Source organism: Suipraeoptans intestinalis (genome assembly GCF_009696485.1).
GTDB classification, from domain to species: Bacteria; Bacillota; Clostridia; order Lachnospirales; family Lachnospiraceae; genus Suipraeoptans; species Suipraeoptans intestinalis.
The window spans coordinates 115,343-173,013 of the sequence record NZ_VULY01000018.1; the positions used below are offsets into that span (position 1 = coordinate 115,343).

The window sequence follows — 57,671 nt, forward strand, 5'->3', positions numbered from 1 at the left end:
CACGATATTTTTTCCGATGTCATGAATGTCTCCCTTGACGGTTGCCAGGATGACAGGCTCCTTTTTCTTCGCCTGCCCTTCCTCCCCGCCAAGCCTGTCCTTCAGGACTCCAAAGGCAATTTTAGCAGAATCCGCACTCATAAGCAACTGCGGCAAAAAGAGACTGCCTTTTTCAAATCCTTTTCCTACCGCGTCCAGCGCCGGGATCAGATGCTTCTGGATGATGGTAAATCCGTCCGTTTCTTTTAAAAGCGCCAGGGTGGACTGGTAAGCCTCCTCCTTCAGTCCTTTTTCAATGGCCTCTTTTAGGGAAATGCTTCCTCCGATTTTTACAGAGGACGATTGTCCGGTCGCCTGCTGCGCGTATGTCCGGATATAAGACGCACAGTTCCTGTCATATCCCATCAAGGCACAGAAGGCATCATACGCCCGCATCATGTCTTCCGAGGAGGGATTGATGATCCCTGCCGACAGGCCGCTTTGCATGGCCATCGTGAAAAAGTGGGAGTTGATGATCCCTCTGCTGGGAAGACCAAAGGAAATGTTGGAAACACCAAGAACGGTACAGACTCCCAGCTCTTCCCGGACTCTCCTGAGGGCCTCCAGCGTAACCGCCGCACCCATTGGTTCCGAACTGATGGTCATAGCCAGTACATCGATCACCACATCCTTTTTTGAGATCCCGTATTCGGCGGCTGTCTGCACAATCTTCCTTGCGATCTGCACCCGCCCTTCTGCCGTATCGGGAATCCCATCCTCGTCAATGGTCAGCCCCACTACCACGCCTCCATATTTTCGAACCAGAGGAAACACCTCCTTCATGGATTCCTGTTTCCCATTGACGGAATTGATCATAGGCTTCCCGTTATAGATACGCATCGCCTGTTCCATTGCTTCTGCGTCTACCGTGTCGATCTGGAGGGGAAGACTGGTGACGCTTTGCAGTTCTCTTACCACCTCTGTCATCATACGCACTTCGTCAATGTCGGGAAGTCCCACATTCACGTCCAGAATGTCTGCTCCCCGGTCCTGCTGGGTGATCCCTTCCTTTAGGATATAATCAATGTTATGCTCCTTCAGAGCCTGCTTAAACAGCTTCTTCCCGGTAGGATTGATCCGCTCTCCGATCAGGACGGGCTTTTTTCCCAAGAGAACCGCCTTTCCGTAGGAAGAGACCATTGTGTGCGGTTTGGGAAGAACCTCCGGGCAGGTCTTATCTTTACATACCTGGATCATCCGACGGATATGCTCCGGCGTCGTTCCGCAGCAGCCACCGATGATGCAGGCTCCCTTGTCTGTGATCTCTCCCATGATCTCGGCAAATGTTTCCGGCGAAATGTCATAGAACACTTCTCCTTCTTTTTGTATGGGAAGGCCGGCGTTTGGCTTCACAATGATCGGGACGCTGGCATAGCGGGTCAGTTCCTCCAGAATGGGAAGCATCTGTGCCGGTCCCAGGCCGCAGTTGATCCCCAGCGCATCCACGCCCAAGCCCTCCAGAAGGGCTACCACCGAAGGAACGTCTCCCCCCGTCAGAAGTTTTCCTTTTTCGTCAAAAATCATGGTGACAGATACCGGAAGGCTGGATGCTTCCTTTGCTGCCAGCACGGCCGCCTTTACCTCATAGGTATCGCTCATGGTCTCGATGTGAATCAGATCTGCTCCGGCCTTTTCTCCATAACGGATCACTTCCTTGTAGGCGTTACAGGCCTCTTCAAATTCCAGATCTCCCATGGGCTTCAACAGCTTTCCGGTGGGTCCCAGATCCAGGGCGATATAGCGCTCTTCCCTGCACCCGCTCCTTTGGATCCCCTGCTTTACATGATCGACGGCTGCCTCCACTACTTCCTGTAAGCAATACCCTGTTCCCTGAAACTTCAAGGCATTGGCCCCGAAGGTATTGGTCAGAAGGATACGACTTCCGGCCTGCGCATACTGTCTGTGAATATCAATGATCACTTCCGGTTTTTCTATATTCCAGGATTCCGGCAGCTCTCCCGGCTTCAATCCTTCCTCCTGGAGAAGAGTTCCCATCCCTCCGTCAAAAAACAACAGTTCTTTTCCTAATCTGTCTCGCAGCATACGATGCCTCCTGTATCTCTTCTTTATCTTATGAAGTAGCCCTCCGATAGGTGCAGTCCGTCTTATCACAGGCTTCGCAGCCCTGTCTGTGGCAGGAAATCGGCGTTTTGCTCAGTCCGATCACTGCTGTTACCGATTTGGTAGGAATCAGCATACAGCTGTCTGTAGCCATCAGTCCGATCTTTTTTTCACTTTCCAGCATACGAAGTACCAGTTTCTGGTGGCGTATATCAAAATCTCCATACCCGGGGCTGAACCTGGGACGTAGATACCATCCCTCCCGACCCAGATCTTCTTTCAGTTCCTCCTGCCGGGTATCCAGATATTCTTCCAGTATGGCCGCGGCACACGCCTGTAAGACCACCGCTTTTGCCATGTCTGTCAATTCATATTTCCGAAGCAGACGGTCTACCTCAGCGCCCAGGGTCGCTCCCAGCATAAGAGCTTTTTCACACCCCTTCATGTTTTTTTTCAGAGCTTTGCTTTCTATCAGCAGGGATCCTATGGTAATCTGCCCGTCCGTCTCCTGCAATTCAAAAATGCGGTAGACCATTCGCTGCTCTGCCACCTGATCCAGCTCCCGGAAGGAGTCGGATATCAGTCTTTTGGTATCAGCATCTACCGCATTTTTTCCATATCCCAGATAACGGATCGCTTCTTTTGTTTTTCTGTCCATCTGCTTTGCCCTATACCCGGATGATCTGGGAAATATTTTCCAGGATCTTCCTTCCGATCTCCGGTTTGTTCATGGTATAAATATGTACCTGGCGGATCCCGTTTGCCAGAAGATCTATGATCTGATCGGTGGCATATGCGATACCGGCCTGCTCCATCGCCGCACTGTTTTCTCCAAAACGATCCAGGATTGCCAGAAATCTTGCCGGAAGAACTGTTCCGGACAGTTGACAGATCCTCTGCATCTGTTTGGCATTGGTTACCGGCATGATCCCCGGTATTACCGGAACCGTGATCCCTTTTTCCCGGATCCTGTAGAGGAAATTATAAAGGATATGGTTGTCAAAAAACATCTGTGTCGTTAAAAAATCCACGCCGCAGTCCACTTTTTCCTTCAGATGCCGGATATCGTCTTTTTTATGGGGCGTTTCCACGTGTCCCTCGGGATAACAGGCAGCTCCGATACAAAAATCCCCTCTGGTCCGGATATCTTCGATGAGTTCCGATGCATACCGATAGTGATTGGGAAGGGGAAACTGACCGGAGTCCGGAATGTCTCCCCGAAGGGCCAGGATATTCTCGATCCCTTCTTCTTTCAGTCTGTCAATGACCTGGTGTACCTGCTCCCGTGTGGAAGACACACATGTCAGATGTGCCAGACTGGTTACTCCGGCTTTGGAGATGGCGGCTGCGATCCCCGCCGTCTGACTGCTGGTTCCTCCGCCTGCGCCATAGGTCACACTGATAAAATCCGGCTGCAAGGTTATCAGTTCTTTTACTGCCTGCAAAACAGATTCTTTTCCACTTTCCGTCTTGGGCGGAAAGACTTCAAAAGAAATATGGGCGCCTTTTTTTTCTAAAATGTCTTTAATCTTCATTGCTCATCCTTTTCGTTGTCCAAAACATCTGCGTTTACTCTGTCAGTTCTCGGTACAGTCTCTCATATTGCCGGGCGGAGCTGTTCCAGGAGAAGTCTCTTTCCATTCCTCTCTGAGCGATCCGGTTCCATTCCCTCTTTTTGTCATAGAAGACATGCTCTGCATAACGGATGATCCCCAGCATTTCGTGGGCGTTATAGTTGCTGAAACTAAATCCTGTTCCTGCTTTTTCAAACTCATTGTACGGCTCCACCGTATCTTTCAATCCTCCCGTTTCCCGCACGATCGGCACTGTTCCGTACCGAAGGCTCATCAGCTGGCTGAGGCCACAGGGCTCAAACAGGGACGGCATTAAAAATCCGTCGCAGGACGCATAAATCTTATGGGACATAGGCTCCGAATAATAGATATTGGCAGAAACCTTTCCCGGATACTTCCACTCAAAATGGCGGAACATATTTTCATACCGTTCTTCTCCGGTTCCCAGAACCACCAGCTGAATGGCGTCCTGACACAGTTCGTCCAAAATGCAGGCGATCAGATCCAGGCCTTTCTGGTCTGTCAGTCGGGATACGATGCCCAGCATCATAACCTTGGGGTTTTCTTCCAGCCCCAGCTCTTTTTGCAGCTCCGCTTTGTTTTTCTTCTTTTCCCTGCGGAAGCTGTCCACCGTGTATTTCTTAAAAATATGCCGGTCTGTGGCCGGATCATATTCTTTGTAGTCGATCCCGTTGACAATTCCCCACAAATGATTGGATCTGGCTCGCATCAATCCATCCAGTCCTTCTCCGTAGAAGGGCATCTGTATTTCCTGTGCATAAGAATTGCTGACTGTCGTGATCCGATCTGCATATACGATTCCGCCTTTCAGATAATTGGCATCCTTGTAGGCTTCCATTTTGTCGGGAGAAAAATAGTAAGAGGGAAGTCCTGTGATATCCTGGATCCGTTTAGTATCCCAGATTCCCTGGAATTTCAGGTTATGAATGGTCATCACGGTACGGATCCCTCTGTAATAGGGATCTCCGTATCTGAAATTATCCAGATAAACCGGCACCAGCCCCGACTGCCAGTCATGGCAGTGGATAATATCCGGGCAGAAATCAATGACCGGAAGGGAGCTTAATACGGCCTTGGAGAAAAAAGCAAACTTTTCTACATCGGTATATACATCTCCATAAGGGGCAAATCCGCCGAAATAGAACTCATTGTCTATAAAATAGAAGGTGATCCCCTCATGAACCAGTTCCAGGATCCCCACATACTGCGTCCGCCAATTGAGATCCATATAAAAGTGTGTCCGGTAGATCAGCTTACTGCTCCATTCTTCCTTCATGCACAGATATTTGGGAAGAATGACCCGCACATCCCACTCTTCTTTCTCAAAATATTTAGGCAGGGAGCCTACTACATCTGCAAGTCCTCCCGTCTTAATAAATGGAACCGATTCCGATGCTACAAACAATACCTTTTTCATACCGTTTCCCTCCCTGAAAAAAATATGCAATCATTATATATCACTTTTTATCTGAAACGCAAGTTCTTTCATTTCGGAGGCATTCTTTCTTACTGCCTCTGTAATCTTTGCCCCTCCCAGGATCCTTGCCAGTTCCTCCACCTGTTCTTTTTCATTTAGCCGGCTGATCTGTGTTTTGACCGAATCTTCTTTCGTGGTCTTTGTGATCCGAAAATGTGTATCTGCCATCGCTGCGATCTGAGCCAGATGGGTAACGCAAAGAACCTGATGATGCTTTCCGATCACTGCCATTTTTTCCGATACCTTCTGGGCTGTCCTGCCGCTGATCCCTACGTCGATCTCATCAAAGATCAGAGTATCCGTCTGTCCCTTTCTGGCTGTAATGGTCTTAATGACCAGCATGAGACGGGACAATTCTCCGCCGGACGCCACACGGATCAAGGGTTTTGGCGACTGTCCCGGATTTAAGGATACCATAAATTCTGCTTCATCGATCCCATCGGCTGTACAGGCGTTTGCTTCCTCCAGGGAGATCTGAAATACCACCGATTCAAAATTCAGATCCCGCAGCCCTTCCTCGATCATCGGCTCCAGCCGGGCAGCATATTCTCTGCGCAGTTCAGAAAGCTCCCCTGCCTTCTCATGCAAGATCCTTCCGGTCTCTTTTACTTTATCTTCCAGCCGCTTCAGATAGCCGTCAAAGTCTTTCAGGATCGCTATCTTTTCTTTCTTTTTCTGACAGGCTTCCAGAATCTCTTCCACACTTGCTCCATACTTGGCCTTCAGGTGGTTCAGCAGGTTTAATCGCTCCTCTGTCTCCTCAAATTCTTCCGGGGAAAACTCCAGACTGTGGCTGCAATGGTCCAGATCCCGGTGAAAATCCTCCAGCAGTCCTTCTATCTGAACCAGTTGTTGGTACAGGCTGTCCACCTCTCCATCCAGGTCTGCCACTGCCGCAAGGGAACGGACTCCCCTGCTCAGGGCGTCTCCTGCACTTTCGCCCCCTTCCCGGGTATATCTGACGGTCTCCCACAAGGCATCCCGGATCCTTTTTCCGTGAAGCATCTTGTGGTAGGTTTTTTCCAGTTCCATATCCTCTTTCGGGGTTATGCGCGCCTCCTCGATCTCTTTCACCTCATACAGCAAAAGATCCAGCTCTCTGCCGCTGTTTGCGCTCCTTGCGCTGCCCTGCTCCAGCTTTCTTCGCAGTCGATGGTACTCCTGGTGACAGTGCCGAATCTCCCGCTTTTTTTCAAATGCTTTTTCTCCGATAAAACTGTCCAGGATCTCCAGATGGTTCTTTTTCTGTAACAGAGACTGGTGCTCATGCTGACCGTGGATATCGATCAGCAGGGACGCCACGTCTGACAGTCTGGATTTCTGCACCGTCTCTCCGTTGATCCGGCTGACACTTCTTTTTCCGCTGATCTTGCGGGACAGGATTACCTGATCCTCCTCTGTCTCGACGCCCAGATCCTGCAGCTTTTTCTGCTGCTGCGGATCCTGTACCAGAAAGGTCAGTTCCACCAGTCCGGATTCCGCACCCTCCCGGATCATATCTGCGGCATACTTCCCGCCCAGAGCCAGTCCTATCGATCCCATCAGAATGGATTTTCCGGTACCTGTCTCTCCGGTCAAAATATTCAGTCCTTCTGTAAATTCCATATCCAGTTCTTCTATTAACGCCAGATTTTTTACATATAGATTCTGTAACATCCTGCCTCCATCAAATGATCTTGCGAATCTTTTCCATTACCGTCCCAACAGCCTCTTTGCTGCGGACTACACAGATGATCGTGTCGTCTCCTGCCACGCTTCCTACGATCTCTTCCCATTCCATTCCATCAATGGCTGCGCAGACCGCCATCGCCATTCCCGACATGGTTTTGACCACCAGAATGTTCTGCGCCACGTCCATGGACAAATATCCTTCTTTCAGAACTCTCCTATGTTTTTCTTTCATACTGCCGTGACTCTTTTGCTGAAGGGCATATCTTTGACGACCGTTCTCCCCCTGGATTTTTGTCAGCTTCAGATTGCGGATATCCCGGGACACCGTCGCCTGTGTCACATCATATCCCTCCGCCCGCAGGTAACTGGCCAGTTCCTCCTGGGTCTCCACCTGATATTTGTGGATCAGCTCTATGATTTTTGTGTGTCTGCCCGCTTTTACCATCTTAATTTCCTCTCATCTTCCTTCGTAATGTTTCCAGAAAACTGACCCGGTTCAACTGCAGGATCCGAGTGGCTTCCTTTGCTCTGCGCACGCTGATCTTGTCCCCCGTCTTCACCGCCATGCTTTCTATTCCGTCAAAAGACACCAGCGCCTCTTCCTTTGTCCCTCTTCGTCCTTTCCCGATCTTGATCATGATCTCATCTTCCGCCGATAAAATAATGCTCCTTGCATAAAGGGCATGGCAGCAGATAGGCGTTACCAGGATCAGGGAAGCAGTAGGCTCCACGATAGGCCCCCCCGCCGACAGATTGTATGCCGTAGATCCTGTCGGTGTGGAAATAATGACGCCGTCCGCCTCATACTCGTTTAGCAGCTCTCCGTTTACGTACAGGTCAAAGCGAATGATCCTGGGCCCGCCATTTCGGGTCAGTACGATATCATTCAGAGCCACATCCCATCGATTTTCTCCTGTTTCTCCGTACAACATCATTCGGTTTTCTATGTCAAATTCTCCCCGAACCACCTGAGTCATGGCAGCTTCCAGACTTCCAGGTTCCACCTCCGTCAGATACCCCAAGGTTCCCATATTGATCCCCAGGATGGGAATCCCGCGTCCCCGGAGCAAGCGCGCCACCTCTATCAGGCTGCCGTCTCCGCCGATCACCAGGGCGCACTCCACATCTTCCGGGATCTCCTTCAGCAGGATCTTCTTTTCTGCATCTTTCGGACAGAGGATTCCCTTCTTTCCGTTTTTTTCCAGAAGGGAAAGAACCTCTCCCGTCACTTTTCCGTCTTTATCTTTTCCGTCGTTTGTTACGATCAAAAATTTGTCCATTGATTTTTTCCCTTTATTCTTTTGTCAGTTCTCCAAAGGCCTGCTCCACCAGTTTTGGAATTTCCACAGCAAGATCCTCCCCCGGAGAATGCTTTCTGGCAAGATGGATCAGGTATTCAATATTCCCTTCCGGCCCCCGGATGGGAGAATACTCCAGATTTCTCACCTGAAATCCGATATCTTCTGCATGTCGGACGATCATTTCTATGACTTCAACATGCGTAGTCCTATCTCGTACCACTCCTTTTTTCCCCACCTTTTCCCGCCCCGCCTCAAACTGTGGTTTGATCAGGGCTACGATCTCGCCGTCTTCTGTCAGGTACGCTGCAACAGGCGGAAGGACTTTCTTTAGAGAAATAAAGGAAACATCAATGGAAGAGAACTCTACCGGCTCCTGAAACGCCTCCGGCGTCACATACCGGATATTGGTCTTTTCCATGGAAACCACCCGCTCATCCTGCCGCAGCTTCCAGTCCAGCTGTCCTCTCCCCACATCGATGGCATACACCTTTTTTGCCCCGTTTTGCAGCATGCAGTCGGTAAATCCTCCCGTAGAAGCTCCCACATCGGTACATACCTTTTCTTTCACCGACACTGCAAACTGTTTCATGGCCTTTTCCAGCTTCAATCCTCCCCTGCTGACATAGGGAAGCGTGGAGCCTCTTACTTCTATGGACACCTCTTCCGGAAAAAAGGATCCGGCCTTATCTTCCTTCTGTCCCTCTACATAAACAATCCCTGACATGATAATGGCCTTCGCCTTCTCTCTGGAAGGCGCCAGGTTCCGTTTCGTCAGCAGGATATCCAGTCTTTCTTTCATAGCTTCTCCTGTTCTTGATAGGCTGTTTCGATTCTGTCTGCCATGGTCTGCGCATCCAGTCCCATTTCTTTTCGGAGCACACCAATACTTCCGTGCTCTACATAGTCGTCGGGAAGAGCCAGGGGCAATACCCTGACAGCTTTGCCTCTGCCTGCATAGTAGGCGATGATGCTTTCGCCAAAGCCTCCTCTTTGCACATTCTCTTCCATGGAAACCACCAGTCGGTGTTCCTTACAGACTTCCTCCAGCATATCGGTATCCAGCGGCTTGGCAAACCTTCCGTTGACCAGCGTGCAGGAATACCCTTTTTCCTTCAGCAGCCGCCTGACCGTCACGGCCTCCTCAAAGAGATGCCCGTAGCTTATGATGGCGATCTGGCTTTCCCATGCAATAATCTCACTTTTCCCATATCGAATTTCCTGACAGTCTTCCTCTGGCATCTCGTAAGCTGTCCCTCTGGGATATCGGATGGCGGATGGACCGTCCAGCTTCATGGCATATTCCAGCATATCGGAAAGCTCCCGTCCGCTTTTGGGTGCCAGGATGGTCATATTGGGAATGCTTCCCAGATAAGAGAGGTCAAAGATTCCCTGATGGGTTTCCCCATCGCTTCCTACGATCCCTGCCCGGTCGATAGCAAAGACCACCGGAAGCTTTTGTAGCGCCACATCATGGATGATCTGGTCGTACCCTCTTTGCAGAAAAGAAGAATACACCGCAAAGACCGGGCGCAGCCCTCCGGCTGCCAGTCCTGCCGCAAAGGTGACCCCGTGGCCTTCTGCGATCCCCACATCAAAGCATCTATTCGGGAACTGTTTCTGGAAGGGCTCCAGACCCGTTCCTCCCGCCATGGCCGCCGTGATGGCTACGATCCTCTCGTCTTCTTTGGACAGTTTGGTCAATGTTTTTCCAAACACATCCGTGTAAGTCTCCTTCTCCTTTTTGTCCCGGCTAAGTCCTGTAGATACCTGAAAAGGTCCGATGCCGTGAAATCTGTCCGGGTACTGTTCCGCCGGCGGATATCCCTTACCCTTTTTCGTCAGGACATGAAGGAGCACCGGCCCTTCCACCTTTGCCGCCTCCCGGAAAGCCTCGCACAGCATCTCGATGTCATGTCCTGCCACAGGACCCAGATAGGTGATTCCCATATCTTCAAAAAACATTCCCGGAACCAGGAGCTGTTTAATGCTGCTTTTGGTTTTTCGGATGTTCCGGATCATGGGTTTGCCCACCACCGGAACCTTATGAAGAGTCCGCACCACCTGTTTTTTCAGTCCGGTATAGATGTCTGCCGTCCGCAGTTTCGCCAGATACTTGGACATCCCGCCTACATTTTCGGAGATGGACATATGATTGTCATTCAGAACCATGATAAAATTGGTGCGCAGGGAGGCGGCGTTGTTTAAGGCCTCATACGCCATCCCGCCTGTCAGGGATCCGTCTCCGAATACAGAGATCACATGATACTTTTCCTGTTTCAGATCCCTGGCGTATACATATCCCAGTCCCGCGGATATGGAAGTAGAGCTGTGTCCTGTATCAAAAGCGTCGCAGTCACTTTCCTTTCTTTTGGGAAATCCGCTCATCCCGCCATATTTCCTGAGTTGATCAAATCCGTCCTTTCTGCCGGTCAGGATCTTGTGGGTATAGGATTGGTGTCCCACATCCCAGATGATCTTATCCTCCGGAAGCGAAAATGTCCGATGCATGGCCATCGTCAGCTCTACCACGCCCAGATTGGAGGCAAGATGTCCTCCTGTCTGACTGAGTTTCTCCAGCAAAAACCGCCGAATCTCCAGTGCCAGCAGGGGGAGTTCTTCTTTTTTTATTTTTTTGATATCATTTTCTTTTTTTATTTTTTCCAGCATAATTTGTCCACCTTTTTACCTGTCCCGGCAGATCAGCCAAAGCAGAAGCTGCTCCAGATAGGGATTTTGCCCGGGAAAGTTCTGCAGCCCGGCAACGGCTCTGTTTGACAGTCGGCCGACCTCTTCTGCGGCGCCGTCTGCACCTGCAAAAGCAACGTATGTGGTTTTTTTGTTTTTTTCATCACTGTAGACAGGCTTTCCCATTGTCTCCGGATCTCCGGTGACATCCAGAATATCATCCTGGATCTGGAAGGCAATTCCTACGTCTCTTGCCACCTGTTCTATGCTCTCGACCTGTTCCTGGTCTGCTCCCGCTAAAATGGCTCCGATCATCATAGACGCCTCCAAAAGAGCCGCCGTCTTCATCTGATAGATCAAAAGCAGCCGGTCTCTGGAAACGTCTGTCTGACAGGAGGTGACATCGATCACCTGTCCGCCGATCATTCCGTACATCCCAGCCTTGTTGGCCAGTACCTGCAAAGCATGGCCTACCGTCTTTGCGTCTGCTTCTTTCATGGAAAAGGCGGACGTTGCCGTTTCAAATGCCAGATTTAACAGGCCGTCTCCCGCCAGGATCGCCAGATCCTCCCCATAGACTTTGTGGGAGGTCAGCCTGCCCCTGCGGTAGTCATCGTTGTCCATGGCCGGCAGATCATCGTGGATCAGAGAATAGGTATGGATCATCTCAATGGCTGCCATAAAAGGAAAGATCACCTCTTTTTCCCCTCCAAACAGCCGATAGGTTTCCCACATCAGCATCGGACGCAGCCGTTTTCCGCCTGCAAAAAGGCTGTAAGACATGGATTCCTCCAAAACCTTACATTCTTTTCCGGCTTCCGGCATAAACCGTTTCAGGATCCGTTCGATCTTTGCTATCTTTTCTTTCAGCTGCGCTGAAAATTCCTGTTTAGAATTCATGCAACTCTCCCTTATCGTCCAGGTACAGCACCTGTTTCTCCACCTGTTCTACCCGCTTGGAACATTCTTTTAACACTTCCATCCCTTCCTGGTATTTGGAAAAAGCCTCCTCCAGGGGAAGTTCTTCTGTTTCCATTGTGTGGATCACAGATTCCAGCTTTTGAAATAATATTTCCAGATTTTCTTCCTGTTTTTTTTCTTTTTTCTCTGCCATAATTTCTCCCGCCCTGCTATCTTTCGTATGGTTGTGTTCTTTCCTCTGCTTCCTCCGCCCGTGCGCGGATCACTCCGTCTGTTACATGGATCAAAAGAGCTTCTCCCGGCGCAATCTCCCGAATACTTTTAACTCTCTGATGCCTCTCTTTTTCCACGTAGGCATAGCCGCCCATCAATTTTGTCAAAGGGGACAGATTCCGGAATGTTTCGATGTAAAGCTCCATCCTATGCCTATCTCTGAGAAGAGACTGCTGCATCCTGCCCTTCAACCGATCTTCCAGCTCTGTAAGGCGCTGCTGCTTTTCCTGCAATTTATATCGGGGATGCAGATAGGTCAGTCTGGTCCGGATCTCTCTCAGACGCAAACGGAGCCGGTCTGTCTTCTGCTCCATCGTCCTTCGGAAACGAAGCCTGTACTCCTCCAGCCTCATCCGGGTCTGGTCGGCATCCCAGACAGCCAGCTCTGCGGCTGCCGACGGGGTGGGCGCTCTCATATCCGCCACAAAATCTGCGATCGTCACATCCGTCTCATGTCCCACAGCCGAGATGACAGGCACTGTACATTCAAAAATAGCTCGCGCAACAATTTCTTCATTGAATGCCCAAAGATCCTCTATAGAACCCCCGCCTCTTCCCACGATCATCACATCTACCTGCTGTTTTTCCAGGGCTTTGATCCCATCTGCCACGCTCTGCGCCGCGCCCTCTCCCTGTACCTTTGCCGGATACAGGATCAGCTGCACGAAAGGGTTCCTTCTGCCTGCCACATTGATGATATCATGGACTGCGGCTCCTGTAGCTGCCGTTACGATTCCTACCGTCCTTGCATAAACGGGGATCGGTTTCTTATACCCCGGATCGAACATCCCCATCTCTTCCAGTTCTCTTTTCCGTCTCAGAAACTGCTCGTACAGCTGCCCCTTCCCGGCTTCCTCAATACGCCCGGCATAGAGCTGATACCTTCCGTCTCTTTCATAAACGCTGATCTCGCCGCTGACGACCACCTGGTCTCCCTCTTTCATATGAAAAGAGAGTCCGCCTCGCTTCCCCGCAAACATAACGCAGGCAATCGTTCCAGACTCATCTTTCAATGAAAAATATATGTGCCCCGAAGAATGGTATTTGCAGTTGGACACCTCGCCCTTTACGGAAATTCGCTTTAATAAATAGTCTCCGGTAAACAAATGTTTGATATAAGAATTTACCTGCTTTACTGTATAAATATTGTCAGCCATTTCCTTCCCTCTTACTCCGCTTTGGCAAACCCGGCCAGAATACCATTGACAAACGCCGGCGCTTCGTTGCTGCTGTAACGCTTTGCCAGCTCCACAGCCTCGTCTATCGCCACTCCTTCCGGGATCTCTTCATCCCATCGGATCTCGTAGATCGCCAGCCGCAGGATCGCCAGATCCGTCTTGTTCATACGACTGGTCTTCCATCTGTTGGCGCGCAGATTGATCCCCGCATCGATCTCTTCTTTTTGTTCGATCACTGCAAAGACCCGGCTGCGGATGTATTCTTTTTCTTCTTCACTTGCTTCCTCTGTGTGTTCCAGATAGATCTCTACCTGTTCTTTCCATTCCTGCAGCGGATAGAATTCTGCCTCAAAAACAAGGCGGAAGCTGTGTTCTCTCAACTGTGTCCTTTTCACTTATGCTTCCTCCGAAACTGTCACTCCTGCTATCCGTATATTCACGTCCGCCACGGTAAGTCCCGTCATGTTCTCAATGGCGGTTTTTACCTTTTCCTGCACCTTCCCTGTGGTCGCTTTCACCGAATATCCGTATTTCAGATTCAACGCCAAGGATACCGTCACGATCTGCTCCAGAATATCTACCTTGACGCCCCTGGAAACGGAACGGACTCCGAATTTTCCCATGATCTCTCTGGTAGTGCTTCCCGCCATGGAAGCAACCCCTTCTACTTCCATCGCCGCAATGCCTGCGATCATAGCCACAACCTCGTCTGTCACCTTTACTTCTCCCAACTGATTTTCCGTCGGTATTGTATATGTATTGCTCTTTACTTCCTTGCCCATGAAAAAACCTCCTCGAAAACTTACTTTCCTTGATTATAGCAAATTCGCGGCTATTTGGAAAGCCTTGTTTCTTCTACAGGCAAATGCCTGTACTTAAACACTTCTGCCTCCCAGCGCCGCGTCTTTTCTTCCGGATCATTTTGTCATTTTTTCAGACTGCCTTTATCCGAATTCCGTCAGTTCCAGACCTTCATTCCGTTCCAGGGTCATACGGATGCTCCAGCTGTTTACAAACAGCAGCAGCGGACGTCCTCTCAGATCTTTGACCTTTTTCATATCAGAAGTACCCGAAAGCTTATCCAGATCCACCGGGCAGTGGCGGATCCACCGGATATACTCATACGGCAGAGAATCCATGCGGATCTCCACATTATATTCTTTCTCCAACCGATATTTCAGCACGTCAAACTGCAGGATTCCAACGACTCCCACAATGATCTCCTCCATTCCGGTGTGATACTCCTGAAAAATCTGGATCGCACCCTCCTGCGCGATCTGATTGACCCCTTTTAAAAACTGCTTTCGCTTCATGGTATCCACCTGCCGAACTCTGGCAAAGTGTTCCGGTGCGAAAGTGGGGATCCCTTCATAGACAAACTGCTCCCTCGCTGTCGTCAAGGTATCACCGATGGAGAAAATTCCGGGATCAAATACACCGATAATGTCGCCCCCATAAGCTTTTTCCACCATTTTGCGCTCGCTTGCCATCATCTGCTGAGGCTGGGAAAGGCGGACTTTTTTGTTTCCCTGAATATGCCACACATCCATCCCTGCCTCAAATCTGCCGGAGCAGATCCGCATAAATGCGATCCGGTCCCGATGGGCTTTATTCATATTTGCCTGGATCTTAAATACAAAAGCAGAAAACGCCTCTTCCTCCATGGGGTCGATCTCTCCTTGGTCCGATCGTCTCGGCAGGGGAGACGTCGTCATCTCCAGAAAATATTTCAAGAAGGTTTCCACTCCAAAATTCGTCAGCGCCGAACCAAAAAATACCGGAGAAAGCTTACCCTTTTCTACCAACTCCTGATCAAATACCGCCCCGGCTCCGTCCTGAAGTTCCAGTTCCTCAAACAATCTGTCTTTTTGTTCGCCGGAGATCCATTCTTCTTTCTCCAGGTCTTTTCGGTCAAGGATCCTTACACTTCCCTGCCTGGTTCCTTTTTGTGTGTCTGAAAATAGCTCTACCTGGTTTTTTTGACGGTCATACACTCCTTTAAACTCTTTCCCGGATCCGATCGGCCAGTTCACAGGACAGGTGGCGATCCCCAGCTCCTGCTCAATATCATCTAAAAGTTCAAAGGTGTCCATGGCTTCCCGATCCATTTTATTGATAAAGGTAAAAATGGGAATATGTCTCATGGTACACACCTTAAACAATTTTCTGGTCTGGGCTTCCACTCCCTTGGAAGCGTCGATTACCATCACCGCAGAATCTGCCGCCATCAGCGTCCGGTAAGTATCCTCGGAGAAGTCCTGATGTCCCGGCGTATCCAGGATATTGATACAGAAGCCTCCATATTCAAACTGAAGCACGGAAGATGTTACAGAGATCCCTCGTTCTTTTTCGATCTCCATCCAGTCGGAAACGGCATGGCGCGCCGTCGCTTTTCCTTTCACGCTTCCCGCCTGGTTGATGGCTCCTCCGTACAGAAGGAATTTTTCTGTCAAGGTTGTCTTTCCCGCATCCGGATGGGAAATGATCGCAAATGTCCTCCGCTTCCTGATTTCTTCTTTGATTTCCTGATTTTTTTCTGACATGATCTCACGCTGTTCCTTTTCTTTTCGTTCTCTCAACGCCTCATTATACGCTGTTTTGCCAGGTCTTACAAGAAATATTTCAAAAAGGAAGCCAACAGGAAGATTCTTTCAGACGGTTATCTTCTCTGCCTCCACAGCACTCTTCCCACCAATACGATCAAAAACCACAACACTTCCAGTAAAACGATGGTTCCTCCTGGTTTCAATCCAAAATGGTAAGAAAGCAGGAGTCCTCCTACCGTCGTAGAAACTGCAATGATGACTGCAAACACCAGCACGCCCCTGTAACTTTTCCCCATCTGCATTCCGCCGGCTATCGGAACCACCAGCATAGAAGAAACGATCAAGGCTCCTACCGTTCTGGATGCAACGGAGACGGTCAGCGCCGTCAACACCGTAAAGATAAAGTTGATGCGATCTACCGGAACCCCGGAGATCCTTGCTGCATTTTCATCAAAGGCAATATAAAACAGCTCCCGATACAAAAAAATAACGGTCAGAAGTACCAGAAGACTGATCCCGCAGACCAGAAACAATTCCTCCCGGCTGATGGCCACAATGCTGCCGAACAGGAAGCTGTTAAAATTGGCGCTGTTTTTTACAAATCCTGACAGAACGCCCGCCAGGCCTATCCCCGCCGACATAACAATAGCAATGGCCATCTCCGAATAGCGGGGAAGCTTTCTGCGGATCCCTTCTATTCCCAGCGCAGCCGCCACACAGATGGCGGCTGCCCCCAGCACTGGGTTACTCCCCAGAAGCAATCCGATGGCCACGCCGGAAAGAGAGGCGTGGGACAAGGCGTCTCCGATCATAGACATCCGCTTCAACACGATCGTCATCCCGATACAGGGGGTGATCACAGCCAGAAGGATCCCCACCAGAAAAGCCCTCTGCATAAATCCATACTGTAAGATGGTCATACCTCTGTTATCCTCCCCTGCTTCATCCTTAAAATTTTTGTCGCGCCCTTACATTCTGCAGGGTCGTCATGGGTCACCAGCAAAATGGTCAAGCCTTCTTTGTTCCATTCTTCCAGTAACCGGTACAGCGTTTCCACCGACACGGCATCTACTCCGGCGGTAGGCTCATCCAGGATCAGAAGTTTGGGGTCTCCCGCCATGGCGCGTGCCAGCATGACCCGCTGCTGCTGGCCTCCGGAAAGCTCTCCGATCTTTTTGTGGAAAGTTTCCGCCATTCCCAGTCGTTCCAGCATATCCAGACAGATCTGCCGTTCTCTTCCCACCTGAAATCGTGATACTTTTCGATAAAGCCCTGTTCGCATAACCTCCTGCACGGTGGCCGGAAAGCTGGCGTTCTGACTAATGCTGTTTTGTGGCACATAACCGACTTTTCCCTCTTTCAAAGCCTGCAGGATTTCTTTCTGCAACAGACGGATCTGTCCTTTCTGCGGTTTCCTTTCCCCCAGGATCAGCTTCAGCAGGGTGCTTTTCCCGCTTCCGTTTTCTCCTGTCAACACCACATAGTCCCCCTGTTCCATCAACAGGTCTGCCTCTTTTAGAACGGGGATCTCCCTGTAGCAAAAAGTCACCCTGTCCAATCGGATCATCTCCATAGTCTGTAATCCTTCCTTTTCCTTCGTTTCTGCACAATCCGTCTGTTTTTTGTACTACTGCAGGGCCTTCTTCAGTTCCTCCAGATTTGTTTTCATGATGGAAAAATAGTCTTCTCCTGCATCCATCTGCTCCTGCGTCAGCCCTTCCACCGGGTTGAGTACCGCCGTCTTTGCTCCCAATTCCTCCGCTATGGTTTTTGCCACTTTGGGACTTACCAGTTCCTCGAAGAAAATAGTCGTGACATGGTTTTCTTTTGCAAAGGTTACGATTTCATGCATCCGCTCCAGATCCGGTTCCGAATCGGGAGACAATCCCTCGATCCCCACCTGATTCAGGCCATATGCCTGACACAGATAGCCAAATGCTTCGTGCGCCGTCACCAGATCACGCCGGGAAACGTTTGTCAGGGCTTCCTTGTAGGTCTGGTCCAGTTGTTCCAGCTTCTCCTTGTATTTGCTGCAATTTTCTTCATAACTGCTCTTGTTGGCGCTGTCTGCCCGGATCAGTCCTTCCTTGATCTGTTCCATTTCCATTCCGGCGTACAAAGGGTTCAGCCACACATGTGGATCGTAGTGTTCCTCTTCCTCTTCTCTTGTTTCAGATTCGGTCGAATCCTCCTCTTTTCCAGAATGTTCTCCCTCTTCTTCGTGATGATGCGCCTCCCCCTTCAGGAGCTCCACTCCCTTGGAAGCCTCCACCACTACCAGTTTTTTGTTTTCCAGGCTTTCCAGCACGTCCTCTGCCCATTCTTCCATGCCTGCCCCGTTATAAACAAACACATCTGCCTCTTCCAGTTCCTTCAGATCCGACGTAGTGGGCTCCCAGTCATGGGGCTCTGTCCCTGCCGGTACCAGATTCACCACCTCTGCCTTATCTCCCGCCACTTTCGTAGCAAAATCATACATCGGATAGAAGCTGGTCACTACTTTGATCTTTTTCTCCTTTCCGGATGTGTCTTTGCTTTCCCCTTTTGCCTTCCCGCAGCCACACAAGATGACAGATGCTGCAAGCACAAGAATCCCCAACGCTTTTCCTCTTTTCATACGTCCTTCCTTTCTCTTATCTGCAGTTTTCACAGTAACCATATAAAACAGCATATTGCCGGCTGAGCAGAAACTGATGCGCCTTCTGAATGTGCTCTGAAAATTGGTCAATACAGCCACATTCCAGAGGGATCATCCGCCCACAGGCAATACAGACCAGCTTCCCCACCGATCCTTCCTGACCGGCAAGATACCGGTACTGCGCCGGACGTCCGTCCATGGACGGAACTTTCAGCACGCTGCCCTCTTCTGATAATCTTTCCAAAAGGCGATAGACGGTAGTATGTCCTACCTGTGTTCCTTCCTTTTTCAACTGCTCTGCCAACTGATCTACACTGTAAAACTGCATTCCCTGCTTTTCCAGCAGCGTTTTAATCTGTTCCTGCTGTTTGGTTCTGTATCTTCTTTTTTCTCTCATGATATTTCTCCGCTAGTTTAAAATTAAAATTGAAATCCGTTTTCATTTTATACGCTTTTCTCCAACCTGTCAAGACTTCCGCCAGAACAAAAGAACGTGGAAAAACCGGGGACACCTCCGCCATTCCATGACTTCTGAGGTACCCCCGGCTATTGCAGGATCACTACGTTGCAGGCCGTATGTTTCTGTTATTCTATCGCTTTACTGCAGTCCATGCCTCTATTTCAGACCTTCTTCATATTCCGCGCACAATTTTCCCGTTTCCAGGCTGTAGATCCGGACATAATGTTTGCCGCCGTAGCCTTGTTCTTCGTTTTCTTCTGTTTTTTCGTACAGCACGCCGTACACCGGTACATCAAACGTATGATAGCTCCAGTCAAATGCAATATATGCCTCTCCTACCTTTTCAAATCCCTCTTCTTTATGTTTCTGATCCAGCTGCAGCAACAGCTTTTCTCCCTGATCAAACTTTATTTTCTTCAAAAGCTCCAGGGTGATCTTATTTTCCCGCTCTGTGACTCTTCCCGTTTCCTCCATCACAGCCGTATCTTCTGTGGCGATTTTTTTGTAATATTTCCTGTAGTAGCTCTTCCCGGCCACAGTATCTGTTTTTCGGTAAGTAATGTCCTGCTCCTCCTTGCTGCGGTGCCCGTCCGGATATACATAATGTCCGGTGGGAGTAATGGTATCCGCCAGCATTTTTCCGCTTTTTTTATCCAGATAGTAGGAAAACTGGCCAGATGTGATCCAACCGGTCTGCATCACACCGGAAGAAGCCAGATAGTACCAGCCTCCCTGCCATTGCAGCCATCCGGTCTGCATGGCTCCGTTTCCATCCAGGTAATACCAGTTGCCGTCCTCCAAAATCCATCCCATCTGCATGGCACCGGAAGAAGCCAGATAATACCAGTGATCTTTCCACTGCAGCCACTTCGTTCTCATGGCGCCGTTTCCATCCAGATAATACCAGGAAGCTCCTTCTTTGAGCCATCCGGTCCGCATGGTGCCTCCTCTGTCCAGATAGTACCAGAACATTCCCTCTTTGAGCCATCCGGTTTTCATGGCGCCGCTTCCGTCCAGGTAATACCAACTGCCTCCGCTTTGGATCCAGCCTGTCTGCATCCAGCCGTGTACATCAAAGAAATACCAGTTGCCGCGGATCGCTTTCCAGGTATTTACAGGGTAGCTTCCATCTGCATACCGATACCACCATCTTCCGTCGGATTCCTGAACCCAGCCTGTTATCGGCACAGCTTTCTGTTCTACGCCGTCTGTCGCCACAGCTTTTTCGGAGCCGGTCGGATTCCACAGGACAAACATACCCAGCATCCCCGCCAGTCCTACACATGCCGCGAGGAATAAATGCTTCAGCTTTTTTTTCATATACATCCTCCCTTCATTTTTCCTTTAAAAGATATCTTCTGCCAGATCAATTTCTTCATTCACAATTGTATTCGTCATTAAGTCAATACAATCGTAAGTAAGCATTCCTTCTATTTCTCGACCTCCAACTAAAACTACTGTAGATTTTCCACCTACCATAGTGACAACTTCAAATGTACTTGTATATTTAGATAATTCTCCTGTTTCTGAAAGTTTTTTCTTGTTTTCTTCAATATGATTTAAATCAATACTTAAGAATGTACTCTCATCTAAAACATTCCTCCGAACAAGATATTGCATATAATTATGGTCATATACTATTTTGTCTGTAGTTTCCCTCCCATTATAAAACCTTTTATAAGTACTAATCCCATCTTCATTTGAAGTTTCTACAAATCCTTCTGGTACATCTAAAGCCTCTGTGTCCTTAATTGTATAAGTATCATTCACTCTTATACTTATATCTCCTGCAAGTGCCAAATTATTTCCGTGCAGAGGAGCATATTTTTCATAAATCCTTTGTGTTCGTGAAATGGCCTCGTCAAACCTCATTCCTTGCATCAGAGATTCTAACAATTTTTTTGTAACAGCTCTATCTAGAAACACATCAGATGCCACTCTGTACCCATAAGCAGCCTTCGCTCCTGATGCAACCGCCGCTGTAACCAAGCTTTTTCCACTCCTAGAGTCTATTACTCCTCCATAGCATGCAAAAAAGAGAGCTACTTTAGTATTATTCATCTCCATATTACTGAGTTCTTGCGGAGAAATCCCTGAGCCATTCCCTAATGCAAGTCCATATCCATACTTATAACCATGCCCACTATAATAGAATATTCCTCTATTCAAATTGGGTGTATTTACTTTTCCATTTCTGCCTACAAAACTATTTTTTGTGAAATTATCATATTTTTCTATTACATATTTACTTTGTAAAATTGACTTTGCTAAATTTCCATCTTGCAGCGTATTAATATCACCGTATTGTTTTGTGTATATAGCCGCCACTATGCTGGCATCATAACTCAATTGTCCATTAGCTTCAAAATGATAGTCTATACCTCCTAATCTACGATATCCTGTTACCATAGACCCATTTGATGCTAAGAAATACCACTTTTCATTTTCCTTTAGCCATCCTATCTGCATTAAACCATTCGCATTCAAGTAGTACCAGTTATTTTCCCAGTATAACCAGCCCGTTTTCATTGATCCACTGGGCTCTAGATAATACCATCCTCCGGCCCACTGTATCCAACCGGTTTTCATCCAGCCATCCCCATCAAAAAAATACCACTTTCCGTCAATAAGTTCCCAGTTGTTTACGGTGTAGCTTCCATCTGCATGCCTATACCACCATCTTCCGTCTGCCCCCTGGATCCAGCCAACTTGCACAGTGTTTGCATTTGCTTTGATGTCTAGTAATGTATTTTCAGAAATTGGAACCGTCAACTCTTCTGCAACAACAGTGATTCCAACTAGCCCTAGAATAACACTACTCGCAATTAAAACGCCTGCCAAATATTTTTTCATTCTTTATCCCTCCTAACCTCACCCAGTTTACACTAAATATTTGTGAATAATGTATCATATTTGATCATTCCAGTCAATAATTTTAGTTATATTTTGCTTTTTTTGTAATATTTTTAACACACTTCTATATATTCTGTGTATTGTAAGTAGGATTTATCGGTTATACCTGTCACTTTTTACCAGACACATTAGAGTGGATCAGGAGCTTTCATCTATTGGTTACGCACGCCCAATGTATGGTAAAAACGGATCCCATCTTTCGATGGAACCCGTTTTCCAAATCATATTTGAGTTATTCCGGAATCTGACTTAAGATTGCATTGTAGGCATTCAGGCTTTCTTCCGTGTTGAACAGGATCTGCCCATTCTCCATAACCCAGGAGGACTGATTATTTTTCAGATACTCCAAAGCCTGCCCGATTGCATCCATCGTCTGATTATAATATGCCACGTCACTTTCTATCACCGACTGCACATCGGAGGATGTAACATTTTCCACATATTCATCAAACAACTTTTTCAGATCTCCCTTGAGCTGGGCAGACTGATACTGTCTGATCCCTTCCTCTGAAGCCAGATACAGCCAGGATTCTCTCAGATTTTTCTCCGTTTCCCGAAATTCCGCCAGCTTCTGCGTCGTCGTCTCAAAATTCGGAGCATCTGACGCCAGCGCCTCCGGTGTCAGATATTGTTCGATCTCATTTTTTTCCAGATATTGTGTCATCTCATTTTGCTTTGCAAATAGATCCTTGCAATGATCCTTGACCGCTCTTTCCAGCACGGCATAGTCTCCCTTGGAAACTGTCCGATCCAAAATCTGGGAACTTTCTGCATCCGTAAAAGCCTGGTTGGATATTACTCCTTCCATTTTGTTCAGTTCCTCTGTCAGCGCATGGAGCGCCTGTCTGTGGCGAACCTGCTGAAAAACTTTATAGCCCACTACGGAAGCGACCGCAAACACTGCCAGCAAAGCAACAACAAGCCCGATGATTAGTCCCTTTTTCTGTTTCATTCCTCTTCTCTCTTTCCCGTTTTTAGGTATTCCCTGCCAGGATCCCCGTTTTATTCCACTACATCCTTGATGCTAAAGGACATCCTTCCCATCTTGTCTTTTCCAAGGCATACCACCTTTACTTCTTCTCCCAGCGTCAGCACCTCTTCTACCGTATTGATCCTGGTCTTGGAGATCTTGGAAATGTGAACCATGCCTTCCTTGCCCGGCGCAAATTCTATGAAAGCTCCAAACTCTTTGATGCTGATGACTTTTCCTTCCAATACCTGTCCGGCCTCAAAGTCTGTCACAATCACGGCGATCAGTCTTCTGGCTTCTGCCATGCTGTCTGCATCCGTGCCGCAGATAGATACGGATCCATCGTCTGTAATATCGATCTTTACGCCGGTCTGTTCGATAATGGCATTGATGGTCTTTCCTCTCTGTCCCACCACATCTCCGATCTTCTGTGGGTCGATCTGCATCTGTATGATCTTCGGCGCATACGGTCCCACTTCCGGACGCGGCTGATCGATCGCCGGATTCATGATCTCATCCAGAATATAGGTTCTTGCCTTTTTGGTCGCTGCGATCGCTTCCTCAATGATCGGTCTCGTAAGCCCATGAATCTTAATATCCATCTGGATGGCCGTGATTCCCTTATGGGTTCCCGCCACCTTAAAGTCCATATCTCCAAAAAAATCTTCCAGTCCCTGGATATCCGTCAGTACCAGGTAATCCTCATCGGTCTCTCCCGTCACCAGTCCTGCCGAAATCCCTGCCACAGCCGATCGGATCGGTACTCCTGCCGCCATCAGTGACATAGAAGAAGCACAGATGCTTGCCTGGGAGGTAGAACCGTTGGATTCAAAGGTCTCGGAAACAGTACGGATCGCATAGGGGAAGGTCGCTTCATCCGGCAGTACCGGGATCAGCGCCTTTTCTGCCAAAGCTCCATGTCCGATCTCCCGTCTTCCCGGCCCTCTGGACGGTCTTGTCTCGCCGACTGAGTAGGAGGGGAAATTATAATGGTGCATGTATCTTTTACTGGTCTCAGATTCATCCAGGCCATCCAGCCTCTGGGCTTCTGCGAGGGGCGCCAGAGTGGTAATGGTGCAGATCTGCGTCTGTCCACGGGTAAACATAGCCGATCCATGAACGCGCGGAATCAGATCGATCTCTGCGGCCAGCGGCCGGATCTCATCGATGGCTCTTCCATCCGGTCTTTTGTGATCCTTCAGAATCATCTTACGAACGGTCTTTTTCTGGTATTGGTAAACGGCTTCTCCCAGCACGGCAAGTTTTTCTTCGTCCTCTGCAAAAGCCTCCTCCAGTCTCCTGGTGATCTCCCGGATATTTTCTTCTCTTGTCTGCTTCTCATCTGTAAAGACCGCTTCTTCCATCTCGGAAGGCGGAACGATCGCCTGGATCGCTTCAAATACTTCTGCCGGAACGGCGCAGCTCTCATAGGAGTGCTTTTCCTTTCCGCATTCTGCCACAATGGTGTCGATAAAAGCGATCACCTTCTGATTCAGCTGATGCGCTGCAAAAATAGCTTCGATCATCTTGTCTTCCGGCACTTCATTGGCTCCCGCCTCGATCATGATCACCTTGTCCCTGGTAGAAGCTACCGTCAGAGTCAGGTCGGAAGCTTCTTTTTCCGCCGCCGTCGGATTGAATGCAAACTCCCCGTTCACCAGTCCCACCTGCGTAGTAGAGATCGGTCCGTCGAAGGGAATGTCTGAAATGCTGGCTGCAATGGCAGATCCCAGCATTGCCGTAAGCTCCGGCGAACAGTCCTGCTCTACGGAAAGAACCAGGTTTTCTAAAGTTACGTCGTTTCTATAGTCCTTGGGAAAGAGCGGGCGCATAGGTCTGTCGATCACCCGGCAGGTCAAAACTGCATTTTCGGAAGCTTTTCCTTCCCGTTTGTTAAATCCTCCCGGAACCTTTCCTACTGCATAAAGCCTTTCGTTATACTCTACACTCAGAGGGAAAAAATCGATCCCTTCTCTTGGTTTTTCTGATGCGGTAGCGGTAGAAAGTACCGTCGTATCTCCATAGTGCATCAGTACCGCGCCATTTGCCTGCTTGGCGACACGATCTACATCTACGCAAAGTGTCCTGCCCGCAAGTTCCATTTCAAATTTCTTATACATAGTCTTCTCCTTTTACTTCACAACTTCCATTATTATAGCACAGGAACAGGGGATCCGCTACTGATATTTTTCAAAAGCAATCAGGTCCTTTCTCCCGTGGAATACATAAGACAGGGCAGGAGCAAAGCGATCTGTGATCGCCCTGTTCCTGCCCTGTCTTGTGTGTCAGAAAAGGCCCCCGATAAACCCTCTGAACTTATATGGGAAGTTCCAGATAAATATCCTTTCCTTCTTTTATGGAAATCACAACTTTCCCGCTGCGGACAGTCGTATAGACTCCCTCTGCCGTACCGCTGATGGAAGGCGCTTCTTTCTCCTCCGTCTGATTCGCCGGCTCATCAGAAGCAGCTTCCTTGATCCCTTCTACATTTTCTGCTGTCAAAGGGCTTAAAGAGTCGCTGGTTTTTGTAAGCTTTGCTCCCAGCACCTGTCCGATGGTCAGACAGCCGTCCAGGTTTAAGAGTCCGGAATCTACCAGTTCATCAAAAATAGCCGGATCTTCCAGATTGGCAGCCTCAATGGTGATGCCTGCCTCCGCCCTGCAACATAACACGGCCGGATCGTTGGCATGCGCTTTCGCTGTTTCCGCTGTAATAGACATAATGCTCTACCTCCTACCTTTTCAATCTTAACGCTTTTCTCAGTATAACAGTCCGTATTCGGAAATTCCAATCGCTTTTTTTGAAGAAAAAAGAGATATATAGAGTATTTCTATAACATACAGATGATCCGCCGCCCTCTAGCATCCTTCTTTTCGGTGTTTTCTGCGACAATCCGAAGCTTCTTTCGATTCTCTCCCTTCCAAATATAAAAACTGCCGTCTGACAGATCGGATAACTTCTCGATCCATCAGGCGGCAGTCTCTCTTTGTACAGTCAGTCCACTGATCCTGTAAAGACTATTTTCTAAGTCCCAGTCTTTCGATCAATGTACGATATCTTGTAATGTCAGACTTTTTCAGGTAAGCCAGAAGACCTCTTCTTTGTCCTACCATCTTAAGAAGACCTCTTCTTGAGTGGTGATCCTTCGGATTGTTCTTGAAGTGCTCTGTCAGGTCATTAATCCTTGCTGTCAGGATCGCGATCTGAACCTCCGGTGAACCGGTATCGCCTTCGCCTCTCCCAAAGTCTGCCATAATCTGCTGTTTCTGTTCTTTTGTGATCATTTGTACTTCCTCCTTGTTTTCTGTTAAAAATCACACCGGATATTAAGCGGCGGTTGGAGATTCCTGCCACCGAACATCGGTTTTACCCGGTAAGTCTATCACATTCCTCTTGGGATGTAAAGACTTTTCTCTGTAACCACCGGCTGCTTCATCTGACTGCGAGGCCGGTGGTAAAACCGGAGCTCTCTTTTGTCCTCTAGGACAAAGAAGAGGTACAGTGAGGACATTTTACAGCCTCCACTGCAATCTCACTGGCACAGTAAGGACACTTCTTTGTAGCCGGAGCTGCTTCTTCTGCCGGCTCGTCTTTTTTCATACCGTTTTGCAGTTTGTTCAGTCCCTTTACCATACAGAAAATAATCAGTGCCGTGATCAGGAAATTAATGATGGCCGTGATGAAGTTTCCATACATCAGCACCGGCGCATTCTTTCCGCTTCCCAAAACCAGCTTCAGGTTGCTGAAATCCACTCCGCCGAAAATTCCCAGGATCGGTGCAATGATATCTGCATTCAATGAAGTTACGATCGCCGTAAACGCTCCGCCGATGATGACACCGACTGCCAGATCCATGACGTTCCCTTTCGTGATGAATTCCTTAAACTCTCCGATAAATCCTTTTTTCATTCTTAATCCTCCTCTTCATTCAAACCCTCATCCGGTTTGAAAATTGCAAATGCTACATTGGTTGCATGGTCCGCTACACGTTCCAGCCCTGATACTGTATCAGAAAACAGCATTCCTGAAAAGGGGGTACACTTATTTTTTGTCAGCTGTTTCACATGAAAACGCTGTAGCTTCTTTTCTTTCTCATCTATTTCATCTTCCAGCTGCAGGATCTCCCTCATATGTTCGTCATTTCTGTTTCGGAACATATCCAAAGAATACGTCAGGATCGTGACTACTTTTTCCATCATTTCCTGTAAATGTTTTTTGGCCTTGTCGCTGAATTCCACCTGGTCTTTCAGCCGGATGCCGGCGGAATCCGCAAAATTTTCTGCGTGATCCCCGATCCGTTCAATATCATTTACAATATGGAACAGTCCTCCTAAAAGCTTCTTGTCTGCTGCCGGAAGTTCTATTTCGTTGACTTTCATCAGATAATCTGTGATCTTATGGTTCAAAAAATCAATATATTCTTCTCGCTGGTACACCTGTCGGATCTTTTTTTCCTCCGGTTCGCAAAGAGCCTCCATGGACGTCTTCAGATTCTCAATGGCGATCTGCCCCATGTGCTCGATCTCACGGATCCCGTCCAGCATGGCGGTCGTGGGAATCAAAAGCGTCCCTGTCCCGATATACTGCAGTTGAAATTCTTCGTCTCTGGCCTTGTCCGTTCCCGGAATCACCTTATAGGTAGCTTTGACCACCCAGCCCATGAAGGGGAACAACAGAACCACTTCAAAGATCTTGATGCTGGTATGCAGGTTTGCCACTGCCCTTGCCACATCCTGTCCGGAAAAATCCAGAATCCTTTCGGTAATAGGCTGCAATCCCACCATCAACACACCAAAAGCAATAGCGGAGCCGATGATGTTAAACAGAAAGTGGATCATGGCAGCTCGCTTTGCCACTTTTTTCCCACCCAGACTTGCCAGAAGTGCAGATACGCAGGAGCCCATATTACATCCCAGGATCAGGAAGGGGCAGATGGTAAATTCCAGCAGTCCCTGCGACGCCATGAGGATCACGATCCCCACCGTAGCGGAAGAACTCTGAAGGATCGCCGTGATCACAAATCCTACCAGGATGGCCATCATGGGGTTGGTCATGGACTGCAAAAGCTCCAGAATGCGGGGAGATTCTTTGATACTTTCCATGGAACTGCTCATGATGCTCAGACCCATAAACAGCACGCCAAACCCAAGGATCACTTCCCCGATCCGGTGAATGCTCATTTTTTTACAGAACATGACCATGATCACTCCGGTGATCACAAATAAAGGCGCAATATCCGACAGCTTAAAGGCAATCAGCTGTCCCGTTACCGTCGTACCGATATTGGCTCCCAGGATTACGCCGGATGCCTGAAACAGATCCATCAGACCTGAATTTACAAAACTGACTACCATAACGGTCGTCGCACTGGAAGACTGGACAATGGCAGTAAATGCGATCCCTACCATCATCCCCATAAACCGGTTCCGGGTGAAAAATTCCAGGATATTCCTCATTTTTTCACCGGCCGCCTTCTCCAGACCCTCGCTCATCAGCTTCATTCCGTAGAGAAACAGTCCAAGTCCTCCCAGCAATCCAAAAAACGTTACAATATTCATGAGATTACTCCTTTTCCTCCCTCTCTTCTTCAAAAAAGCGGACCGCTTCTTCCACATCCGAAAGGATTTGTTCTTTTAAAGCTTCTATATTTGCAAATTTCTTCTCTTCTCTATGAAAGGAAAACAGTTCTGTCGTTACACATTTTCCATATACATCTCCCTGGAATCCCAGTAAATGGCTTTCCAGCAGCAGGCGGTCTCCCGCTTCCACCGTAGGCTTGGTTCCGAGGTTGGAAATGCTCTGGTACCAGACTCCGTCGATTTTGGTTCTTCCAAAATAGACGCCCTTTCGAGGAAGAATTTTTTCTTTCTGCCACTCCAGGTTCAATGTAGGAAATCCTATGCTTCTTCCCAGTCTGTTTCCGGAAATGACGGTGCCTGTCATCCCATAACCGTATCCCAGCATCTCCCTTGCCAGATCTGCCCGACCCTCCCGGATACACTCTTTGATATAGGTACTGCTGATCTCTCTGTCTCCAAACCGCTCTTTCGCAATGGCATGAAGCTCATAGCCACACTCTTTTTCAAAGGCCTTCAGCATTGCGATATCGCCCTTTTTACCACATCCGAACCGGAAATCCTCTCCTACCACCACATATCTTGCGTGAAAAAGATCCCGGATATACCTTCGGATGAATTCCTCCGGCAAAATGCTGCTGAACTCCTGCGTAAAGGGACATTCCAGCAGATAATCCGCCTTTCCTTTCAGAAAGCTTCTTCTTTCCCCCGGTGTCATGATCGTCGGCTTCTCCATCTGCCGGCTTTTCCAAAAAGGAGCCATGTCAAATGCACAGATGATGCTGTCGATGTCCGTCACTCTTCCTAAAAACTGTACTTCGCCCACCAGCTTCTGATGTCCCTTGTGAATGCCGTCAAACTTTCCAAACGTGATGGCCGTCCTGCGGCTGCCCTGATAGGAAGATAGTCCTGTTAAATACTTCATTCTGACACTCCTGTTTCTTTTAAACCGATCCCGGATCCTGTGTATCAAAAAACAGTTTGATCGGTTTATACCATTTTTCTTTCTTTTCGTAGATCCCCATAAAAACGCCGGAAGCCTCGTAGAGTCTGATGACAGGCTCCTCTTTGCTTCCTTCCTTTGGCGTCACGCATCCGATCGGTATGGGATTCCCGTTTCTTAAGGCCTTTTCCATTCCTTTTTGCGCTGTTTTTTCGGGATATTTTAAAAACAACCGGTCCACCGGGATCAGACAGCTATCCAGCCGTCCTTCCTTTGCAAGCGCTTCCACCTTCTCCAGCGTCAGGCTTTCCTCCAGAGAAAATTCGCCCACTCGGGTACGCTTCAGGCTCTCCATACATCCGCCGGTCTGTAGCTTCGACCCGATATCATGACACAGTGTCCGGATATACGTTCCTTTGGAGCAGGAAACCTCCATCCATACCCGGGGAAGTTCCATCTTCAGGATCCGAAGACCGTAGATCGTAACCTGCCTTTTCTTCCTCTCTACTTCCTTGCCTTCTCTCGCCAGCTCGTACAGTTTTTTTCCATTTACCTTAATGGCAGAGTACATGGGAGGCATCTGCCAGATGCTGCCCTCAAAGCTTTTTATGACCGTCTTAACCTGCTGTACCGTCACGCCGGAAGTGTCGCAGACCCTTTGCACCTGTCCGCTGATATCCTGGGTGTCTGTTTCTTTTCCCAAAAGCAGCACGGTCTCATATACCTTGTCCCGGTCTGTCAGCATGTCGCACACCTTTGTCCCTTTTCCCAGACAGACCGGAAGGACACCTGTCGCATCCGGATCCAGGGTGCCGGTGTGCCCGATCTTTTTTTGATGCAGGATTCCCCTAAGCTTTGCTACCACATCATGAGAAGTAAATCCCGCCTCTTTCTGTATGTTGATTATCCCATGTATCATCTTATTTCGCCTTCTCCCCTATCTGTCTGCAGACCTCTTTCTCCAGCTTCCGCAAAATTTCCTCAAGATTCCGGGAGGATTCCAGCCCTGCCGCTCTTTGATGTCCGCCCCCGCCAAACGCAGAGGCTACCAGGTTGACATCCACCGTATCTCCGGAACGGAGGCTGACCTTATACCCGCCTTCCCGAAATTCGTAATAAAATACGGCAACTTCCACGCCCTCTGTCAGGCGAAGCTGGCTGACGATCCCGTTAAGATCCGACGGCCTGACGTCAAACGCTGCCATTTCCTCTTTGGACAGTCCTGCCACGATCATCCGTCCATTCAGGAGCAGGCGGCTTTCTACCAGCATTTTCCCAAGGATCCGGTTTTGCTTGTCCGTCTTTTCATAATAGGTCTTTTGAATGATATTAGCGGCATCCACCCCCTTTTCCAGCAAAACCGCTGCCATCCGATGGGTGGAGGGAGCCGTGCAGGGATATTGAAACACGCCTGTATCATGGATGATTCCCAGATACAGAGCCTCTGCAGCCCTCTTGGAAATCTTTTCCGGATCAAGGAGCCGGTATACCAATTCTGCTGTGGAGCTTGCCTCCTGATCCACATAGGCCTCCTCCGTAAAGACCCCCTGACTGATATGGTGGTCGATACAGCACCTCCGTTTTGCTTCTTCAAACAAGGGCGCCGAAAACTCCAGTCGCTTCTTATCTGCACAGTCCAGACAGAAAAACAGATCATACGGTTTTCGGGAGGAGGGAAGCTGATGGCGGATCTCTTCGATCCCTTCCAGAAATTCAAAGGATTTGGGAAGCTCTCCCAGATAGATATCCACCGTTTCCGCCAGCCGGTTATCCCGCAGATAATGATACAGCGCCATGCCGGACCCGGCACAGTCGCCGTCCGGACGGATGTGGCCACTGATGGCGATCCGCCTGGCGTCTCCCAGAATCTCCTCTATCGTTCTATTCTTCATCTGCTTCTTCCTCGATCTCTCGTCTTGCCAGTCGTTCTTTTTCTGTGATCTCGTCAATTTTTCTGGACATATTGACCCCATATTCAATAGACTGGTCCAGCACAAATGTAAGTTCCGGCGTATTTCTCAGATTCAACTGGGCTGCCAGCTCCTTGCGAATATACCCTTCTGCGCTTTTCAGACCTTTCATGGTTTCTGTCTGTGCTTCCTGATCTCCTAAAACACTGATATAGATCTTGCAGGTTTTCAGATCCGGAGCCACTTCCGCCGCCACCACGGAGGTCCAGGGAGCCACCCGGGGATCCTTGATCCCTCCCCGAATGATAGATCCTACAGCCCTTTGCACCTCTGTATTTACACGAGTATTTTTAATGCTTCTCTTTCTCATAATCCGCCTCTTTCCAGGTAGAAGTCTATCTCGGGACTTCTACCATCTTGTATGCTTCTACTCTGTCTTCTTCTTGCACGTCATTAAAGTTTTCGAATACCAGTCCGCACTCATAGCCGGTACGCACTTCTTTTACGTCGTCCTTAAACCGCTTCAAAGAGGCCAGCTTTCCTTCAAAGATCACGGTGTTGTCCCGGGTGATCCTTACAGAGCAGTCCCGCTCAAACGTTCCGTCCAGAACATAGGAACCTGCAATCGTTCCCACTCCGGAGGCTTTGAAGATTTGGCGAACCTCTGCATGTCCCAGTACCTTTTCTTCAAAGACAGGATCCAGCATGCCCTTCATGGCTGCCTCCACGTCCTCAATTGCCTTGTAGATTACCCGGTACATCCGAAGATCCACGCCTTCTCTGTCTGCCGTTTCTTTTGCCGCCGCATCCGTTCTTACGTTAAATCCGATGATGATGGCATTAGAAGCAGACGCCAGACTTACATCTGACTCGTTGATGGCTCCCACGCCGCCGTGAATCACCTTGACTACCACCTCGTCATTAGACAGCTTCAGAAGACTCTGCTTCATTGCTTCCACGGATCCCTGTACGTCTGCTTTTATCACAATACCCAGCTCTTTTAGATTGCCTTCCTTGATCTGGGTAAACAGATCGTCCAGAGACAGCTTCGCTTTAGTATCCTCCAGAAGCTTTACCTTGCTCTGTGAAATAAAGGTTTCTGCAAAGCTTCTTGCCTCCTTGTCATTTTCACAGTTCACAAAGACTTCTCCTGCATTGGGAACATCGTTCAGTCCCAGGATCTCTACCGGCATAGACGGTCCCGCTTCCTTTACCCGTCTTCCTTTATCATCCATCATGGCCCGGACTTTTCCGTAAGCGGCTCCCGCTGCGATAGGATCTCCTACCCGCAGGGTTCCTTTTTGTACCAGGATCGTTGCAACAGAGCCTCTTCCCTTATCCAGCTCTGCCTCCAGAACCAGACCTCTTGCCTTACGATTTGGGTTGGCCTTTAATTCCAGCACCTCTGCCGTCAACAGCAACATTTCCATCAGGTCATCCAGTCCTTCTCTGGTCTTGGCGGAAACCGGAACAAAAATAGTGCTTCCTCCCCAGTCTTCAGGGATCAATTCATACTCTGCCAGTTCCTGCTTTACACGATCGATATTGGCACTTGGTTTATCTATCTTGTTAACTGCGACTACGATCTCCACTCCCGCTGCTTTTGCATGGTTGATGGCCTCCACCGTCTGGGGCATCACGCCGTCGTCTGCCGCTACTACCAGGATCGCGATATCCGTGGAGCTGGCTCCTCTCATACGCATTGCCGTAAAGGCTTCATGCCCCGGAGTATCCAGGAAGGTGATCTTCTCCCCATTGACGTCCACTACATAAGCTCCGATATGCTGGGTGATCCCACCTGCCTCTTTATCGATCACATTTGTATCCCGGATCGCATCCAAAAGAGAAGTTTTTCCGTGGTCTACATGCCCCATAACGCATACCACCGGCGGCCGCTTTGTCATAGTGTCTTCCGATTCATCCTCTTCCCGCAGAAGTTCTTCGATCACGTCTACCACTTCCTCTTTTTCACACAGAACATCAAACTCCAATGCGATCTCCTCTGCGGTTTCGTAGTTGATCTCCTGGTTGACCGTTACGATCTGGCCCTTCAGAAACAGTTTTTTCACAATAACAGAAGGTACGATCTTCATCTTGTCCGCCAGCTCCTTGATGGTAAGCACTTCCGGCAGAATGATCGACTTGATCTGTTCTTCTGCTTTTTGCACCTTGGACTGAGGCTTCTGGATCAAAGGCTTGGTTTCCGGGGTCTTTTTCCCCTTCTTCTGTCTGTTGTCCTCGTCTTTTCTATAATCCTTCTTCTTAAAGTCTTCTTTTCCCTTCCCTTTTGCTCTTTGAGGCTTCTGTCCTTCTACAACAGAAGAAAGGGGATCTGATACTTTCTTGTCGCCTCTTCTGTCCGTCGGCTTTCTCTGATTCCAGTCCTTCTTCTCTCCTCCCTGGCCGTACCGACTGCCCTGAGGTCTGTCTCCTCCCTGGAACCTTCCTCCCTGGGATCTGTCTCCCTGGGGTCTGTCACTTCTCTGGAATCTGTCACCTTGCGGACGATCCCCTCTTGGGAAGCGATCATTGTGCGGACGGTCTCCCTGGGGTCTGTCATTTCTCTGGAAACGGTCGTTCTGCGAACGGTCTCCCTGAGATCTGTCGTTTCTTGGGAATCGATCCCCCTGTGGCCTGTCGCTTCTTGGGAACCTGTCACTTTGCGGTCTGTCGCTTCTTGAGAAACGGTCGCCCTGCGGACGGTCTCCTCTTGGACGATCTCCCCCGTTTCTTTCCGGTTTGGAGAATTGCTCTTTTTGAGGCCTGTCGTTTTTCAGTATGTTTCCTTCTCCCGATATATGCTTTTCCGTCTGTTCTTTTTTTACAGGTTTCGTTTCTTCTCTCATTCCTTTTGCCACAGCAGCTTCCTTTTCTGTCGTTTGATTGATCTTGATCTCTTCTGCCGGCTTTTCTGCCTCTTCTTTCACATCTTCCGGCTTTCTCATTCCCTGCCTGGGAGCGGGTTCCTCTTTTACTGCCTCTTTTTGCAGTCTTCCATTGTTGACCTGCATCGGTTTTCCCGGATGAGGAATTTTCCCCTGTGCTGCCCCTCTTTTCTGTCTGCCTCCCCCACTCTTACTGTTCTGAGGACGGAATACGTGGACAATGCTCTTCTTTTTAGGTGCTTCCGACACTTTTTTTGCCTCTGCCGTATCCTCCGGCTTTTCTGTTTCCGGCTGCTCTGTTTTTACTTTCTCCGCTTTCACGGAAGACTCTCCGCTTTGAAAATGATTTCTTGCCATATTCGCTTCCGTTTCTTCAATGCTGCTCATATGGCTTTTTGCTTCTATATGTTTGTCGCCCAAAAACTTCACCAGTTCCTTGCTGGGAATATCCAGTTCTTTGGCCAGTTCATATATCTTGATTTTTGACATCTACACTACCTCCTTATGCAATTGTACCGTCATCTGTTTCCATCGCTTTTCGGATCCCGTTGGCAAACCCTTCATCCAGGACCGCCAGGGAAGCCCGAAACTCTTTTCCCATTGCATTTCCCAAGGTATCTTTATCTTTATAAAAATAGATTGGTACTCCGTAAAATTCACACATGTTTCGGAATTTTTTCTTTGTGTTTTCCGAAGCGTTTCCCGCAACCACCACCAAAGACGCACGTCCGTCTTTGACGGCCTTCTCTGTGGAAAATTCTCCGCTGACTGTCCTTCCTGCCTTAGTCGCCAGGCCGATCAGGGACAGCGCTTTATCTGCTTTCAATCCGGCTCATCTCCTTTTTCAGTGACTCGTATACGTCCTGCGGGATCCCTTGCTTAAAAGACCGCTCCAGGCCTTTGTTTTTGATTGCCAGCTCCAGGCACTTCTGATCCGGGCATACATATGCACCCCGTCCGTTCTTTTTGCCTGTCTGATCCAAAAGAAACTCTCCTTCTCCGGTACGGATTACCCGGATCATTTCTTTTTTGCTCTTCATTTCCTGACATCCGACGCACTTTCTCAAGGGTAATTTCTTTGTTCCTGTCACAGTATCACTCCCTACTCCTTGCCATCTTCTTCAGTTTCTTCGCAGATTGCTTCCGTGTCTTCTTCGTAATCCTGCTCATATCCGTCTTCGTACATCTCTTCCTCGTAAACACCCTCCATCAGTTCCAGGTAGTTTTCCGGAAGTTCTCCCGACTCAATCGCCTGCGTCTCGTTTTTGATGTCGATCTTATATCCGGTCAGTCTTGCCGCCAGCCTTGCGTTTTGTCCTTCTTTTCCGATCGCCAGTGACAGCTGGTAATCCGGGACGATAACGCTTGCCGTCTTCTCATCCGGATCCGCCATAACCGAGATCACCTTTGCGGGGCTTAAGGCATTCTCGATCAGGATGGCCGGATTATCACTCCAGTTGATGATATCGATCTTTTCTCCTCTTAGCTCATCCACGATCGCATTGACTCTTGCTCCGTTCATTCCCACGCAGGCTCCCACCGGATCCACATCCGGATCATTGGACCAGACTGCGATCTTCGTCCTGCTTCCTGCTTCTCTGGCAATACTCTTAATCTCTACAATGCCGTCCCTTACTTCGGTAACCTCTGCTTCAAACAGGCGCTTCACCAGTTCGGGATGTGTACGGGATACCAGGATCCTCGGTCCTTTCGTCGTGTTCTTCACCTCTACGACATACAGCTTGATCCGCTCTGTCGGCTGGAAGATCTCTCCCTTGACCTGTTCGTTTTCTGTCAGCATTGCATCTGCTTTTCCTAGGTTGATGCTGATATTTCTTCCTACATATCTTTGTACGATTCCTGTAACAATATCTCTTTCTTTTTCAAAGTACTGATCATACACTACCTTGCGCTCTTCTTCCCTGATTTTCTGCAGGATCAGATTCTTTGCGTTCTGGGTGGCGATCCTCCCGAAGGATTTGGATTCAATGGGGACCTGCACTACATCGCCCAGCTCATACCCGCTGTCAATGGCTCTTGCATCCTCCAGGCTGATCTGCTCTACCTTGTCCTCTACCGTTTCCACGACCGTCTTTTCCGCAAGGAGCTGGTAATCACAGGTCTCTCTGTCCATGACCAGTTTAATGTTGTCAGCCTTTCCGAAATGGTTCTTGCATGCATTCAAAAGAGAGTTTTCAATGGCATCCAGCAGGGTTTCCTTGCTGATATCTTTTTCCTTCTCCAGTACATTCAATGCTTCCAATAATTCCGTATTCATCTTTTCCCTCCTTAAAAATCAAACGCCAATCGTATCAGCGCAATTTCTTTCTTCGCAAATGTTTTTTCTTTTTCTTCCTCCATGATTGTAACCTCCGCTTCGGTATAAGACCGGAGGATTCCCCGGAATTCCTTTTTTCCGTCTATCATGGAATAGGTGCGGATCTCTATTTCTTTTCCCAGGCTCCGTTTGTAATCTTTTTCTTTTTTTAAAGGCCGCCCAAGTCCGGGAGAGCTGACTTCCAGAATATATGCGTCTTCCATATAATCGGCCGCATCCAGAAGATCCGAAAGTTTTCGGCTTACCAGCTCGCAGTCATCTATGTTGATTCCGCCCTCTTTATCAATGTAAGCCCGAAGATACCAGCTTCCGCCTTCCTTTACATACTCCACGTCTACCAGTTCAAACTTGTTTTCTTCCATCACAGGAAGAAGCAGTTCTTCTGTCTTTTGTTCATAGCGTTCTTTCTTAGACACTCGTCAACCTCCTTGTTTTCAGCTGTCCTCATTTTGTTTGAAAACCACGAGGGATCTTCCATAAATCGTATCCCCGTAAAATCCGGCAAGTACGGACGCTTTTCCGGCGTATCGCAATAAAGAAGAGTGAACTTTCGTCCACTCTTTTTTCCTGCCCTTATGTAACCTTTCACAGTATAACACCTCTTTTTTCAAAATGCAAGTCCTGTTTCCTCCGCCTCCTGCCTTTCTGGCGTACTTTTTGATATTCTCGGTACTGTTTTCTCCTGATCCTTCTTCCTGTTTTCTCTCCGGCTCCACTCACGAAAAGGAAGCGACTGTTTGTTACCGGCTATCGGAAGATACTATCATGCACTTTTGTATGTGTAATATTACTATATTATTTTGTGAATTCGACTATTTTTTATCAATTCTGTACAACCATTCTTTTTTGTGCTATGGTAGTAAAGGAAAAACGCTCTGAAAGAGAGTATGTCAAAAGAGGAGGAAAAAATCATGTTACAAACTATTGAGAGTGCAAACACCGCCATTAATAATTTTGTATGGGGTGTTCCGGCAATGATTTGTATCATCGGTGTAGGTCTGGTTCTCAGCTTCCGCACCCGCTTTATCCAGTTTCGCAAATTTGGATATGCACTTAAGAACTCTATCGGCCGTATTTTCAGTAAAGAAGAGGCAAAGGAAGGAAGTATCACACCCTTTCAGGCAGTATGTACCGCTCTTGCCGCCACGGTAGGTACCGGAAACATCGCCGGTGTGGCCGGAGCCATCGCCATCGGAGGACCGGGTGCCGTGTTCTGGATGTGGGTTTCCGCTCTTCTGGGGATGTGTACCAAGTATGCCGAAGTTATCCTTGCAGTCCGTTACCGCGAGAAAAACCGTGAAGGAGAATACATCGGAGGCCCCATGTACTACATCAAAAACGGATTGGATAAGAAATGGCACTGGATGGCAGGCCTTTATGCACTTCTGGGATCTCTGACCGTTTTGGGTACCGGAAACGCTACACAGGTAAATACCATCACGACTTCTATTAATTCTGCACTGACAAGTCTTGGTGTTATCCAGGAAAGCCAGGTCAAACTGGTCAGTCTTGTAATCGGTATCGTGATCGCCGTTTTGGTGGCGACCGTTCTTCTGGGCGGTGTAAAACGTATCGGAGGGGTAACAGAAAAACTGGTTCCTTTTATGGCTGTTCTGTTCATCCTGCTGGGACTGGGAGTTGTGATCCTTCACATCAAATCCATCCCTGCCGTATTCCAGTCTATTTTTGTGGGAGCTTTTAATCCCTCTGCATTTACCGGAGGCATTGTAGGAAGTTTCTTCATGACGATCCGCAAGGGTGTGTCCAGAGGAATCTTTTCCAACGAAGCAGGTATCGGTACCGGATCCATGGCTCATGCGTGCGCAGACACAGACGAACCGGTACGTCAGGGGATGTTCGGTATTTTTGAAGTATTTGCTGACACTATCGTAATCTGTACACTTACAGCGCTGACCATCCTCTGCAGCGGAGTGCCGATCCAGTACGGACAGGCAGCCGGGGCCGAGCTTACCATCTCCGGATTTACTTCCACCTACGGAAACTGGGTGACGATTTTCACTGCTGTTGCCATGTGCTGCTTTGCTTTCTCTACCATTCTCGGGTGGGGTCTGTACGGAGCAAGATGTGTAGAATTTATCTTCACGATCAAGGCCGTGAAGCCTTTCATGATCATTTATTCTCTGGTAGCCATTGTAGGCGCCACAATGGATTTGGGACTGATCTGGGGGATCGCAGATACCTGTAACGGTCTGATGGCCATCCCCAACCTGGTGGCATTGTTCCTTCTGTCAGGTACTGTGGTGCAAATGACCAGAAAATACTTTTCTTCAGGGAAATCCTAAATCGTGCAAAGATGATCTTATTCTGTCATACAAAAAGCAGGCTCCTTTCAGAGTCTGCTTTTTGCTGTCAAAACTATATGTCTGTCTTCTCCGGTAAGTCCTGCCGGGTTGAAATCAGATTTTTTTGATATATCCGCCTGCCTTGCTCAGGAACTCTTTCAGGCGCTCCCTTTCTTCCGGCCATATCTTTGCTACTCTGTCGATTGCAATAATAAAGACAACCACTACCGCATAATCCTTGGCCTGATCGATCACACCGATGCTTTCCAGTACGATCAGCAGCAGATAGATCCCAAACAGAATTGTACGTTTGGGCAGAGCGATCAGACACGCAATGCCAGTCTTGTAGCCCAGGTAGATCTGGTGATTCAGTCCCTTGGATTTTTCAATGCGCCTATCAAGAAACATTCCGATACGGCGATAAAACCAATCCGAGGTAAAAAAGATGGATTGCGCTGCAATGACGATCAATTCCACATTGCCGGCGTATTTTTTCTCCAGGCCCGCCAGCCTTGCTGCAATATAAGCCCATCCTCCATTATCAATACAAATATAAACAGAAACGTATATCACTGCCGCAGCAACCACAAGCAAAGGCAGTGCCTTTAAGATTCTAATAATTTTCATCCAGGTGACTCCAACTCTCTTATTTCCGGTCCATTATAAGCGGATACTCCCTTCTGCCTTTTTGTTATATGATTCCCAGAGCCCTGATTTCTTTACGGGATCCACACTCCTGCCTCATTGAAAGTGTACTTTGCTCCATTTATCAGATATTCTCCGGTTACCATGACTCCGTTAGAGTCCAGATAATACCAGCTCTCTCCCAGTTGCTTCCAACCGGTAGTCATCACGCCTTCGTTGGAGAAGTAGTACCATCTGCCGCCTATCTGCTGCCAGCCCACAGCCATGCTGCCTCCTTCTGTCAGGTAGTACCAGACGTCTCCTGCCTGCTTCCAGCCGGTAGTCATCACTCCTCCATTGTCAAAGAAGTACCACTTGTCTCCCGCCTGTTTCCAGCCGGTGGCCATGCTTCCTCCCTCCGAGAAGTAATACCACTTGCCGCCTATCTGCTGCCAGCCCACAGCCATGCTGCCTCCTTCTGTCAGGTAGTACCAGACGTCTCCCGCCTGCTTCCAGCCGGTGCTCATCTCTCCTCCGTCATGGAAGAAATACCAGCTGTCTCCTACCTGTTTCCAACCGGTGCTCATGGCTCCGCTGCTGCCAAAATAGTACCAGTTTCCACCCAGCTGTTTCCAGTGAACGGCCATTTTTCCGTCGCTGTTCAGATAATACCAGGAATTCCCGATCTGCTTCCAGTCCGTCCGCATCGCTCCGTCCTCATGGAAGAAATACCAGTCATCTCCCACCTGCTGCCAGTTTGTCGCCATTTTGCCACTGTCTGTCAGATAATACCAACTGATTCCGGACTGTTTCCACCCGGTTACCATCGCTCCGTCAGAATCCAGATGATACCAGTGTCCCCCTATCTGCTGCCAGCCAGTCAACATCTCTCCGCTACTGTTCAGATAGTACCAGTTTCCTTTGTCGTTCAGCCATCCTGTCACATAGGCGCCGTTCGCATCTTTGTAATACCACCGGCCTCCCTGCTGAACCCATCCGCCGGGCTCCTGCCAGATCACATCATCCTCCTGATTGTGAGGAGGATTGGGAACATCCTGATCAGATGATCCGGAAAAATCCGGCCGGATCACTCCCCAGTAGGGATTGTAGTTGTTAAATCCATTATATTTTACGTAGGCAATCTTCTGAACCATCTTCACATTGTTAAAATTCTGGTGATACGTGACATAGTCACTCTCATAGATCCCTACATGACCGTATCCGCCCATTCCGCCCGTATATACCAGGATATCTCCAGGCTTTGGAGTGGCTCCCTGGATCCGCTTCCAGCCTGTCGGAAGTGCATTGTTTGTATAATCGGCTCCGTTCCCAAGTACCGGCATCACTCCCAGATACCGATAATAAGCGCGGATCAGATCCACACATTGTACTCCATAAGCATTATCGTCGTCGATGCTCTTCCCTACCTGGGAACGTACCCAGTCCATGGCTTCGCTCTGTGTCCTGCCCGTCCAGGCTTTTGCTGTGGAGCGGTAAGATGCAATTCCTAAAAGCATCAAACACACGGCTCCAAAAAGCATGCCCGTCTTCCGTAACATCTTCATGTATCTGCCTCCTTAGAAATATTATGCCCCTCTGTTTTTGATACCTGCCGTATCCCTTTTTGCCTGCTTCAGACGGTTAAGAGATACTTCTTTTCCCTTATAGGAAACTTTCGTTTCCACTCCTTCTTCAAACAAATAGATTGCCTCCACAGTATCCTTTGGCTTTAGCTTTATGCCCCGGACGCCAATGGCGGTCTTCTTCTTTTCCGGCACTTCATCTGTGGAAAATCTCAGGAAGTAACCATTTTTTGATTGTAGCACAATCTGCTGTCCTTTTCTAGCCGGTTTTACAAAAACCACCCTGTCATCTGCAGAAAGTTTTGTGGCACTAACGGTTCTCTTGCTTACCAAAAACTCCGATGCGTCTACTATCTTCAGCATTCCCTGGCCGGTTCCAAAAAGCAGTTTTCCCTGATGAAACTGCAGTTCATCACAGGCATAGACTACCTCTTCCGCTGCACTGTTGTAATTACTTATATTGTCTATGGGGATCCCTTTATCTCTGAATTTGCCGCACGGCAGATCCATAACCTTTATCTGATGCATCTGACCGGTATCCGTAAACAGGCAGATCTTTCCCGTGTTCTTGCAGGGGATCACCAGCTTATGCTCTGCATCCGCCGCCTCCTTGTTCCGTTCATATACTGCCGTATCCACCGTTCTGCCATAGCCAAACCGATCCAGCAAAAAGAAGACCTCTTTCTCCTCTATAGCCTTTTCTTCATAAACGGCCTCTTCTGCATTCTCGATCGTCGTCCTTCTTGCTCTTCCAAATTTTTCTTTTAGTCGATCCAAATCTTCTATGATCACCCGGCTCATGGAATCATAATTGTTCAAAATATCTTCATATTTTGCAATATTTGCCAGCGTTTTTTCATGTTCCTGTATCAGGGCCTCCACTTCCAGGCCGATCAGCTTATACAGGCGCATCTCCAGGATCGCTGCAGCCTGACGTTCTGTAAACCGAAGCATGGAAGCCAGTTTTTTGGAAATCTTATTTTTAAACTGGATCTTTTCTACCGTCCCATGGATCAGGCAGTCCTTTGCATCCTGTATGGACTTGCTTCCCCGCAGGATCTCGATGATCAGGTCGATCACATCGCAAGCTTTGATCAGCCCTTCCTGCACTTCTTTTCTGTCTACTTCTTTTTTTAACAGATTCTGGTATTTTCTTGTAGTCAGGTCAAACTGGAAGTCTACATGATGTTCTATGACTTTTTTCAGTCCCATGGTCTCCGGTCTTCCGTCTGCCACTGCCAGCATATTGACCCCGAAAGTGTCTTCCAGCTTGGTCTTTTTGTACAGCATGTTTTCCAGATTCTTTGGATCCGCACCCCGCTTCAGTTCGATCACAATACGAATCCCCTCTTTCGAGGATTGATTGGAGATGTCCACAATATCGCCGGTTTTTTTCTGTTCTACCAGACTACACACATCATTCAGAAATCTGCCGATCCCGGCTCCCACCATCGTGTACGGGATTTCCGTGATCACCAGCTGCTTTTTCCCGCCTTTTCCTTCTTCTATGGAAACCCGTCCCCGTAAACGAATCTTTCCCATTCCACTCTCATAGATCTCCGGAAGCTGATCCTGATTTACCACGATCCCTCCTGTGGGAAAATCAGGTCCTTTTACATATTTCATCAACTGCCTGGTGGTAATGTCTTCGTTCTCCATATAGGCCTTGACGGCATCGATCACCTCTCCCAGATTGTGGGTGGGAATGCTGGTTGCCATTCCTACCGCGATCCCTTCTGCTCCGTTGACCAGCAGGTTCGGGATTCTGGCCGGAAGCACCTGCGGCTCTTTCTCCGTTTCGTCAAAATTGGGGACAAAGTCTACAATATCTTTATCCAGATCTGCCAGATACGCCTCCTGGGTCACCTGTGCAAGACGGGCTTCCGTATAACGCATGGCCGCAGCCCCGTCGCCCTCGATGGAGCCAAAGTTTCCATGCCCGTCCACCAGAACCATTCCCTTTTTGAAGTCCTGTGCCATAACCACCAGTGAATCATAAATGGAGCTGTCTCCATGCGGGTGGTATTTACCCATGGTATCTCCCACGATACGGGCCGATTTTCGGTAAGGTTTGTCGTATCGGATCCCCAATTCATGCATATCATACAGCGTTCTCCTTTGTACCGGCTTTAGTCCGTCTCTGACGTCCGGCAAGGCCCTGGATATGATAACACTCATGGCATAGTCAATATAAGACTTCTTCATGATATCCGAATACTCTGTTCTGATAATCTGTGTATCTTCCATTGTCTTTCTCCTCTATATCTCCTAGATATCCAATTCTGCTTCCGCAGCATTTTCATAAATAAACGCTTTTCTCGGAGGAACTTCCGTCCCCATCAGCATCTCTGTCACTCCGGAAGCCATTCTCGCATCTTCGATCTCTACCTGTTTCAGCACTCTCGTTTCCGGATTCAGTGTGGTATCCCACAACTGTTCCGCATCCATTTCTCCCAGTCCCTTATACCTTTGCAGGGTAAATCCACCTTCATGTGTTCTTCTGTAAGTCTCCAGTGCCTTATCGTCATACAGATATTCTTCCTCACCTTTTTTTGGCATTACCTTATAAAGAGGAGGCATGGCAATATAAATATGCCCTTCGTAGATCAGTTCCGGCATAAACCGATAGAATAAAGTCAGCAGTAGCGTAGAAATATGGGCGCCGTCCACATCTGCATCCGCCATGATGATGATCTTTCCGTACCGCAGCTTACTGATGTCAAAATCATTCCCATAGCCTTCGGAAAATCCGCACCCGAAGGCATTGATCATCGACTTGATCTCTGCATTTGCCAGCACCTTGTCGATGCTTGCCTTTTCCACATTCAGAATCTTTCCACGAATCGGAAGGATCGCCTGATATTTCCTGTTTCGGGCCGTCTTTGCCGACCCTCCCGCAGAATCTCCCTCCACGATAAAGATCTCGCACTCTGCAGGAACCCTGCTTTCACAATTTGCAAGTTTTCCGTTGCTGTCAAAGGAGTATTTTTGCTTTACCAGAAGATTTGTTTTGGCCTTTTCTTCTGACCTCCTGATTTTTGCCGCCTTTTCCGCACAGGAGATCACCTTTTTCAATTGCTCCAGATTCCTGTCGAAATATCGGGGCACTTCCTCTCCGGTCACCTTACCGCACGCTTTTGCAGCGTCCGGATTGTCCAGCTTAGTCTTGGTCTGTCCTTCAAATCTGGGATCCGGATGTTTCAGGGAAATTACTGCCGTCATCCCGTTTCTGATATCTGCCCCGGTAAAATTGGCGTCTTTTTCTTTCAGGATCCCCAGCTCCCTGGCATATTGATTCATGATGGTGGTAAACGTCGTTTTAAATCCTGTCAGATGCGTTCCTCCTTCTGCATTGTAAATATTGTTGCAGAATCCCAGAACATTCTCATGGAACTCATTGACATACTGAAAGGCACCCTCTACTTCGATGCCTTCTGCTTCTCCTTTAAAATAAACGGGCGGATGAATGGTCTCTTTTTTGGCATTCAGATCCCGGATAAAGCCCAGGATCCCTTCCGGTTCATGATAAACGACCGCCTCCGGTTCTGCTCCCCTTTTATCTGCAAACAGAATCGTCAGCTTCGGATTCAAATAGGCTGTCTCGTGCAGCCTGCTTTTGACTTCTTCGCTTTTAAATTTCGTCTTTTCAAAAATCTGATCATCCGGTAAAAAGTTTACCTTTGTTCCTGTTTTTCTGCTTTTTCCCACCACCGGAAGAAGTCCGTTTTCCAGCGGGATGACCGGAGTCCCTCTTTCGTACCTGTCGTGAAAGATCTTTCCTTCCCGGCTGATCTGCACATCCATGTAGCAGGACAAGGCGTTGACTACAGAAGATCCTACCCCGTGAAGACCTCCGCTGGTCTTGTAGGCTTCTCCGTCAAATTTTCCGCCGGCATGCAAGGTCGTGTAGACGACCCGCGCCGCCGGAATTCCTGTACGGTGCAATTCTACCGGAACTCCCCTTCCGTCATCCTCCACCGTCACGGATCCGTCTGCTTCCAGCGTCACCCGGATATCGGAGCAATAGCCCGCCAAATGCTCATCTACCGCATTGTCTACGATCTCGTAGATCAGATGATGCAGGCCTTTGGTCGATACACTCCCGATATACATCCCCGGTCTTTTTCGTACTGCCTCCAGTCCTTCCAGCACGGTAATGCTCTCTGCACCATACTCTTTCCTTGCCGCCATGATCTTCCACCCTTTCTCCTTGTTTTCTACTCTCACAGTTTCCATATCGTACCACAAAAAGAAAGCCCCGACAATTGTTATCGGAAATGTTTTGAAAATTCTATTGACAGAATGACCGGTCTGTCCTACAATAAATTCGTGTGTTTCGTTAGAACGTCCGTGTCCGGATCTAACGAACCGGACATTCAAAATCATGAATATAAGGTATTGGAGGTGGACAGATTGGCTAACATCAAATCTGCAAAGAAGAGAATTTTAGTAAACGAAACAAAAGCTGCCAGAAACAAGGCAATTAAATCTAAAGTAAAGACTTACGTAAAAAAAGTTGAGTCAGCAGTTGCGAACAACGATGCAGAAGCTGCTGCTGTTGCTTTGAGAGAAGCAACCGTTGAGATCAACAAAGCAGGAAGCAAGGGTGTATATCACAAAAACACCTGCTCCAGAAAGATTTCTCGTCTTTCAAAAGCGGTCAACAAGATTTCTTAAGAAGTATTTCTTACATAATAATAACAAAAACAGCCATACCGTCACAATGGCTGTTTTTTATTTTGTCTGGAAAACCTGTCCTCCGGTTTCCCACAGAAAAGGAGGCTGCTCCCATCCGGGACATCCTCCTTTTCAAATCCTGATCTTCTTCAGGTTATTTTTTATTTTTTCTGCTGTAAAGCCGGAAGCAGTCCTTTGACGAAAAACAATACCGTCAGAAGCAGCGCCACGCAGATCCCTACCGGATATCCGATGGAAGTACTCAGCTTAAATCCTTCTTCTGCGATCAGGATATAGGTTACGCTGACTGCCGACATAAAGGCGGCCGGAATGGCGGCGATCAGACTGTATCCAGGATGTTTCCCGCTTTTTACCAGGTAGGCTGCGCCTGCCCAAAGTGCGATCATGGCCAATGTCTGATTGGACCAGGAGAAGTATCTCCATACCACGCTGTAATCTATAAAGGAGATCAAATATCCCAAAAGAAGAAGCGGCGCGGATAAAAGGAGCCTCTTTTTCGTATCCTTCTGATCAATATGAAACCAGTCTGCAATGGTCAGTCTGGCACTTCTAAACGCCGTATCTCCGGAAGTAATGGGGCAGGCGATCACGCCGATCATAGCCAAAACTCCTCCCAAGGGTCCTAAAAGAGAGATGGACATATTGTACACTGTCGTAGAATTTCCACCGCCCGCCTCCAGAAGTCCTGTCATCAGCCCTCCTGTCTTGTTATAAAAGGCACAGCCGGCTGCCGCCCAGATCAGAGCGATCACTCCCTCTGCCACCATGGCTCCATAAAAGATCCTGCGGCCCTGTTTTTCTGAAGTCAGACATCTTGCGATCATTGGCGACTGGGTCGCATGAAAACCGGAGATCGCGCCACAGGCAACTGTAATAAACATCAGAGGCCAGATAGGCTTTCCGGCCGGATGGAGATTTTTCAGGGTGATTTCCATCATCGGCCTCGTCCCGCTGTGAAAGATCGTAGCACCTGCAATCCCCACTGCCATAATGATCAGGCAGATTCCGAAAATGGGATACAGCTTTCCGATGATCTTGTCGATCGGCAGCATGGTCGCCAGGAAATAATATACCAGAATGATAATGGTCCATACACGCACATCCAGTATGTCCGGCGTAAGGATGGCCAAAAGCCCTGCCGGTCCCACCATAAACACGACTCCTACCATGACCAGAAGGATCACGGAAAATACCCGCATGACCTGCTTCATTCCGCCTCCCAGATAGGTGCCTACAATTTCCGAAATGCTTGCACCGTCATTACGGATGGAAAGCATACCGCTTAGAAAATCGTGAACCGCTCCTGCAAAAATGGTTCCCAGAACGATCCATAAAAATACAGAAGGCCCCCAGATCGCCCCGGACAGCGCCCCGAAAATGGGCCCCAGTCCCGCAATATTCAACAGCTGGATCAAAAAGGCACGCCACGGCTTCATGGGCACATAGTCCACTCCGTCCGGATGCGCCACACACGGCGTCTTTCTGTCATCCGGCGCAAATATTTTCTCAACCAACACTCCGTAGGTGAAATACCCTACGATCAACGCCAGCAAACACACAAAAAATGAAATCATCTGCATTCCCTCCTCTTTTTTGTTCTTACAAGCAAATAACTCTTTATTATGTCTATCTATAGTTTAACACACTTTTTTCTTTCCGATGCCTGTCCATTTTTAACCGATTTCCGCTCCTGATATTAAAATACATCCTATCCCGGAGGATGCTTCCTGTTGCATATCTTTTGCTCTTTTTGCTTCCAAAAAAAGAAGGATCTGTAAGAGAGTCTTTTCCTTCTTCCAAATCCTTCTTGCTTTTTAGCTTTTTAGCTTTTTAGCTTTTTTGCTTTTTAGCTTTTTTATTTTCTTACTTCTATTTTATTGCTTTCCACCTTGTCTCTTCTGATCTCCCGTGAAAGAAACATCCTTCTGTCTGACTCCTAGTTGTTGATCAGCTTCTCTGAATCGCTCCAACTATAGAGACTTCTAACCTCTTTTCCTACTTTTTCGGACGCATGCTCAGCCGCCAGCTTCCGCATCGCCCTAAAGTGTGCCTGTCCGCCTGCCGCAGACATATCCAGAAGGAATTCTTTTGCAAAGCTTCCGTCCTGAATATCGGAAAGAATCTTCTTCATGGCTTTCTTTGTTTCCTCTGTAACGATCTTCGGTCCTGTTACATAGTCTCCGTATTCTGCCGTATTGGAGATGGAGTATCTCATTCCCTCAAAGCCTGACTCATAGATCAGATCTACGATCAGCTTCATTTCATGTACGCATTCAAAGTATGCGTTCCTCGGATCATAACCGGCTTCCACAAGGGTGTCAAAGCCCGCCTGCATCAGAGCACATACTCCTCCGCACAGGACAGCCTGTTCTCCGAAAAGGTCTGTTTCTGTCTCTGTCCTAAACGTCGTCTCCAGAACTCCGGCTCTTGCGCCGCCAAGCCCTGCCGCATATGCCAAAGCCACATCCAGCGCTTTTCCGGTAGCATCCTGCTCAATGGCCACAAGACAGGGCGTTCCTTTTCCCGCCTGATACTCGCTTCTGACGGTATGTCCCGGCGCCTTTGGCGCGATCATAGCCACATCTACCTGCTCGGGAGGAAGGATCTGTCCGAAATGAATAGCAAATCCATGGGCAAACATCAGCATGTTCCCGGCTTCCAGATTGGGCTCGATGTCTTTCTTGTACAGATCCGCCTGCTTTTCATCATTAATGAGGATCATAATAATATCAGCCTGTTTTGCCGCTTCTGCCGCAGTATATACCTTCAGTCCCTGTGCCTCCGCCTTCGCCCAAGACTTGCTCCCCTCGTACAGACCAACGATCACATCGCAGCCGGACTCCGTCAGATTCAGGGCATGGGCATGTCCCTGGCTTCCATAACCGATGATGGCGATCTTCTTTCCTTTTAATAATTCCAGATTACAGTCTTCCTGATAAAAAATTCTTGCTGACATTTCTTGTTCCTCCTAAAATTCTCTTAATCGATATAGGTCACATCTTTCATCCCTCTTGCAAGCCCCGTAATTCCGGTCCTTGCAATCTCCAGGATTTCATGACCATCCAAAAGGTTTAAAAACGCATCCAGTTTTGACTGGTTTCCCGTCAGTTCCACCATGAGAGATTCTTTTTCCACATCCACGATCTTCGCCCGGAAAATCCCTGCGATGGAAATGATCTCCGCCCTTTCAGCGGCGTTGGCACGAACCTTCACCATGATCAGCTCGCGGAACACTGACGTTTCCGGCTTCAGCACTTTGATCTCGATAATGTCCTCCAGTTTCCTGACCTGCTTTTCAATCTGCGCAAGGATCAGCTCATCTCCGCTTGCCACGATGATGATACGGGTAAATCTGGGGTCCGCCGTCAGTCCTGCCGTAATGCTGTCAATGCTGTATCCTCTTCTGCTGAACAGTCCTGAGATCCGGCTTAACACTCCGGGATTGTTGTCTACCAACAATGAATATACTCTCTGCATATTCCACCTCTTTCCTTTCTTTTTTCGGTGTCGGGTTTCCTTTTTGAAACCCTCAGTGCATAAAACAGAGTGCGTTCTGTTTTTAATATAGCAACACACTCTGTTCTTGTCAAGATATCTTCTTGCGATTTTTTGTTTTTCTTTTTCGCGTTTCTTTCTGACAAAGGATGCTCTGCCTTCCGGCAGCCTTTATCTAAGCAAAAGGGAAGTCCCCGTCATCTCCCCGGGCTGCTCCATTCCCATCAGATCGATCAGAGTCGGCGCGATATCCGCCAGACAGCCTCCCTCCTTCAGTCCGTATCCCTCTCCTGCGTTCACCAGGATAAAAGGCACCGGATTGGTGGTATGGGCGGTAAATGGTTCTCCTGTTTCTTCATCGATCAGCTGCTCTGCGTTTCCGTGGTCGGCACATAAAAACATTTGTCCATCTACCTCCTGCAAAGCCTCCACGGTTTTTCCCACGCACGCATCCACCGCTTCAATCGCTTTGATGGCGGCGCTCTCCACTCCGGTATGCCCTACCATGTCCGGATTGGCAAAATTGATTATGATCACATCATACTTCTGGGAACGGATCGCCTCTGTCAGCCTGTCGCAGACTTCATAGGCGCTCATCTCCGGTTTCTGGTCATACGTAGCCACCTTGGGAGATTTTACTAGAATCCTTTCCTCTCCCACATTGGGCTCCTCCACTCCTCCGTTAAAGAAAAAGGTCACATGCGCGTACTTCTCTGTCTCGGCGATCCTGGCCTGTGTCATGTGATGTTCTGCCAAAAATTCTCCAAACGTATGGGTGATCTCTTCTTTTACAAAGGCCACTTCTTTATTGGGAATGGTCACGTCATACTCTGTAAAGCATACGAAAGTGGTCCGGATCCGTTCTTTTCTGTCAAATCCTGTAAAGTCTTCCTGACAAAAGGCTCTTGTGATCTCTCTGGCTCTGTCCGGTCTGAAATTAAAGAATACGACAGAATCCCCGTCTTCTACACATCCCACCGGTGTTCCGTTCTTCTCCACCACCGAGGGAACCATAAATTCGTCTGTAACGCCGTTTTCGTAAGAGGCTCCTATTCCGGCTACTGGATCCTGGATCTTTTCTCCCTGTCCTTTTACCATGGCCAGGTAGGCTTTTTCCACCCTGTCCCAGCGGTTGTCCCGATCCATTGCATAGTAGCGTCCCGAAACACTGGCAACCTTGCCGACTCCTGTTTTTTTCATCTGTTCACACAATTCTGCCACAAACTCCCTGCCGGAAGAAGGAGGCGTATCCCTTCCATCCAGAAAGCAATGCACATAGACGTTTTCTACCTGCTCCCGCTTTGCCAGTTCCAGAAGTCCGTAAATATGCTCCTGGTGGCTGTGAACACCTCCGTCAGAAACCAGTCCCATCAGGTGAAGGGATTTTCCGTTTTCCCGGGCAGCCCTGCATGCTTTTTTCAAGACAGGATTTTCAAAAAAATCTCCGTCCTGAATGGATTTTGTGATCTTGGTCAACTCCTGGTACACGATACGCCCTGCGCCCATATTCAGATGCCCCACTTCTGAGTTCCCCATCTGTCCGTCGGGAAGTCCTACGGCCAGTCCGCTGGCATTTCCTTTTACAAACGGACAGGTAGCCATCAACCGGTCCATCACCGGCGTCTTGCCTTCCGCCACGGCGTTCCCTTCTTTTTTTTCATTCAGGCCGTAGCCATCCAGGATCATTAATACTGTAGGTTTCTTTTTCATTCCAAATTCCTCTTATTTCCTTCTTCTTGTAAGCTTCTTTTAAAACAGGACCGCTGTACAATCCAGCGGTCCTGTATCAGCTCTCTTACTGCCCTTGCAGCCGTTGCTTCTTCTTTATCTGTAATTTACGATCTTTCCGAATTCTTCCTTCAGGGAAGCTCCGCCTACCAGACCTCCGTCAATATCTGCCTGGGCGAACAATTCGGCCGCATTTCCTCCGTTTACGGAGCCGCCGTACTGAATACGGATCGCTTCTGCAGTCGCGTCGTCATACATTTCCCTGATACACTGACGGATCCCTGCGCAAACCTCTTCTGCCTGCTCTGTGGTAGCGGTCTTTCCGGTTCCGATCGCCCAGATGGGTTCATAGGCGATCACTGCCTTCTGTGCCTGTTCTGCCGTGATCCCAAGGAATCCCACCTTTACCTGCTGACGGATAAAGTCCATGGTCACACCCTGCTCTCTCTGCTCCAGCGTCTCTCCACAGCACATGATAGGTGTGATCCCGTGTTCAAACGCCTTGTGCATCTTTTTGTTGACGGTCAGATCTGTCTCCGCAAAATATTCTCTGCGCTCAGAATGACCCAGAACCACATATTCTACTCCTGCATCTGTCAGCATAGCCGGAGAGATCTCTCCTGTATAGGCTCCGCTTTCCTCAAAATACATGTTTTCTGCGCCCACCTTGATATTGCTTCCTTTACAAGCTTCCACCACCGAAATGATGTCAATCGCAGGTACGCAAAATACCACATCTACCTCGTCACTTGCCACCAGTGGCTTCAGCATCTCCACCAGCTTTACCGCCTGACTTGGCGTCTGGTTCATCTTCCAGTTCCCTGCTACGATCTTTCTTCTTGCCATGTTTTTTCTCCTTCTCTATTTGTCATTTGCCGCTGCCACTCCGGGAAGCTCCTTGCCTTCCAAAAATTCCAGAGAGGCTCCGCCTCCGGTGGAAATGTGAGTCATCTTGTCTCCATATCCCAGCTGGTTTACAGCCGCCGCTGAGTCTCCGCCGCCGATAATGGTGGTGGCCTCCGTCTGCGCCAGCGCCTTTGCTACCGCCTCTGTACCGTGTGCAAAATTCGGCATCTCAAAACAGCCCATGGGACCGTTCCACACGACCGTTCTGGCATCCTGTACGGCGTCGCAGAAGGATTTGACAGTCAGCGGTCCGATATCCAGTCCTTCCCAGCCCTCCGGGATCTCTCCTTCTTTTACGACCTGTCTGTTGGCGTCATTGGAAAAGTCGTCTGCGATCACGTTGTCCAAAGGCAATAACAGGTTCACACCCTTTTCCTTTGCTTTCTGGATCATATTCCGTGCGTATTCACAATAGTCTTCCTCCAGAAGGGATTTTCCGACACTGCCCCCTTTTGCCTTCGCAAAAGTATAGGCCATGCCGCCTCCGATGATCAGCGTATCTACTTTATCCAGAAGGTTCTCGATCACGGAAATCTTGCTGGACACCTTGGCTCCGCCCAGGATCGCAACAAAAGGTCTCTCCGGATTGTTCACCGCATTTCCCAGGAAATCAATTTCTTTCTGCATCAGATATCCAACCACTGCCGTTTCTACAAACTGGGTGACTCCCACGTTAGAGCAATGCGCCCTGTGGGCCGTTCCAAACGCGTCATTTACAAAGATGTCGCACAAAGAAGCCAATTCTTTGCTAAATGCTTCTCCGTTCTTCGTTTCTTCCGCTCTGTATCTGGTGTTCTCAAGCAGTACTACGTCTCCGTCTTTCATGGCCGCCACTGCTTTTTTCGCTTCCTCTCCTACAACTTCTTTATCCGCCGCAAATACTACCTCTTTGTCAAGAAGCTGGGACAGACGCACGGCAACCGGCGCCAGCGAAAGCTCCGGAACCGGCTCTCCCTTTGGTTTCCCCAGATGAGAACAAAGAATCACCCTTCCCCCGTCTGTGATCAGCTTCTGAATCGTAGGAAGTGCCGCAACCAGACGGTTTTCATCCGTGATCTTTCCGTCGATCAGAGGCACATTAAAATCACAGCGGACCAGCACACGTTTCCCCTTTACCTGAATATCGTCGATCGATTTTTTATTCAGCATACCAAATCCTCCTCTAACTGCTTTTGTTGTTTGATAACGTAAAAGGAATCCGGTCCACTGTGACCGGACCCCTTTTGAGTCTTCCTAAATACTTTATGCTAATTCTGCAAAATATTTAATCGTTCTTACCATCTGACTTGTGTAAGAGTTCTCATTGTCATACCAGGATACCACCTGTACCTGTGTGGTTCCGTTATCCAGCGGAAGCACCATCGTCTGTGTAGCATCAAAGAGAGAACCGAACCGCATTCCAACGATGTCGCTTGAAACGATCTCGTCTGTGTTATATCCGAAGGATTCGTTTGCTGCTGCCTTCATCGCTGCATTTACCTGATCTGCCGTCACAGTTCCTTCTACGACTGCCGTCAGGATGGTAGTGGATCCTGTCGGCGTAGGAACACGCTGCGCTGCTCCGATCAATTTTCCGTTCAGTTCCGGAATAACAAGTCCGATCGCTTTTGCTGCCCCTGTGCTGTTGGGAACAATGTTTACGGCTGCCGCACGGGATCTTCTGAGATCTCCCTTTTTCTGCGGTCCGTCCAGCGTCATCTGATCTCCTGTATAAGCATGGATCGTGCACATGATACCGGATTTGATAGCTGCCAGATCATTCAGTGCCTTTGCCATCGGCGCAAGACAGTTGGTGGTACAGGAAGCTGCTGAGATCACAGTATCCTCTGCCTTTAATTCATCATGATTTACATTGTAAACGATAGTAGGAAGATCGTTTCCGGCCGGTGCTGAAATGACAACCTTTCTTGCTCCTGCCTTCACGTGTGCAGATGCTTTCTCTTTGGAGGTGTAGAATCCTGTACATTCCAGAACTACGTCTACTCCGATCTCTCCCCAGGGAAGCTCCTCTGCATTTGCTTTTGCATAGATCTTGATCTCTTTTCCGTCTACCACGATAGAATCTTCTGTCGCTTCCACCTTATCTGCCAAAGCATATCTTCCCTGTGAAGAATCATATTTTAACAAATGAGCCAGCATAGCCGGAGATGTCAGGTCATTGATCGCTACAACCTCATATCCCTCTGCTCCGAACATCTGTCTGAATGCCAGACGTCCGATTCGTCCAAAACCATTAATTGCCACTTTTACTGCCATGATCCAATCCTCCTAAAGTTTTTCCTAGTATTTGAAATTCGAACTGTAAAAAACACTTCAACTTCTGTGATATTGTACTAAATTTGATACAACATTTCAAGTAAATTTCCCATTTTTATGGAAGTTGCTTAAAAACCGGTATTCTGGAAGAAAATTCTGTGTAATATTTAAAACCACACGCTTTCAGGTACTCTACTCCTTGCGTAAACCGATATCCGATGTGCTCCGGACTGTGTGCATCCGAGCCCATGGTAATGATCTCTCCGCCCAGCTCCCTGTATCTTTGCAGGATCCTTTTGTGTGGGTGTGGAAAGGAAAGTCCGTATTTCAGTCCGGCCGTATTTACCTCCAGTCCCTGTCTTCTGTCTACAAGAAGGCGCAGGATCTCATCGATGATCTCCATCAGAGGCTCCAGCCGGTAGCTTCCTTCCTTCTCCCGTCCATACCGGACCACATAATCCAGATGCCCCAGAACATCAAATTCTTCACAGGCCCTTACAGAAGCCAGATTCGCTTCCATCGCCTGTTTGTAAACCTCCATATCTGTCTTTCCTTGAAACAGTACTCCCTTGGCAGGATCCTCTCCCTGGATGCAGTGAACGGATCCTATGATAAAATCAAAAGGATGAGAAGCTGTCAGTTCCCTGTAATACTTTCCCAGATAAGGACGAAGTCCCAGTTCCACCCCGATTCCCACGTCTATTTTATCCCGGTACGCTTCTTTTAAGGGCTGCAGCGCCTTGAAATATTCCTCCACAGGGAAAATACACTCTTCTCCCCATTCCATATCATCCTTGTCAAAGTGATCGGTCAGACATATTTTTTTCATCTGTTTTTGGATCGCACCCTCAATCATTTCCTCCGGTTTCGCCTGGGAATCATGGGAAAATGCAGTGTGCATATGTACGTCCGCCCTCATAGGATCCACCCTTTCCGGATCACGCCGCCGCCTACCACCAGTTCGTTGTCATAAAGAACCAGCGCCTGCCCCGGAGCCGCCGCTCCCTGCGGTTCTTCAAAAATACAGACAGCTTCCCCTTCATCCACCTGTTCGATGCGGCACCGGCCTCCTTTGTGATTATATCGGATCTTTCCCCACAAAGTCTTGTTCCGGGGAAACCGTTCTTCTGACATGAGATTTAATTCCCCGATCCTGATGTGGGTAGACAGTGTATCCTCCTTCTTCCCCAGAACAACTTCATTGGTCTGCGGCCGTATCTCCAGAACAAAAACCGGAAATCCCAAAGCGATCCCCAGTCCCTTTCTCTGTCCCACAGTATAATGCACGATCCCTTTGTGTTTTCCCACCACTGTTCCGTCCTTCAGCACAAAATTTCCGGGACAGCTTCCCTTGTCCGTGTTCTGTTCAATATATCCTGCATAGTCTCCGTCCGGAACGAAACAGATGTCCTGACTGTCCGGTTTTTTTGCGATCCGAAGGGAAATCTTCTGCGCGATCTCCCGAATCTCCTCCTTATGGTAATCTCCCACAGGCATCAGCGTTCTTGCCAGCTGCTCCTGGGTCAGATTATACAGGGCGTAGGTCTGATCCTTCCCTTTCGTAACGGAAGTTCGGATGGACCGGCGTCCGTTGGGCAGGCTGACAATCCTTGCATAATGGCCGGTTGCAATATAATCCGCTCCGATATCCATGCTTCTTTTCAGCAGGGAGTCCCATTTGACATGGCGATTACAGGCAATACAGGGATTTGGCGTTCTTCCCTGCAGATATTCTTCCAGAAAATAGTCTATGACCTTCTCCTTAAATTCTTTTTTAAAGTTCATCACATAATGTGGGATGCCGATGGCTGCCGCCACCCGTCTGGCATCGTCTACCGCACTCAGCCCGCAGCATCCTCCCTGCTCTTCCTGAAAAGTCCTGTCCTCATCCTGCCAGATCTGCATCGTGACGCCGATCACGTCATATCCTTCCTCTTTTAATAAATAGGCAGCCACAGAGGAGTCAACTCCTCCGGACATGCCTACCACTACTTTTTTTCGATTCATGTTGTCTCCCGAAATTTAATATTCTTCCTCTTCTTCCTCTTCATGAATATCCGACTTTGGCTTTTCCAGCCCTTCGATCTTTATCTGGTGTTTCTCCGCATAATCCCACAACGCCGCATGGATGGCCTCCTCTGCCAGCAAAGAGCAGTGTACCTTTACCGGCGGCAGTCCGTCCAGCGCCTCCATCACTGCTTTGTTAGTGATCGCCATCGCTTCCTGGATGGATTTGCCTTTGACCAGCTCCGTAGCCATACTGCTTGTGGCAACCGCGGCTCCGCAGCCGAACGTCTTAAATTTGACATCCCGAATGATCTGATCGTCGTCTATATCCAGATAGATCCGCATAATGTCTCCACACTTTGCATTCCCTACCGTTCCTACGCCGCTGGCATTTTCTATTTCTCCCATATTTCTTGGATGCTGGAAATGATCCATTACTTTTTCTGTATACATATTCATACCTCCTGGTCTGCTTTTTGGACTTGTTTTTTCAGTCTGTCTACTTTTCTGAACCGTGTTTTTTTATAAAATCCTCATAGAGAGGAGACATCTTCCTTAACTGCGCAATAATCTCTTTCAGGCTTTCCACTACATAACTGATTTCTTCCTTCGTCGTCTCCTCACTCAACGTCAGACGCAGGGAGCCGTGGGCGATTTCGTGAGGCAGCCCGATGGCCAGCAGTACGTGGGAAGGGTCTAAGGACCCTGAAGTACAGGCAGAGCCGCTGGATCCGCAGATTCCCTTCATATCCAGCAGGATCAGAAGGGATTCTCCTTCAATGAAGCGGAAACTGAAATTGACGTTGTTTGGCAGTCTGTCCGTCCGGTGCCCGTTCAGTTTCACATAGGAAATTTCCGATTCGATCTGACGGATCAGTTCATCCCGAAGTTCGATCTCATGTCTGGCCCGCTCCTCCATGGTAGCCGCCGCTCTTTTTACCGCTGCTCCCAGTCCTACGATGCCCGGAACATTTTCCGTACCTGCCCTCCTCTTTCTCTCCTGTCCTCCGCCGTGGATGAAAGAGCGAATCCTTACGCCGGTGCGGATGTAAAGGAAGCCGATCCCCTTTGGTCCGTTTAATTTGTGGCCGCTGGCACTCAGCATGTCAATGTGGCACGCATCCACCTGAATGGGGATCTGTCCGAAAGCCTGAACGGCATCCGTATGGAACAAAATTCCGTGCTCATGGGCAATTTCGCCGATTTCCCTGATGGGCTGGATCGTTCCGATCTCATTGTTGGCATACATGATAGAGATCAGGATCGTCGTCGGACGGATCGCCTTCCTTAACGCATCCAAATCCACCTTTCCGTCTGCATCCACATCCAGATAGGTTACCTCAAATCCGTTTTTTTCCAGGTATTCCGCTGTATGCAGGATCGCATGGTGTTCTATCTTACTGGTGATGATATGGTTTCCTTTGCTCTTGTACGCCTCTGCCGTAGCCTTCAGCGCCCAGTTATCCGCCTCAGAGCCTCCGGCCGTAAAATAGATCTCGTTGCTTTTTGCTCCCAGCACATCTGCTATGATCTCCCGCTGTGCCGCGATCACTTCCTTGTTCCCGGCTGCAAAGCTGTAAACACTGGAGGGATTTCCGTACTGCTCTGTAAAATAAGGCAGCATGGCTTCTACTACCTCCGGTGCAGTCTTTGTGGTTGCCGCATTATCCAAATAGATAGGTCTGTTCAT

At 48.6% G+C, this 57,671-nt stretch carries 52 protein-coding genes and 1 pseudogene (1 of these 53 cut by a window edge); 2 read left to right on the forward strand and 51 right to left on the reverse strand.

Going from position 1 to position 57,671, the window contains the following annotated elements; all coding sequences use genetic code 11:
* The 36 genes and pseudogenes from FYJ34_RS01280 to FYJ34_RS01455 all read right to left on the reverse strand — a co-directional run.
* On the reverse strand, positions 1-2,082 hold the 5' portion of the coding sequence (locus FYJ34_RS01280; protein WP_154475539.1) for a homocysteine S-methyltransferase family protein. The gene continues 336 nt to the left of window position 1, outside the view; the window shows 2,082 of its 2,418 coding nt (coding positions 1-2,082); it begins with the start codon at positions 2,080-2,082; the stop codon falls past the left edge of the window.
* A gap of 28 nt (positions 2,083-2,110) precedes the next feature.
* On the reverse strand, positions 2,111-2,758 hold the full coding sequence (locus tag FYJ34_RS01285; protein ID WP_154475541.1) for a vitamin B12 dependent-methionine synthase activation domain-containing protein: 648 nt from the start codon (positions 2,756-2,758) through the stop codon (positions 2,111-2,113).
* 10 nt (positions 2,759-2,768) lie between these two features.
* On the reverse strand, positions 2,769-3,635 hold the full coding sequence (metF, locus tag FYJ34_RS01290) for a methylenetetrahydrofolate reductase [NAD(P)H] (protein WP_154475543.1): 867 nt from the start codon (positions 3,633-3,635) through the stop codon (positions 2,769-2,771).
* A 34-nt stretch (positions 3,636-3,669) separates the two neighbouring features.
* Positions 3,670-5,112 carry a glycogen synthase GlgA gene (gene glgA / locus FYJ34_RS01295; RefSeq protein ID WP_154475545.1) on the reverse strand — a complete coding sequence of 481 codons (1,443 nt, stop codon included), beginning with the start codon at positions 5,110-5,112 and terminating at the stop codon, positions 3,670-3,672.
* 33 nt (positions 5,113-5,145) lie between these two features.
* Positions 5,146-6,828 (reverse strand): DNA repair protein RecN, encoded by a 1,683-nt coding sequence (gene recN, locus FYJ34_RS01300; protein ID WP_154475547.1) that lies wholly within the window; start codon positions 6,826-6,828, stop codon positions 5,146-5,148.
* A gap of 10 nt (positions 6,829-6,838) precedes the next feature.
* A complete protein-coding gene (gene argR, locus FYJ34_RS01305) occupies positions 6,839-7,288 on the reverse strand; it encodes an arginine repressor (RefSeq protein WP_154475549.1) in 450 nt (149 codons plus the stop codon).
* Between the two features lies 1 nt (position 7,289).
* Positions 7,290-8,123, reverse strand: coding sequence for an NAD(+)/NADH kinase (locus FYJ34_RS01310; protein WP_154475551.1), 834 nt, complete (start codon positions 8,121-8,123; stop codon positions 7,290-7,292).
* 13 nt (positions 8,124-8,136) lie between these two features.
* The gene (locus FYJ34_RS01315) at positions 8,137-8,943 is read right to left on the reverse strand and encodes a TlyA family RNA methyltransferase (RefSeq protein ID WP_154475553.1); all 807 of its coding nucleotides are present in this window, start codon (positions 8,941-8,943) and stop codon (positions 8,137-8,139) included.
* Positions 8,940-10,811, reverse strand: coding sequence for a 1-deoxy-D-xylulose-5-phosphate synthase (dxs, locus tag FYJ34_RS01320; RefSeq protein ID WP_154475555.1), 1,872 nt, complete (start codon positions 10,809-10,811; stop codon positions 8,940-8,942). Before dxs ends, FYJ34_RS01315 begins: the two co-directional genes overlap by 4 nt.
* A gap of 15 nt (positions 10,812-10,826) precedes the next feature.
* The gene (locus FYJ34_RS01325) at positions 10,827-11,729 is read right to left on the reverse strand and encodes a polyprenyl synthetase family protein (RefSeq protein WP_154475557.1); all 903 of its coding nucleotides are present in this window, start codon (positions 11,727-11,729) and stop codon (positions 10,827-10,829) included.
* Complete coding sequence (gene xseB / locus FYJ34_RS01330) at positions 11,719-11,943, reverse strand: exodeoxyribonuclease VII small subunit (RefSeq protein WP_154475559.1); 225 nt, start codon at positions 11,941-11,943, stop codon at positions 11,719-11,721. The genes FYJ34_RS01325 and xseB overlap by 11 nt, the downstream gene beginning before the upstream one ends.
* A gap of 16 nt (positions 11,944-11,959) precedes the next feature.
* Positions 11,960-13,180 carry an exodeoxyribonuclease VII large subunit gene (gene xseA / locus FYJ34_RS01335; protein WP_154475561.1) on the reverse strand — a complete coding sequence of 407 codons (1,221 nt, stop codon included), beginning with the start codon at positions 13,178-13,180 and terminating at the stop codon, positions 11,960-11,962.
* Positions 13,181-13,191: 11 nt separating this feature from the next.
* Positions 13,192-13,596 (reverse strand): transcription antitermination factor NusB, encoded by a 405-nt coding sequence (gene nusB, locus FYJ34_RS01340; RefSeq protein WP_276960060.1) that lies wholly within the window; start codon positions 13,594-13,596, stop codon positions 13,192-13,194.
* Complete coding sequence (locus tag FYJ34_RS01345; RefSeq protein WP_154475563.1) at positions 13,597-13,983, reverse strand: Asp23/Gls24 family envelope stress response protein; 387 nt, start codon at positions 13,981-13,983, stop codon at positions 13,597-13,599. It abuts the gene before it with no gap.
* A 162-nt stretch (positions 13,984-14,145) separates the two neighbouring features.
* Complete coding sequence (locus FYJ34_RS01350; RefSeq protein WP_154478747.1) at positions 14,146-15,744, reverse strand: peptide chain release factor 3; 1,599 nt, start codon at positions 15,742-15,744, stop codon at positions 14,146-14,148.
* Positions 15,745-15,860: 116 nt separating this feature from the next.
* Positions 15,861-16,667 (reverse strand): metal ABC transporter permease, encoded by an 807-nt coding sequence (locus tag FYJ34_RS01355; protein WP_154475565.1) that lies wholly within the window; start codon positions 16,665-16,667, stop codon positions 15,861-15,863.
* Positions 16,664-17,320, reverse strand: a complete 657-nt coding sequence (locus tag FYJ34_RS01360; RefSeq protein ID WP_154475567.1) for a metal ABC transporter ATP-binding protein — start codon at positions 17,318-17,320, stop codon at positions 16,664-16,666. The genes FYJ34_RS01355 and FYJ34_RS01360 overlap by 4 nt, the downstream gene beginning before the upstream one ends.
* 54 nt (positions 17,321-17,374) lie before the next feature.
* Positions 17,375-18,364 (reverse strand): metal ABC transporter substrate-binding protein, encoded by a 990-nt coding sequence (locus FYJ34_RS01365; protein ID WP_154475569.1) that lies wholly within the window; start codon positions 18,362-18,364, stop codon positions 17,375-17,377.
* Between the two features lie 16 nt (positions 18,365-18,380).
* Entirely contained in the window at positions 18,381-18,782 is a 402-nt protein-coding gene (locus FYJ34_RS01370) for a Fur family transcriptional regulator (RefSeq protein ID WP_154475571.1), read from the reverse strand.
* 219 nt (positions 18,783-19,001) lie between these two features.
* A complete protein-coding gene (locus tag FYJ34_RS01375) occupies positions 19,002-20,165 on the reverse strand; it encodes an N-acetylmuramoyl-L-alanine amidase family protein (protein WP_173017041.1) in 1,164 nt (387 codons plus the stop codon).
* 24 nt (positions 20,166-20,189) lie between these two features.
* Entirely contained in the window at positions 20,190-21,698 is a 1,509-nt protein-coding gene (locus FYJ34_RS01380; protein ID WP_154475575.1) for an N-acetylmuramoyl-L-alanine amidase family protein, read from the reverse strand.
* Positions 21,699-21,990: 292 nt separating this feature from the next.
* On the reverse strand, positions 21,991-22,710 hold the full coding sequence (locus tag FYJ34_RS01385) for a hypothetical protein (protein ID WP_154475577.1): 720 nt from the start codon (positions 22,708-22,710) through the stop codon (positions 21,991-21,993).
* Between the two features lie 50 nt (positions 22,711-22,760).
* On the reverse strand, positions 22,761-24,848 hold the full coding sequence (locus FYJ34_RS01390) for a polyribonucleotide nucleotidyltransferase (RefSeq protein WP_154475579.1): 2,088 nt from the start codon (positions 24,846-24,848) through the stop codon (positions 22,761-22,763).
* 199 nt (positions 24,849-25,047) lie between these two features.
* Positions 25,048-25,449, reverse strand: a pseudogene (locus FYJ34_RS01395) (sugar transporter); the annotation flags it as partial.
* A gap of 297 nt (positions 25,450-25,746) precedes the next feature.
* The gene (rpsO, locus tag FYJ34_RS01400) at positions 25,747-26,013 is read right to left on the reverse strand and encodes a 30S ribosomal protein S15 (RefSeq protein ID WP_154475583.1); all 267 of its coding nucleotides are present in this window, start codon (positions 26,011-26,013) and stop codon (positions 25,747-25,749) included.
* 196 nt (positions 26,014-26,209) lie between these two features.
* Positions 26,210-26,638 carry a large conductance mechanosensitive channel protein MscL gene (mscL, locus tag FYJ34_RS01405; protein WP_154475585.1) on the reverse strand — a complete coding sequence of 143 codons (429 nt, stop codon included), beginning with the start codon at positions 26,636-26,638 and terminating at the stop codon, positions 26,210-26,212.
* Between the two features lie 2 nt (positions 26,639-26,640).
* Complete coding sequence (locus FYJ34_RS01410) at positions 26,641-28,287, reverse strand: Na/Pi cotransporter family protein (protein WP_154475587.1); 1,647 nt, start codon at positions 28,285-28,287, stop codon at positions 26,641-26,643.
* 4 nt (positions 28,288-28,291) lie between these two features.
* Positions 28,292-29,230: a bifunctional riboflavin kinase/FAD synthetase gene (locus tag FYJ34_RS01415; protein ID WP_154475589.1), complete on the reverse strand. Its 939-nt coding sequence runs from the start codon at positions 29,228-29,230 to the stop codon at positions 28,292-28,294.
* Positions 29,231-29,249: 19 nt separating this feature from the next.
* On the reverse strand, positions 29,250-30,167 hold the full coding sequence (gene truB, locus FYJ34_RS01420; protein WP_154475591.1) for a tRNA pseudouridine(55) synthase TruB: 918 nt from the start codon (positions 30,165-30,167) through the stop codon (positions 29,250-29,252).
* 1 nt (position 30,168) lies between these two features.
* A complete protein-coding gene (locus FYJ34_RS01425; RefSeq protein ID WP_154475593.1) occupies positions 30,169-31,140 on the reverse strand; it encodes a DHH family phosphoesterase in 972 nt (323 codons plus the stop codon).
* A complete protein-coding gene (rbfA, locus tag FYJ34_RS01430) occupies positions 31,130-31,528 on the reverse strand; it encodes a 30S ribosome-binding factor RbfA (protein WP_154475595.1) in 399 nt (132 codons plus the stop codon). Before rbfA ends, FYJ34_RS01425 begins: the two co-directional genes overlap by 11 nt.
* 25 nt (positions 31,529-31,553) lie before the next feature.
* On the reverse strand, positions 31,554-34,532 hold the full coding sequence (infB, locus tag FYJ34_RS01435) for a translation initiation factor IF-2 (RefSeq protein WP_154475597.1): 2,979 nt from the start codon (positions 34,530-34,532) through the stop codon (positions 31,554-31,556).
* Between the two features lie 13 nt (positions 34,533-34,545).
* Complete coding sequence (locus tag FYJ34_RS01440; protein ID WP_154475599.1) at positions 34,546-34,869, reverse strand: L7Ae/L30e/S12e/Gadd45 family ribosomal protein; 324 nt, start codon at positions 34,867-34,869, stop codon at positions 34,546-34,548.
* Positions 34,856-35,134 (reverse strand): RNase P modulator RnpM, encoded by a 279-nt coding sequence (gene rnpM / locus FYJ34_RS01445; RefSeq protein ID WP_276960087.1) that lies wholly within the window; start codon positions 35,132-35,134, stop codon positions 34,856-34,858. Before rnpM ends, FYJ34_RS01440 begins: the two co-directional genes overlap by 14 nt.
* Before the next feature lie 11 nt (positions 35,135-35,145).
* Positions 35,146-36,321 carry a transcription termination factor NusA gene (gene nusA / locus FYJ34_RS01450; protein ID WP_154475601.1) on the reverse strand — a complete coding sequence of 392 codons (1,176 nt, stop codon included), beginning with the start codon at positions 36,319-36,321 and terminating at the stop codon, positions 35,146-35,148.
* Positions 36,322-36,332: 11 nt separating this feature from the next.
* Complete coding sequence (locus FYJ34_RS01455) at positions 36,333-36,797, reverse strand: ribosome maturation factor RimP (RefSeq protein ID WP_276960085.1); 465 nt, start codon at positions 36,795-36,797, stop codon at positions 36,333-36,335.
* A 495-nt stretch (positions 36,798-37,292) separates the two neighbouring features.
* Between FYJ34_RS01455 and FYJ34_RS01460 the strand changes: the two genes are divergently transcribed.
* Positions 37,293-38,684 (forward strand): alanine/glycine:cation symporter family protein, encoded by a 1,392-nt coding sequence (locus tag FYJ34_RS01460; RefSeq protein ID WP_154475603.1) that lies wholly within the window; start codon positions 37,293-37,295, stop codon positions 38,682-38,684.
* A gap of 114 nt (positions 38,685-38,798) precedes the next feature.
* Here the strand turns inward: FYJ34_RS01460 and FYJ34_RS01465 are convergent, their stop codons facing one another.
* From FYJ34_RS01465 to FYJ34_RS01480, 4 genes are all read right to left on the reverse strand, one after another.
* Positions 38,799-39,311 carry a hypothetical protein gene (locus tag FYJ34_RS01465; protein ID WP_154475605.1) on the reverse strand — a complete coding sequence of 171 codons (513 nt, stop codon included), beginning with the start codon at positions 39,309-39,311 and terminating at the stop codon, positions 38,799-38,801.
* A gap of 92 nt (positions 39,312-39,403) precedes the next feature.
* Positions 39,404-40,873, reverse strand: a complete 1,470-nt coding sequence (locus FYJ34_RS01470) for an N-acetylmuramoyl-L-alanine amidase family protein (RefSeq protein WP_154475607.1) — start codon at positions 40,871-40,873, stop codon at positions 39,404-39,406.
* Positions 40,874-40,894: 21 nt separating this feature from the next.
* Positions 40,895-43,138 carry a DNA gyrase/topoisomerase IV subunit A gene (locus FYJ34_RS01475; RefSeq protein WP_154475609.1) on the reverse strand — a complete coding sequence of 748 codons (2,244 nt, stop codon included), beginning with the start codon at positions 43,136-43,138 and terminating at the stop codon, positions 40,895-40,897.
* 21 nt (positions 43,139-43,159) lie between these two features.
* Positions 43,160-45,082, reverse strand: coding sequence for a DNA gyrase/topoisomerase IV subunit B (locus FYJ34_RS01480; RefSeq protein ID WP_154478753.1), 1,923 nt, complete (start codon positions 45,080-45,082; stop codon positions 43,160-43,162).
* A 222-nt stretch (positions 45,083-45,304) separates the two neighbouring features.
* Between FYJ34_RS01480 and rpsT the strand changes: the two genes are divergently transcribed.
* On the forward strand, positions 45,305-45,568 hold the full coding sequence (gene rpsT, locus FYJ34_RS01485) for a 30S ribosomal protein S20 (protein ID WP_154475611.1): 264 nt from the start codon (positions 45,305-45,307) through the stop codon (positions 45,566-45,568).
* Between the two features lie 161 nt (positions 45,569-45,729).
* On the opposite strand, the gene FYJ34_RS01490 is transcribed toward rpsT, so the two are convergent.
* From FYJ34_RS01490 to nifS, 11 genes are all read right to left on the reverse strand, one after another.
* Positions 45,730-47,163, reverse strand: a complete 1,434-nt coding sequence (locus FYJ34_RS01490) for a carbon starvation CstA family protein (protein ID WP_154475613.1) — start codon at positions 47,161-47,163, stop codon at positions 45,730-45,732.
* A gap of 362 nt (positions 47,164-47,525) precedes the next feature.
* Complete coding sequence (gene ilvC / locus FYJ34_RS01495) at positions 47,526-48,545, reverse strand: ketol-acid reductoisomerase (RefSeq protein WP_154475615.1); 1,020 nt, start codon at positions 48,543-48,545, stop codon at positions 47,526-47,528.
* A 23-nt stretch (positions 48,546-48,568) separates the two neighbouring features.
* A complete protein-coding gene (gene ilvN / locus FYJ34_RS01500; protein ID WP_154475617.1) occupies positions 48,569-49,066 on the reverse strand; it encodes an acetolactate synthase small subunit in 498 nt (165 codons plus the stop codon).
* Between the two features lie 189 nt (positions 49,067-49,255).
* On the reverse strand, positions 49,256-50,794 hold the full coding sequence (gene gpmI / locus FYJ34_RS01505; protein ID WP_154475619.1) for a 2,3-bisphosphoglycerate-independent phosphoglycerate mutase: 1,539 nt from the start codon (positions 50,792-50,794) through the stop codon (positions 49,256-49,258).
* Positions 50,795-50,908: 114 nt separating this feature from the next.
* Positions 50,909-51,658, reverse strand: a complete 750-nt coding sequence (gene tpiA, locus FYJ34_RS01510; RefSeq protein WP_154475621.1) for a triose-phosphate isomerase — start codon at positions 51,656-51,658, stop codon at positions 50,909-50,911.
* A 15-nt stretch (positions 51,659-51,673) separates the two neighbouring features.
* Positions 51,674-52,867 (reverse strand): phosphoglycerate kinase, encoded by a 1,194-nt coding sequence (locus tag FYJ34_RS01515; protein WP_154475623.1) that lies wholly within the window; start codon positions 52,865-52,867, stop codon positions 51,674-51,676.
* Positions 52,868-52,960: 93 nt separating this feature from the next.
* A complete protein-coding gene (gene gap / locus FYJ34_RS01520; protein ID WP_154475625.1) occupies positions 52,961-53,974 on the reverse strand; it encodes a type I glyceraldehyde-3-phosphate dehydrogenase in 1,014 nt (337 codons plus the stop codon).
* 115 nt (positions 53,975-54,089) lie between these two features.
* The gene (locus FYJ34_RS01525) at positions 54,090-54,893 is read right to left on the reverse strand and encodes a histidinol-phosphatase HisJ family protein (RefSeq protein ID WP_154475627.1); all 804 of its coding nucleotides are present in this window, start codon (positions 54,891-54,893) and stop codon (positions 54,090-54,092) included.
* Positions 54,890-55,981 carry a tRNA 2-thiouridine(34) synthase MnmA gene (mnmA, locus tag FYJ34_RS01530; protein ID WP_154475629.1) on the reverse strand — a complete coding sequence of 364 codons (1,092 nt, stop codon included), beginning with the start codon at positions 55,979-55,981 and terminating at the stop codon, positions 54,890-54,892. Before mnmA ends, FYJ34_RS01525 begins: the two co-directional genes overlap by 4 nt.
* A gap of 15 nt (positions 55,982-55,996) precedes the next feature.
* Positions 55,997-56,434, reverse strand: a complete 438-nt coding sequence (gene nifU / locus FYJ34_RS01535; protein ID WP_154475631.1) for a Fe-S cluster assembly scaffold protein NifU — start codon at positions 56,432-56,434, stop codon at positions 55,997-55,999.
* Between the two features lie 46 nt (positions 56,435-56,480).
* Positions 56,481-57,671, reverse strand: a complete 1,191-nt coding sequence (gene nifS, locus FYJ34_RS01540; RefSeq protein ID WP_154475633.1) for a cysteine desulfurase NifS — start codon at positions 57,669-57,671, stop codon at positions 56,481-56,483.

What these genes read in the sequence shown, in the direction of transcription:
- FYJ34_RS01285 (WP_154475541.1), bottom strand. Translation starts at nt 2,758, where the DNA reads ATGGACAGAAAAACAAAAGAAGCGATCCGTTATCTGGGATATGGAAAA.
- metF (WP_154475543.1), bottom strand. Translation starts at nt 3,635, where the DNA reads ATGAAGATTAAAGACATTTTAGAAAAAAAAGGCGCCCATATTTCTTTT.
- glgA (WP_154475545.1), bottom strand. Translation starts at nt 5,112, where the DNA reads ATGAAAAAGGTATTGTTTGTAGCATCGGAATCGGTTCCATTTATTAAG.
- recN (WP_154475547.1), bottom strand. Translation starts at nt 6,828, where the DNA reads ATGTTACAGAATCTATATGTAAAAAATCTGGCGTTAATAGAAGAACTG.
- argR (WP_154475549.1), bottom strand. Translation starts at nt 7,288, where the DNA reads ATGGTAAAAGCGGGCAGACACACAAAAATCATAGAGCTGATCCACAAA.
- FYJ34_RS01310 (WP_154475551.1), bottom strand. Translation starts at nt 8,123, where the DNA reads ATGGACAAATTTTTGATCGTAACAAACGACGGAAAAGATAAAGACGGA.
- FYJ34_RS01315 (WP_154475553.1), bottom strand. Translation starts at nt 8,943, where the DNA reads ATGAAAGAAAGACTGGATATCCTGCTGACGAAACGGAACCTGGCGCCT.
- dxs (WP_154475555.1), bottom strand. Translation starts at nt 10,811, where the DNA reads ATGCTGGAAAAAATAAAAAAAGAAAATGATATCAAAAAAATAAAAAAA.
- FYJ34_RS01325 (WP_154475557.1), bottom strand. Translation starts at nt 11,729, where the DNA reads ATGAATTCTAAACAGGAATTTTCAGCGCAGCTGAAAGAAAAGATAGCA.
- xseB (WP_154475559.1), bottom strand. Translation starts at nt 11,943, where the DNA reads ATGGCAGAGAAAAAAGAAAAAAAACAGGAAGAAAATCTGGAAATATTA.
- xseA (WP_154475561.1), bottom strand. Translation starts at nt 13,180, where the DNA reads ATGGCTGACAATATTTATACAGTAAAGCAGGTAAATTCTTATATCAAA.
- FYJ34_RS01345 (WP_154475563.1), bottom strand. Translation starts at nt 13,983, where the DNA reads ATGGGCAAGGAAGTAAAGAGCAATACATATACAATACCGACGGAAAAT.
- FYJ34_RS01350 (WP_154478747.1), bottom strand. Translation starts at nt 15,744, where the DNA reads ATGTCAGAAAAAAATCAGGAAATCAAAGAAGAAATCAGGAAGCGGAGG.
- FYJ34_RS01355 (WP_154475565.1), bottom strand. Translation starts at nt 16,667, where the DNA reads ATGACCATCTTACAGTATGGATTTATGCAGAGGGCTTTTCTGGTGGGG.
- FYJ34_RS01360 (WP_154475567.1), bottom strand. Translation starts at nt 17,320, where the DNA reads ATGGAGATGATCCGATTGGACAGGGTGACTTTTTGCTACAGGGAGATC.
- FYJ34_RS01365 (WP_154475569.1), bottom strand. Translation starts at nt 18,364, where the DNA reads ATGAAAAGAGGAAAAGCGTTGGGGATTCTTGTGCTTGCAGCATCTGTC.
- FYJ34_RS01370 (WP_154475571.1), bottom strand. Translation starts at nt 18,782, where the DNA reads ATGAGAGAAAAAAGAAGATACAGAACCAAACAGCAGGAACAGATTAAA.
- FYJ34_RS01375 (WP_173017041.1), bottom strand. Translation starts at nt 20,165, where the DNA reads ATGAAAAAAAAGCTGAAGCATTTATTCCTCGCGGCATGTGTAGGACTG.
- FYJ34_RS01380 (WP_154475575.1), bottom strand. Translation starts at nt 21,698, where the DNA reads ATGAAAAAATATTTGGCAGGCGTTTTAATTGCGAGTAGTGTTATTCTA.
- FYJ34_RS01385 (WP_154475577.1), bottom strand. Translation starts at nt 22,710, where the DNA reads ATGAAACAGAAAAAGGGACTAATCATCGGGCTTGTTGTTGCTTTGCTG.
- FYJ34_RS01390 (WP_154475579.1), bottom strand. Translation starts at nt 24,848, where the DNA reads ATGTATAAGAAATTTGAAATGGAACTTGCGGGCAGGACACTTTGCGTA.
- rpsO (WP_154475583.1), bottom strand. Translation starts at nt 26,013, where the DNA reads ATGATCACAAAAGAACAGAAACAGCAGATTATGGCAGACTTTGGGAGA.
- mscL (WP_154475585.1), bottom strand. Translation starts at nt 26,638, where the DNA reads ATGAAAAAAGGATTTATCGGAGAGTTTAAGGAATTCATCACGAAAGGG.
- FYJ34_RS01410 (WP_154475587.1), bottom strand. Translation starts at nt 28,287, where the DNA reads ATGAATATTGTAACGTTTTTTGGATTGCTGGGAGGACTTGGACTGTTT.
- FYJ34_RS01415 (WP_154475589.1), bottom strand. Translation starts at nt 29,230, where the DNA reads ATGAAGTATTTAACAGGACTATCTTCCTATCAGGGCAGCCGCAGGACG.
- truB (WP_154475591.1), bottom strand. Translation starts at nt 30,167, where the DNA reads ATGATACATGGGATAATCAACATACAGAAAGAGGCGGGATTTACTTCT.
- FYJ34_RS01425 (WP_154475593.1), bottom strand. Translation starts at nt 31,140, where the DNA reads ATGAAGAATAGAACGATAGAGGAGATTCTGGGAGACGCCAGGCGGATC.
- rbfA (WP_154475595.1), bottom strand. Translation starts at nt 31,528, where the DNA reads ATGAGAAAGAGAAGCATTAAAAATACTCGTGTAAATACAGAGGTGCAA.
- infB (WP_154475597.1), bottom strand. Translation starts at nt 34,532, where the DNA reads ATGTCAAAAATCAAGATATATGAACTGGCCAAAGAACTGGATATTCCC.
- nusA (WP_154475601.1), bottom strand. Translation starts at nt 36,321, where the DNA reads ATGAATACGGAATTATTGGAAGCATTGAATGTACTGGAGAAGGAAAAA.
- FYJ34_RS01460 (WP_154475603.1), top strand. Translation starts at nt 37,293, where the DNA reads ATGTTACAAACTATTGAGAGTGCAAACACCGCCATTAATAATTTTGTA.
- FYJ34_RS01465 (WP_154475605.1), bottom strand. Translation starts at nt 39,311, where the DNA reads ATGAAAATTATTAGAATCTTAAAGGCACTGCCTTTGCTTGTGGTTGCT.
- FYJ34_RS01470 (WP_154475607.1), bottom strand. Translation starts at nt 40,873, where the DNA reads ATGAAGATGTTACGGAAGACGGGCATGCTTTTTGGAGCCGTGTGTTTG.
- FYJ34_RS01475 (WP_154475609.1), bottom strand. Translation starts at nt 43,138, where the DNA reads ATGGAAGATACACAGATTATCAGAACAGAGTATTCGGATATCATGAAG.
- FYJ34_RS01480 (WP_154478753.1), bottom strand. Translation starts at nt 45,082, where the DNA reads ATGGCGGCAAGGAAAGAGTATGGTGCAGAGAGCATTACCGTGCTGGAA.
- FYJ34_RS01490 (WP_154475613.1), bottom strand. Translation starts at nt 47,163, where the DNA reads ATGATTTCATTTTTTGTGTGTTTGCTGGCGTTGATCGTAGGGTATTTC.
- ilvC (WP_154475615.1), bottom strand. Translation starts at nt 48,545, where the DNA reads ATGTCAGCAAGAATTTTTTATCAGGAAGACTGTAATCTGGAATTATTA.
- ilvN (WP_154475617.1), bottom strand. Translation starts at nt 49,066, where the DNA reads ATGCAGAGAGTATATTCATTGTTGGTAGACAACAATCCCGGAGTGTTA.
- gpmI (WP_154475619.1), bottom strand. Translation starts at nt 50,794, where the DNA reads ATGAAAAAGAAACCTACAGTATTAATGATCCTGGATGGCTACGGCCTG.
- tpiA (WP_154475621.1), bottom strand. Translation starts at nt 51,658, where the DNA reads ATGGCAAGAAGAAAGATCGTAGCAGGGAACTGGAAGATGAACCAGACG.
- FYJ34_RS01515 (WP_154475623.1), bottom strand. Translation starts at nt 52,867, where the DNA reads ATGCTGAATAAAAAATCGATCGACGATATTCAGGTAAAGGGGAAACGT.
- gap (WP_154475625.1), bottom strand. Translation starts at nt 53,974, where the DNA reads ATGGCAGTAAAAGTGGCAATTAATGGTTTTGGACGAATCGGACGTCTG.
- FYJ34_RS01525 (WP_154475627.1), bottom strand. Translation starts at nt 54,893, where the DNA reads ATGAGGGCGGACGTACATATGCACACTGCATTTTCCCATGATTCCCAG.
- mnmA (WP_154475629.1), bottom strand. Translation starts at nt 55,981, where the DNA reads ATGAATCGAAAAAAAGTAGTGGTAGGCATGTCCGGAGGAGTTGACTCC.
- nifU (WP_154475631.1), bottom strand. Translation starts at nt 56,434, where the DNA reads ATGTATACAGAAAAAGTAATGGATCATTTCCAGCATCCAAGAAATATG.
- nifS (WP_154475633.1), bottom strand. Translation starts at nt 57,671, where the DNA reads ATGAACAGACCTATCTATTTGGATAATGCGGCAACCACAAAGACTGCA.